Genomic DNA, 57,394 nt, shown 5'->3' with positions numbered 1-57,394 from the left:
GCGATCGCGCTGCGCAGGCGGGCGAGGCGCAACAGCATTTGACGGCGGCTGGCGACCGAGTTCCGTGCCACCGGCCGGCTCGGGCAGGATACGTGCGAACCGCACTCAACAAGGAGTTGCCATGACGCACACGGACACCGAGAGCGCCGGAATCGGGCCGATGTTGATCTCGTCGCGTTCGTTCGACGAGTACGTCGCGATGTTCGCGCTGAGCTGCGACGACCTGACGGGCGCCGTTCTGGACTGCCCCGCCGGTGCGTCGTCGTTCACCGCGACCGGCCGCGCCCGCGGGATCGACGTCACCGCGTGCGACATCGCATACGCGGACACCTCGGCGTTGGCCGCGACTGCACGCGCCGAGACGATCCGCGGCAACAGCTACATCGCGCAGCGACCGGAACGGTTCGCGGGGAGCTTCTTCCGTGACGCCGAGCACCACCTCGAACACCGGTTCGCGTCGGTGGACCGGTTTGCCGAGGACCTGCAGGCACACCCCGAGATGTACGTCCCCGGAGCACTCCCCGCATTGCCGTTTCCGGACGGCTCCTTCGACCTGGTGCTGTCGTCGCACCTACTGTTCACGTACGCGGACCGACTGGATGTCGACGATCACGACCGGTTCCTGGCCGAACTGCTCCGCGTCTCGGCGCGCGAGGTTCGGGTCTTCCCGCTGGTGCCGAGTGGGCGGACTGATCGATACGCCGGCCTGGGCGAGCTGCGTCGACGTCTCGACGCCCGGGGCATCGCCCACGAAATACGATCGGTCGCCTACGACTTCCAAAGCGGCGGCACCGAGATGCTGGTGTGCTCAGCGCGGTGACCGATCGCGGCCCCTACGAGCCGCCGACCGGGACCGCGCTGAGCCCACGGGTGGGCGTCGTCCCGCAACGCTCCATCACCTCGAACAACTTCGCGTGCATCCGCATCGCCTGCACGGGGTCGAAGTAGCCGAGGTTCAACGGATTCGCGCGGTTGTGCAGCTCCAAGGGGTCGGTCTGCAGGTCGTACATCTCGAACTGTGGCGGCGCCACCCCGTCCGGATCGAAGTACGCCGAGTATTTCCACCGGTGGTCGCGGATGGTGCGCATGTGGTTGGGCTGCGTGACGATGCTCTGGCCGTCGGGGGTGGCGCAGTTCTGGTCGTCGTAGGTGAAGTGGAGGACGTCCTGCACCTCGGTGCTCGGCGCCGCCGGGTTCGCGGCGGCATCGGTGACGATCGGCATGAGATCGACGCCGCGGAAGTCCCACGCGGACCGGTCCGGCACGTCCGCGAGGCTCGCGAGAGTGGGCATGACGTCGATCAGGGACGAGAGCGCGGCCGTGTGGACGGGCCGGGGGAAGAGCGTCGGATTGCTGATCACCAGCGGGACCTTCAACGTCTCCTCGTAGGCGTTGAACACCTTCTGCCGCAGGCCACCATGTGACATGCCCATCTCGCCGTGGTCCGACATCCGGATCACCACTGTCGATTCCCGCATCCCCGGTCGGGCTTCGAGGGCGTCGAGTACCGCACCGATGTGCTCGTCGACCACCTTGTGCATGTACGCGTAGAAGTTCACATAGTTGCGGGCGGCGTCCTGCCCGGGCAACGGACCCAGCCCGGCGGCGAGAAGCACCTGGGACTGGATCTGCGCGGTGGGCTTGAAGTTCCGGGCCAAGGCCTCGTCGTACGTCGGCGGCAGGTCGATGCCCTGCTCGAAGATTCCGGGCGCGTCCGAACCGTAGTTGTCGCAGGTGCCGTTGATGGCGTCCCACGTCTGGGGGTAGGCGAGCACGTCGTGCGGATTGACGAACGAGACGACGAGGGCGAACGGGCGATCGTCGTTCGGGTCGAGTCCCTGCAGGAACTCGACGGCTTCCGACGCGTACCGGCTGTCGAGGTCGGCGCAGCCACCGCCGAAGTGATCCGGGTCGGTGTCCTGGCCGCCTTCCGGTGGAACCCAGCCCCGGAAGCCGTACGCCGCGACGTCTGCGCTCGACGGGTCGCCGCCCTCCTCGCCCTTGCTCATGTGCCACTTGCCTCGGTAGTGCACGTTGTAGCCGGCCGAGTCGAGGAGCTTGGCCATGTTCTGAATGCCCAGCGGGAGGGTCGGTTCCGTCGGTGAGACGGTGCCACCTTCGGTGAGCGTCGCGGTCACGCCGTGCTGTGCGGGGTACAAGCCGGTGAAGAACGTGCTGCGACTCGGCGAGCACATTGCGGCATTGCAGCAGCAGCCGTCGAACGTGAGCCCGGTGTCCGCGAGACGCTTTCGGTTCGGCAGGTTCGTCTCCGCCCAGCCCTCGGACCAGAACATCGGGGCCCGTTCCTGATCGGTGATGACGACGACGATGTTCGGCCGGTGCGGCAGCGCGCCGTGCCCGGCCGTCGGCGCCGGACGCGATGCCGCCGCACGCGCGCCCGCTCCCGCCATGCCGGCGACCAGCAGGGCGCCGGCGCCGCCGAGGAACGTCCGCCGGGAGAACGGGTGATCGACCGCGTCGAGTGTCGGTTGGCTCAGGGAGTCCATCTGCTGATCTCCGTCCGGGATGCGCTGAGATCCGGCGTTCGGATCGTCATTCTGTCCGAGGATCAGGGCTGCTACCTGGGGTTCGGGCAATTGTCGGGATCGCACCCTGGACTTGCATGGACTTCCAACTATAGGATGAGCGAGGAATGTCGAGGGTGACGTACGTCTCCTTCGTGGCTCTGTGGCGACCAGCAAAGGACGGGTTCGGGCAATGAGCGTTCGAGAGCTCTCTCACTTCATCGGCGGCAAGCGGATCCCGGGAACATCGGGCAGATTCGCCGACGTCTTCGATCCCAACACCGGGCAGGTGCAGGCGCGGGTGCCGCTCGCCGACCGGTCCGAGACCGAGGCGGCGATCGCGAACGCGGCGGATGCCCAGAAGGAGTGGGCGTCGTGGAACCCGCAGCGCCGCGCCCGCGTGCTGATGCGGTTCCTGCAGCTGATCCAGGAGGAGATGGATCCGCTGGCCCGGCTGCTCTCGTCCGAGCACGGCAAGACCATCCCGGACGCCAAGGGCGACATCCAGCGCGGCCTCGAGGTCGTCGAATTCGCCACCGGCATCCCGCACCTGCTCAAGGGCGAGTACACCGAGGGTGCCGGATCGGGCATCGACGTGTTCTCGATGCGGCAGCCGCTCGGTGTCGTGGCAGGCATCACGCCCTTCAATTTCCCGGCCATGATCCCGCTGTGGAAGGCCGCTCCCGCCCTGGCGTGCGGAAATGCGTTCGTGCTCAAGCCGTCCGAGCGTGACCCGTCGGTGCCGCTGCGCCTGGCCGAGCTGTTCCTCGAAGCGGGTCTGCCGCCGGGTGTGTTCAACGTCGTCAACGGCGACAAGGGTGCCGTCGACACCCTCCTCACCGATCCTCGGATCAAGGCCGTCGGCTTCGTCGGCTCCACCCCGATCGCCCAGTACATCTACGAGACCGCCGCCGCGCACGGCAAGCGCGCCCAGTGCTTCGGTGGCGCGAAGAACCACGCGATCGTGATGCCCGACGCCGACCTGGACCAGGTGGCCGACGCTCTGGTCGGTGCCGGCTACGGCTCTGCCGGTGAGCGCTGCATGGCGATCTCGGTCGCGGTTCCCGTGGGCGAGGAGACCGCGGATGCGCTCGTCGCCAAGCTCTCCGAGCGGGTCGCGAAGCTGCGGATCGGACGCTCCGACGACGAGACCGCCGATTTCGGACCCGTGGTGAGCAAGGATGCTCTCGACCGCGTCGACGGCTACGTGCAGATCGGCGTCGACGAGGGTGCCGAGCTGGTCATCGACGGCCGCGGCTTCACCCTCGAGGGTCACGAGAACGGATTCTTCGCCGGCGCAACACTGTTCGACCGCGTCACCCCCGAGATGCGGATCTACAAGGAGGAGATCTTCGGTCCCGTGCTGCAGGTGGTCCGCGCACACGACTACGAGGAGGCTCTGCGCCTGCCGACCGAGCACGAGTACGGCAACGGCGTCGCGATCTTCACCCGCGACGGCGACACCGCCCGCGACTTCTGCTCCCGCGTCGAGGTCGGCATGGTCGGCGTCAACGTCCCGATCCCGGTGCCGATCGCGTACCACACCTTCGGTGGCTGGAAGCGCTCCGGATTCGGCGACCTCAACCAGCACGGCCCCGACTCGATCCGCTTCTACACCAAGACCAAGACGGTGACGCAGCGCTGGCCCTCCGGGTTCAAGGAGCACTCGGACCACTTCGTCATCCCGACGATGGACTGACGCGGTGAAGAGGTACGTGCCGAGCTGGCACGACGACGAGGTTCGGGCGCTCTCCGAACTCGCGGCCGGATTCTTCGAACGCGAGGTCGTCGCCCACAACGAGAAGTGGGAAGCCCAGCGCCGCATCGACCGCGACGTGTGGCGCACCGCCGGCAAGCTGGGGCTGCTCTGCTGCTCGATTCCCGAGGAGTACGGCGGCGGCGGAGGCACGTTCGCGCACGATCTCGCGGTGTTCGAGGCGCAGGGCTACGCGGGTGATCTGGCGTTCGGGGTGTCGGTGCACAGCGGCATCGTCGCGCACTACGTCAGCGAGTACGGCACCGAGGAGCAGAAGCGGACCTGGCTGCCCGGGATGGCGTCCGGGGAGATCCTCGGGGCGATCGGAATGACCGAACCGGGCGCCGGATCCGATCTCAAGGCGATCCGGACGACGGCCGTGCGCGACGGCGACCACTATGTCGTCAACGGCTCGAAGACGTTCATCACCAACGGTTCCTCCGCCGACATGATCGTGCTGGCGGTGAAGACCGACCCGAAGGCCGGTGCCAGGGGTGTGTCGCTGCTGATCGTCGACCTGCGGGACTGCCCCGGCTTCACGGTGGGGCGGGTGCTCGACAAGGTGGGCCAGCACGCCGCGGACACCTCCGAGCTGTCGTTCGTCGATGTGAAGGTGCCGGTGTCGAACCTGTTGGGCGAGGAGGGGCAGGGCTTCGGCCAGCTGATCGCCCAACTCGTCCAGGAACGTCTGATCATCGCGGCGCAGGCGTCGGGGGCGATGAACCGAGCGGTCGAGGAGACCGTCGCGTACGTCAAGTCCCGGCAGGCGTTCGGGCACAGCCTGTTCGAGTTCCAGAACACGGCGTTCGAACTCGCCGAGTGCCAGACGATCGCGCGCACGTGCGAGGTGTTCCTCGATCACTGCATCCAGGAGCACCTGCGCGGCGAACTCGACGCGGCCGAGGCGGCGATGGCCAAGTACTGGCTCACCGACAAGCAGTGCGAGGTCGTCGACCGCTGCGTGCAGCTGCACGGCGGCTACGGATACATGCGCGAGTACCTCGTGGCCCGCATGTACGAGGACGCACGGGTGCAGAAGATCTACGCCGGTGCCAACGAGGTCATGAAGGGGATCATTGCGAAATCCCTCTGACGACCGCGGCCACCACGTCATCGACGATGACGACGAACCAGGAGTGAAGGCAATGTTCAGACTTTCCGACGACGAGCGTGCGATCAGCGACACCGCACGCGACTTCGCCGCGGAATACCTGGCGCCGGGCGCCATCGAGTGGGACCAGAACAAGCATTTCCCGGTCGATGTGCTGCGCAAGGCAGGTGCACTCGGCATGGGTGGCATCTACATCCGCGAGGACGTCGACGGCTCCGGTCTCACCCGGCTCGACGGCGTCCGGATCTTCGAGCAGCTCGCGACGGGCTGCCCGTCGATCGCCGCCTACATATCGATCCACAACATGGTCACGTGGATGATCGACGAGTTCGGTGACGACGAGCAGCGACGGCGCTGGGTGCCCGGCCTGGCGTCGATGGAGCAGCTCGGCAGCTACTGTCTCACCGAGCCCGGTGCGGGATCCGACGCGGCAGCCCTGTCCACCAAGGCTGTTCGGGAGGGCGACGACTATCTGCTCACCGGCGTCAAGCAGTTCATCTCCGGCGCGGGTACGTCCGACGTCTACGTCGTCATGGCCCGCACGGGCGCGGCGGGAGCCCGCGGCATCTCGGCGTTCATCGTCCCGAAGGACACGCCCGGGCTGTCGTTCGGTGCCAACGAGAAGAAGATGGGCTGGAACGCCCAACCCACCCGGCAGGTGATCCTGGACCAGGTGCGGGTGCCGGCGGCGAACCTGCTCGGCGGGGAGGGCGAGGGTTTCCGCATCGCGATGAAGGGGCTCAACGGCGGCCGGCTGAACATCGCCGCCTGCTCGGTGGGCGGCGCGCAGGCCGCGCTGGACAAGGCCGTCGCGTACCTCGCGGAACGAAAGGCGTTCGGGGCGGCGCTCGTCGAGTCTCAGGCGCTGCAGTTCCGCCTCGCCGACATGCGGATCGAACTCGAGGCCGCCCGCACCCTGCTGTGGCGGGCCGCGGACGCGCTCGACGCGGACAGTGCCGACAAGGTGGAGCTGTGCGCGATGGCGAAGCGGTTCGCGACGGACACCGGCTTCACGGTCGCGAACGAGGCGCTGCAGCTGCACGGTGGTTACGGCTATCTGGCGGAATACGGATTGGAGAAAATCGTGCGAGATCTGCGGGTGCACCAGATCCTGGAGGGCACCAACGAGATCATGCGGGTCGTCGTGGCCCGCGCGGTGGTCGGATCGGCCGGCGCGGCATGAGCGACATCGTTGAACCCGAGGTTCTGGTCGAACGGGTCGGCGCTCTCGGCCGGATCACCCTCAATCGGCCGAAGGCGATCAACGCGCTGAATCACGCGATGGTGCGGTCGATGGCGGCGGCACTGCTGGAGTGGGCCGACGACGATGCCGTCGACGCCGTGCTGCTCACGGGAGCGGGGGAGCGCGGCCTGTGCGCGGGCGGCGACATCGTGTCGATCTACCACGACGCCCGAGACGGCGGGAGTGGGTCGAAGGACTTCTGGCGGGACGAGTACGTCCTCAACGCCGCGATCGCCCGCTACCGCAAGCCGTACGTCGCGATCATGGACGGCATCGTGATGGGCGGCGGTGTCGGCGTCTCGGCGCACGGCAACGTCCGGGTCGTCACCGAGCGGTCCACGGTCGGAATGCCCGAGGTGGGCATCGGATTCGTGCCCGACGTCGGCGGCACGTACCTGCTGTCGCGGGCGCCCGGTGAACTCGGCACCCACGTCGCGCTCACGACGGCACGGATGTCGGCCGGCGACGCGATCGCGTGCGGTTTCGCCGACCACTTCGTGCCGTCGGACCGGGTCGGCGAGTTCGAACAGGCGCTGGCCGGGGGCTCCGTCGAGGACGCACTCGCCCGGTTCGCGCAGCCCGCCCCCGCGTCGGAGCTGGCAGCGCAGCGGGGCTGGATCGACGCCGCGTACGCCGCCAACACGGTCGAGGAGATCGTCGCGAACCTGCGGGCGAGCGACGTCCCCGAGGCGCGGGCCGCGGCCGAACAGATCCTGGCGAAGTCCCCGACCGCGGCGAAGGTGACGTTGCGGGCACTGCGCCACGCCCGCACCCTCGACACGCTCGAGGCCGTCCTCGACGAGGAGTACCGGGTGTCGTTGGCGTGCCTGGAATCCCACGATCTCGTGGAGGGCATCCGCGCGCAGGTGGTAGAGAAGGACCGTAACCCCGCATGGTCGCCGTCGTCCCTCGAGGCGGTCACCGATGAACTAGTGGATCGATTCTTCGAGCCGCTCGGCGAGGCCGAACTGGGACTGGCCGCAGCGCTCGTGAGTGGGGAGGAAGCGCGATGAGCACGAACGACATCACCGTCGGATTCGTCGGTCTCGGCCACATGGGCGGCCCGATGGCCGCCAATCTCGCGAAGGCCGGATACGTCGTGAAGGGCTTCGATCTGGTGCCGGCGGCGCTCGAGCAGGCCCGGCGCGACGGCATCACGGTCGTGGACTCCGCCGCGCTGGCGGCCACCGACGCGGACGTCGTCGTCACGATGCTGCCCAGCGGCAAGCACGTCCTCGACCTGTACGAGGGCGGTCTGCTCACCGCCGCGCGGCAGGGCACGCTGTTCGTCGACAGTTCGACGATCGACGTCGCCGACGCCCGAGCGGCCCACGAACTGGCCGAACAGGCCGGACATCGCAGCGTCGACGCGCCCGTGTCGGGTGGAGTGATGGGGGCGGCGGCCGGAACGCTCGCCTTCATGGTCGGCGGCGCCGACGAGGACTTCGAGGCCGCCCGGCCGCTGCTCGAGGTGATGGGCCGCAAGGTGGTGCACTGCGGCGGCCCCGGCGTGGGTCAGGCCGCGAAGATCTGCAACAACATGATCCTCGGCGTCTCGATGATCGCGATCAGCGAAGCATTCGTGCTGGGGGAGAAGCTCGGACTGAGCAACCAGGCGCTGTTCGACGTCGCATCGAACGCGTCCGGTCAGTGCTGGGCGCTCACCACCAACTGCCCGGTGCCGGGACCCGTCCCGGCGAGCCCCGCCAACAACGACTACCAGCCGGGATTCGCGGCCGCCCTCATGGACAAGGACCTCGGGCTCGCCGCGAACGCGCTGCGCGCCAACGGCGTCGACGCCGAACTCGGTATGCGCGCCGCGGAGCTGTACCGGCGCTTCCACGAGACCGGGCACGGCGGCGAGGACTTCTCGGCCATCATCAGGGACATCAGGGACAGATCGAACGGAGAGACTCGATGACGGACTACCAGACGATTCAGGTCGGGCGCACCGGCCGCGTCGGCATGATCACCCTCGACCGGCCGAAGGCGCTCAACGCCCTCAACGCGCAGCTCATGTCGGAGATGGTCTCGGCCGTCGAGGACTTCGAGAAGGACCGGAGCATCGGCTCGATCCTGATCACCGGGTCGGAGCGGGCGTTCGCGGCCGGCGCCGACATCAAGGAGATGCAGTCCAAGTCGTTCATGGACATGTACCTCGACGACTGGTTCTCGGCGTGGGATCGTATCGCCGCGGCCCGCAAGCCGATCGTCGCCGCGGTCGCCGGTTACGCGCTCGGCGGCGGCTGCGAGCTGGCGATGATGTGTGACGTGCTGATCGCCGCCGACTCGGCCAAGTTCGGCCAGCCCGAGATCAAGCTCGGTGTGCTGCCCGGAATCGGTGGCTCGCAACGACTCACCCGCGCCATCGGCAAGGCCAAGGCGATGGACCTGTGTCTCACGGGCCGGACGATCGACGCCGAGGAGGCGGAGCGCGCCGGTCTCGTCTCCCGGATCGTTCCGGCGATCGACCTGCTCGACGAGGCCATCGCGACCGCGTCGAAGATCGCGGACATGTCGTTGCCGATCGCGATGATGGTCAAGGAGTCGGTGAACCGGGCGTTCGAATCGACGCTGTCCGAGGGCGTCCGGTTCGAGCGACGCGTGTTCCACTCGGCCTTCGCTACGCAGGATCAGAAGGAAGGCATGGCCGCGTTCACCGAGAAGCGGGATCCGAGTTTCGGCCACCACTGAGTGAGCTACCGAGCCACTTCTCGGCCCCTGTCGCGCACGAGCGTGGCAGGGGCCGAGGAGTTCTCAGCGGAGGAGGAACTCGAGCGCCACCCGCTCGAACGCCTCTTCGGCCTCCACCATGACCCAGTGCCCGCAGTTGGGAAAGACGTGCAATTCGGCATGCGGCACAAGCCGTAGTGGGACGAGGGGCATGTCCGGCGGGCACTGCCGGTCGTCGAGGCCCCATGTGAACAACGTGGGGCACTGGATCTTCCGCATCATCGACCAGTACGGCGGGGCCTCGGACGCCTCGAGTGCCCGCTGCTGGGCGGTGACCGCTGCGGAGCCGTACATCGCGGCGAGCGTCTCGTGGGAGGAGGGGGCCATCGCCGCCTCCCAGCGCTCGTCGACGCGCTCGTCCGTGACGAGCGCGGGGTCGTAGACCATACAGTCGAGCCACCGCACCAGCTTCTCGCGACTGGGGTCGTCGGCGAAGTCCCGGAGCAGGCGGGTGCCTTCACTCGGAGCCTGGCTGAAGATGTTGGGGCCCACTCCGCCGATCGTGATCAGCTTCTCGACCCGCGCGGGATGCTGCATCGCCACCTGCGCACCGACGACTCCGCCCATCGAATTGCCGATGATCGCGGCGGATTCGATCCCGAGAGCGTCCATGAACCGCGGCACCGACTCGGTTGCGGTGCGGACGGGATGTCCTTCGACGGGATCGCTGATTCCGAAGCCGGGAGACTCGAGCACGTAGCAGTGGAAGTGCTCGGCGAACACAGCCAGGTTCCCTCTGTAGTTACGCCAGCCGCTCACGCCGATTCCGGAACCGTGCAGCAAGAGCAAAGGCGGTCCGTAGCCCGCCTCGTGGTAGCGCAACACGCCTGCGTCGGTGACGACCTCCCGCTTCGTTCCCTCGAAGCTCACGTCGACGACGTTTGCGCGCGTGTCCGTGGCGTGGACCCCTCGTCGGTTCATCTGTTCGCCCTTCCTCGGTCGGTGCCCCGCGACGCCGATTCGTGCCGGTGGTCGAACAGTAACAACATTCTGTCATGTCTATGTGTTCTTTCTTGACTAATAATTTGTTCACTCTGGTGTCGAGATGTGGGCGCTGCGGGGAGTCGCAGTACTCTGTCGAGACCGAGAAGGTGGACGCGGAGGAGTGGAGTAGTTGACGGAGGACGCTGCCATCGAGCGCCTGTCCGAGGTGCTCGACGACCGGATCGGCACGCGCATCCGGCACATCGCGCGGATGATCATCGACGCGAAAGCGGCTGCGCTTCGTCCGCTCGGAATCACTGTGCCGCAGTACGCGACGCTCCTGGCGGTCAAGCACCTGGAGCCGAGCTCGGCCGCGCAGCTCGCGCGCGCCGGACTGGGGACGCCGCAGTCGCTGGCGACGATGCTGTCGACGCTCGAGGGCAAAGGACTCGTCAGCCGTCGCGCGTCCCCCATGCATCAGAAGCTCGTCGAGGTGCGTCTGACCGCGCTCGGCGCGAAGACGATCGACGAGGCGGACGAACTGGCCGCCGGTATCGAGGCCCGGCTGCGGGAAGCGATCGGCGAGGACCTGTTCGAGGGCGTCGTCAGGATCGAGCAGATCGCGGACGAGCTCCTGCGATAGCCGCCCTGGTGACCGGGTCGGGCGCCGCCGGCTGTTCGACGGACGGCGTCAGTGCCACCGGCCCGGCCGGTCGCCGGTGTCGAAATCGCCCGCTTTCGAACGCAGTTCGGTGAGAATGCGCACCAGTGAGTCCAGCTTGTCGGGGGACAGTCCGGGCTCGGCGAAGACCTTCTCGTTGAGCGCCTCGGTCGCCCGTCGTGAGATGTCCCGCCCGTCGTCGGTGATCTCGATCAGGGTCGCCCTGCGGTCGGTGGGGTGGGGGACGCGGCGAACCAGGCCGGCGTTCTCGAGGCGATCGACCGCGTTGGTGACACTGGTCGGGTGCACCTGCAGGCGGGCGCTCGCCTTCGCCATCGGCAGCGCGCCGCTGCGGGTGAAGGTGAGCAGCGTCAGCAATTCGTACCGCGAGAACGTGAGTCCGAAAGGCTTGAGGGCCTCGTCGACCCGCGCCATCATGATCTGCTGCGCGCGCACCACCGACGTCACTGCGGCCATTCCGTCGGCGACGGCACCCCAGCCGTGCTCGGTCCACTGACGGTGCGCTTCCTCGATCGGGTCCAGAGGCAGGGGCGACGGCGACGGCATGCCCCGATCATCCCATGCAGGCTCGACCGGCCCGCGTACCCGGCACGGTACTTCCGGTGACCGGTTCCCGATACGTGGTCCGGTCGTGACCGCGGCTAACGTCTGACGTCATGGCGCATACGAGCGAGTCCGGCTCGCCCCGAGTCGAGCCGGCAGTGCCCACCCGAACCCCGTGGGGGCAGCACTCGTTGCTGCACGCGATCTTCTTCCTCATGGGCGGCGAGCTGTTCCTCATCTCTCCGCTGCTCCCGACCATCGCCGACGACCTCGGGACCAGCATTCCGGCGACCGCGCTGGTGGTGACGGCCTACGGGCTCACGTACGCGGTGGCGAGTCCTCTGCTCGGTGCGCTCGCCGAGCACGTGGCGCGCCGACGCGTCATCCTCGCCGGGGTCGCGGTGATGGTCCTCGGGGAGGTGCTCTGCGTGGTCGCGCCCACGCTGCCGTTCCTGGTGGGGGCGCGCATGGTCGGCGGTGTCGGCGGCGCCCTGATGGGTCCCGCGATCTGGGCGTTCCTGGCCGAGACGGCGGTGCCGCGGGAACGCGGCCGGGCCATCTCGCGTGGCGCCGCGGCGTACGCGGGCGGTCAGATCGTCGGGGTGCCGCTGGGCACGCTCGTCGCCGCGAGCCTCGACTGGCGGTGGGCCTTCGCCGGAGTCGCCCTCGTGCTCGTCGGTGTCGGAGTGTCCATCGCCGTGCGACTCCGGGAGCCCGAGCGCACGGTGGTGCGTCCGGACGGCGCCCGCACGGCCCTCGCGACGTCGTTCCGGTTGTGGGGAAACCGGACCTTCCGCTTGATCATGTTCGGAAATCTCTTCGCCCAGGCGGCCCGCCTGGGCACGTACGCGTTCGCGGGCGCGCTCTTCGCGACCCGCTTCGGGCTCAGCACCGAAACTCTCGGATTCGTCGGGGCGCTGGTCGGCATCGGATCCTTCTCGGGTTCCCTCGTCGCCGGCCCCCTGGTCGACCGGTGGCGAGCCGCAGGCCGAGCCGAGTCGGTGCTGTGCATCGGCTGGGGCGGGCTGCTCGCCGCGGCTCTGGCCCTCGCGGTCTTCGCGCCGACGAGCTGGGCGAGCATCGTGGGATTCATGCTCGCGTTCGCAGCCGGCTCGGCGTTCTTCAGCACCGGTCAGGTACTGCTGACGACGGAACTGGCGGAACGCCGCGCCGGCGCGGTGTCGTGGAACAACTCCGCGATGTACGTAGGCACGGCCGTCGGTACCGCAATCCTCGGTGCACTGGGATTCGGCACCACCGGATTCGCGATCGGCGCCGTCGTCTTCGCGCTCGCCGCGACCGCGTCCAGCGCCATCCTCTCGCTGCGCCGCCGCTGATCGCTACGACGTCCGCGCCGCCGCGAACATGGTGACCAGGGCGACGGCGAGGCACACGGTCATGCTCGCCACGAGGGCGGTGTCGGTGTTTCCCAACAGCCCGACCAGGGGAGCGACCACGGCGCCGACGGCGTACTGCATCGAACCGAGCAGGGCCGCTGCGGTTCCCGCGGCCTCGCCGTGGCGGGTCAGCGCGAGCGCGGGGGCGTTCGGGAGCACGAAGCACACGGCGCCCAGCATGATCCACAGTGCGGCGACGAAGCCGGGCAGGCCGCCGATCTGGAAGTGGGCCACAACGACGGCGACGATGCCGAACGTGACGGCGGCCGTGAGCGAGGCCTGCACGATCTGCTGGGGCGACCAGCGGCGCAGCAACCGCACATTGAGCTGCGTCGCACCGATCATCGAGAAGGCGCCCGCGCTGAAGACGATCGCGAACTGCTGCTGATCGAGGCCGAACTGGTCCTGGTACACGAACGGGGCGCCGGAGACGTAGGCGAAGAGGGCGGCCATCACGATGCTCGACGCGAAGGTGAGCGCTACGAAGGTGCGGTCGCGCAGCAGCGCCCGGTAGGTGCGCACCACCGGCAGCAGTCCGCCCGGCCGACGCCGCTCGCGCGGAAGGGTTTCCGGTAGCGCGAGGACGGCGACCAGTGCGATGGAAACCCCGACGAGCGCGAGGACCACGAAGATCCCACGCCAGTCCAGGGCGACCAGCAGCGCCCCGCCCACGCTGGGCGCGATCACCGGCGCGACGCCGAGGACCAGCATCAGACGTGAGATGACGACGGCGACGGCCCTGTCGGAGAACAGGTCCCGCACCATCGCCATCGTCACGACGGCGGCCGCGGCCGCTCCGACGCCCTGGAGGACGCGTACTGCGCCGAGCATCGCGATGCTCGTGGCGAACACGGCGACGAGCGAACTCGCGACGTGCAGCGCGATGCCGGCGACGAGAGGGCGCTTGCGGCCCAGACTGTCCGAGAGCGGCCCGATGACCAGCTGTCCGAGGGCCAGTCCGACGAGAGTGCCGGTGATCGTGAGTTGGGCGCCCGACGCGGTCGAGTCGAGTGCGGCCGCGATGTCGGGGAGCGCGGGCAGGTACATGTCGATCGTGAAGGGGCCCAGCGCTGTCATGGTGCCGAGCGCCACGATCGTGCCCAGTCCTGCCCTGGCCCCACCGGTGGGTGGGGCTGTCGGCGCCCCGCCGCGGGCAGGTGGTGGGGGTGTCTCGTCGACAGTCATGCACCGACGATGGCGGATCGCGCCGTTGTGACGCGAGTCGCTTCCCGGCGGGCGGAAGCCCTGTCGACGCACGACGGGCCGGATCGATGAATCCGGCCCGTCGAAGTGCGTCGAGTCAGCTCATCGAGCTGAGCTGCTCGATGAGGGGGAGGATGGTCTTGACGATGTCGATGACGGCGCTGATCGTGCTGAACGAACCCATGTTTCAGTCCTCTGGGGTGGTGGTGGATGTGGCCCGACGCCACTGGCGGTAAAGCTAGCAGGAGAGTGGTCGGTTTGTGCACTTTACGAAGAAGGCGTTGGACGTTTGTCCAGGACGGCGGTTGCGGGCAACTCCGCGTGCGCGATTCTCAGCCTCCGACATGGTTGCCGCGCGCGGCGGACACGAGCGCTCGGCCGTCCTCGAAGCGCAGGAATCCCCGCGCGACGGAGCGCTCGGTGGCCTCCGCGAACTTCGTCACGTAGGTGTCCTGGTCCGGATACAGCGAGGCCAGGACGTCGGCTCCGAGTGGGGTGGTCGCGCCGTTGTTCGGGACGTGGACGGTCTCGCCGGTCAGCGAGGCGACGGGCACATCGACGTGAGGAGTGCGCACTCCGCCGCGGGCATTGCCGAACTCGTCACGCACGATGGCCGTGTCCGTTGTGTCGATCGGATCCGCCGACGGGGGAGCGGTCCCGTCCGCGACCCACGTGTTGAGCGAACGCAGCGCAGCTGCCACCACCGCGGCCTGCGGACCGTCGTTCACCAGCGGAATCAGCGCTCCGAGATCCCTGATCGTTCCGAACTGGGCGGTGTACTGCGGGTACAGGATTCGCAGGGCGTGGGCGTCGGAGTGTGCCGTGCCCGCGATCTCCCAGGTTCGGATCCGCTCGCTGTCGGGCTGGCGGGCGGCGACGAACGACCCCGGGCCGGGACCGCCGCCGAGCTCGAAGAGCTCCGTCTCGGTGACCACCTGGAAGACCGGCACGTCGAGATCCGTGCGCACGCGCGCCGGCGACACCACCCGTGGCCCGTCCGGGCCGTCGAGCTTCGGCAGGCCCGTGCCGGCGCCGATCGGCGCACCGAAACCGGCGCGGCTGTGCACGAACATGCCGTCGAACACCCGGGCGAGAGGATGGATGGCGTTGGCGTAGGTCAGCATTCGTATCGCGGACTGGGACTGGCCGACCGCAAGCAGTCGCTCGACCACCAGCCCCGCGAGCGGGTCCGCACCGCGCGGTGCCCGGAGTGCGGCCCCCGCCTGCGAGAAGATGTCGTAGGAGTAGGCGTCGCCGGGGTGGTGCAGGGGTCCGTATCGCTGCGGATCCCACGCCTTGAGCCCCACCACGTTCGGGCCCAGCGGGCTGCCGCCGGTGCTGTTGACGCCGGCGGCCTGCGCGGACACCCCCACCCACGCGTAGCCCTGCAGCAACTCCGAGTGCATGTAGCCGAAGTCGACGTCCACATCGACGTTGCCACTCACGTTGAGCCATTCGACCACGACGGTGCCGTTGAACCGGCTGCGGTCCGACGGCACCCGCACCAGCAGGCGGGTTCGGTACGGCGCCTGGCCGGCCTCCGCGACCGACCAGTGGCCGTCCGAATCCCACCTGCCGTCCTCGCGATACGCCGTCGCGGTACCGCTCAGGAAGAACTCCTGTTCGGTGTATCCCGCGGCGGCGAGGTCGACTGCGGTCGAGGTTCCGGGCGAGCTGCGCATGCCGTCCGGAAGGCGGTCCTGTTCGGAATCGAATCGTCTTGCGTGCAGGAACATTCGGATCGGGCCTCTCTGACAGGGGGCTGCGCCGTTGCAGTCCCCTTGAAAGGAAAACTAGCCCTGAATGTGGCGTCGGTCACACATCGGTCTCGGTGGGTGAGACTCTTTCTCGGTTCAGCCGCCGGAGTAGTCGCCGAACCGCTCGTCGACTTCCTCGGCTGTCAGTCCGTACTCCTCGAGCGTGTACTTGTGCGCCGGCTTCCGGCTGCCCGAGCGGCTCTCGGCATGCATGTCCTCCATCGCCCGGCGCGCCTGCTCGGTCATGGGGATCGAGAAGTGCGAGTAGACCTTCTCGACGGTCCCGAGTGGATCGCCGACGAAGTCGTTGTAGTCGACGTCGACGAACTGGGCCGGGTCGTACTTCCCGCGCGCGGCGGTGAAGTCCTCGAGCCCGCGGGCCCACAGGTCGAGCTGGCTGCGGCCGATCACCTCGCCACGGAACTTGTTCGACCAGCCCTCGGTGGCCTGCTCGGCCAGGCTGCACACCGAAGGCACGATGGTCCGCGGCGGGCGATGGGTCTGGATCACCAGGGCGTCCGGATAGACCGCCATCAGTTCGTCGAGCGCGAACAGATGGCTCGGGTTCTTCAGCACCCACCGCCGATCCTGATCCGGCAGCCCGATCAGCTGCAGGTTCTTCTTGTGCCGCGCGTACGCGTTGGTCCAGTCCTGCCCCTCGAGCCACGTCGAATAGGTCGGCAGGTTCGCCAGGCACTCGTACGACACCGACTTGAAGGTCTGACGCAGCAGCTGCCAGCACTCCTCGACCTCGCCCGCCGACATGTAGTGCACACCCATGAACTCGGGGTGGTCGATGTGATGCTGGCCGAACTGCTGCTCGATCGCCTGGAACACCGGGTTGGATTCCCAGGTGTCCCGCGGCGGGCGTGGCTGCGGCATCTCCGTCAGCCACATCTCCAGCCCCTGGTGTCCCGGGTCCACGGTGAGCAGGCGGTGCAGCGCCGTGGTGCCGGTGCGCGGCAGGCCGGTGACGAAGATCGGTCGTTCGATCTGCACGTCGGCGTGCTCGGGGAACTGTTTCCACGCGGCCTCGCTGAGCAGGCGGGCAACGAGTGCGCCGCGCAGGAAGACGCGAGAGATCTTGCTGCCGAACGGCGTCAGGTCCTCGTCTCGTGCGTACGAGTCGAGCAGGACTCCGAGCGCCTCGGTGTAGTCGTCGGTACCGAAGTCGTCGAGTCCGGTCATCCGGGTAGCGGATGCGTGCAGGTCCTCGACGGTGCCGACGGAAGTGCGTTCAGTCATGGTGCTCCTTCAGGGGCCGAGCTCTAGTGGTGGAACTCGCCGCAGTTGACGTCGAGACACTGGCCGGTGATGGCGCTGGCCATCGGTGAGGCCAGGAAGATCACCGCGTTCGCGACCTCGTCGGTGGTCGGCAGGCGCTTGAGGTCGCTGTTGGCCGCGGTGTGCTCGTAGATCTGGTCGACGGTGATGCCGAACTTCTCCGCCTGGTGCTCGAAGTACTTCTTCAAGGTGTCGCCCCAGATGTAGCCGGGGGCGACGGAGTTGACGCGGATGCCCTGCGGACCGAGTTCGGTGGCCAGCGACTGCGACATCGCCAGCAGCGCCGACTTGGCGAGTTTGTAGCTGCCGTAGCGCTCCTGCGAGTGCCGCAGCACCATCGAGTTCACGTTCACGACCGCGCCCTGGGACTCGGCGAGGGCCGGCGTGAACAGCTGGGTCAGGCGCAGCGCGCCGAGCACGGTCAGCTCGATCGCGTCGCGGATGTGCTGGAAGTCGGTGCTGCCGAACGGCTTCATCGACGGCACGGAGAACGCGTTGTTGATCAGGCCGTCGACCCGGCCGAACGCGTCGGTGGTGGCGGACAGCAGGTGGGCGGCCGAGGCGTCGTCGGTGATGTCGGTCGAGACGGTCACCGCGCGGCGTCCCAGGTCGGACACCTCTTTGGCCACCTCGTCCAGACGCGACTGGGTGCGTGCGGCGAGCACCAGATCGGCGCCGGCCTCGGCGCAGCGCAGCGCGAGCGTGCGACCGAGCGCCGGCCCGACGCCAGAGATGACGATTACCTTGTCCTGGAGCAGATTTGTCATGTCTTATCCCAGCATCCGGTCGGCGACGGCGGCCTGCCGCTCCGCGATGCGGGCGGCGAAATCCTCCGGCGTGATCTTGTTGTGTTCGTGGAAAGGCAGTTTCGCGGCGACCTCGTCGAACTTGACGACCTCGACGGTCGGTCCGTCCTCGGCCGTGAACTCCCGGGACGTCCGCTGCCACCGGAACTGCAGGTAGCCGCGCGGGTGACCGAGAGCCTCCAGCCAGTTGGTCACGCCCGGGTTCCGCTCGCTGAGGACCATCCGGATCATGCCGTCCGGATCCACCTGTGCCTGAGCATTGTTCAGTGACGTCTGGTGGCTGATGTAGTCGAGCGAGATGTACCAGAGGCTACCCAGCTGGAAGCCCTGGTACGGAGCATCCGATTTCGGGACGGTGATGATCATCGCCTCGTCGTCCGCGAGGTCGTAATGGCCCACCGACGAGTACTGCGTCGCCAGTCCGCCCGGAGTGAGCCGCGGCGCGGTCATGGTGTTGACCGGCAGGTTGTCGTAGAACCACTGCGGGAACTGCAGCCACGTCTGCACGCGACTGACCAGCGCCTTACCGGCGCGAGCGAAACGCTTCTCGGTCTCCTCGCGCGTGAGCGGCGGCACCGGGACGCCGATCCGGTCGGCGCGCTCGATGCGGATGGTCCCGCGCTGCTGGCTCCAGTCGCTGTAGACCTCGCGCACCACCAGCTGGCTCGAGCCCGGCGCCAGCGTGAAGTGGTTGCGGCGGCCGTCGGCGGGGCCGGGACCGAACGTGGCGACGAACGTGCCGTCGTCCTCGATGTGCAGTTCCCGGTCGTCGAAGGCGATCTCGCTGCCCGGGACGTTCGCGTTGGTGTAGTTGCCGCTGAGGACCTGGAAGCTCAGGTCCGAGGTGGTGCCGCGGGTGCCGGTGACGATGTACTCGGCGTCGTCGTTGATGCGGGCACCGAAGTACAGAGTGTCGGGGTTGTCCAGCCCCATCTTCGTGAACGGGCCGGTGCCCTGGATGAAGCTCGGATGGGTCTTCTCGGTGGCCCATGCCGCGTGCACGGTCGCGAGGATTCCGCCGGCGAGGTACTGCATGCCCTCGAGCAGATCCTGTTCGGACCGGATGTGGGGGGCGCTCTCGACCAGCTTCTCGGCCTCGGCGATGGCCTCGGCCAGTGGATCCGTCAGCACACCTTGCTCCTTCGATCCAGTGGTACAAATATGTACCTGGGTGGTAGAACGTGCGATGAGTCAGACGATAGAACGTGTTTCAAGGAGTGGTCAATGACCCCAGGCATCGCCGAGTCCGAGTCCAGTGGGCGTCGGTCCCCACCGACGGAGCGGGTGGTCCAGATCCTCGACTTCCTGGTCGCCCGCGAAGAACAGCGCTTCGGTTTGTCCGAACTGGCGCGTGCGCTCTCCATCAGCAAGCCCACGTGCCTGGGAATCCTCTCCGAGTTGGTCGTCGCCGGCTACCTCACCCGAGACCCGGTCTCCAAGACGTACGGGCTCGGGCCGGCGCTGATCGCCGCCGGGCGCGCGGCGCAGCGCGGCTTCGCCGTCGGGGCGATCGCGCGGGCGCAGCTCGATGGGGTTGCCGCCGAGTTCGGTGCGGTGTGCACGGCGTCGGCGGTGGTCGGCGACCAGGTGATGATCCTCGAGACCGTCACGCCGGCCGGAATGGCGCTGGGACGTACGGCTGCCCGCGTCGGTCAGGCGTATCCGTTCGCCCCGCCGGTGGGTCTCATGTACGTGATCTGGGACAGCGACGACGACCTCGAGGCGTGGCTGCGGCGCGATCCCGCACTGCCGGTGGTCCTCGATCGGGAACTGCTCGGGCGAGTCGTCGACGACTGCCGTGAGGTCGGATACCTCGTCGAACGCTTGACCCCCGTCGGACGCAAGCTGTTCTCGCTCATGGCCGGCGTCGCGGGCCGGGACCTGCCGACCGAGCTGCGCGAGCTCATCGGCGAGATGGTGTCGAGTCTCGGCGAGCGCGTCTACCTGCACAGCGAAACCGAGCCCGACATCGACTACCCGGTGAGTCTGATCGCGGCGCCCGTGTACGACGCCGACGGGCACCAGTCGCTGGTCCTCACGCTCGACGTTGGCGGACCGATCACCGGAGCCGAGATCGCCCGGCGCGGTGCGGCACTCGTCGCCGCGGCGGACGCGGTGACGGCGGAGGTCGGCGGACGGCGTCCCGTGCGCTCCTCCTGACCTGGTCGCAGCAGGCGAGCCATTGACCGCGGGTGGAACAGGTTCTATTCTCGGCTCGAAGTCAGTTTTCGAACCGACCCGGTACAAATATGTACCAGTGAACTCGTCGAGGAGCCGCGCGTGACACCCCTGGCATCCCCGTCCACCTACGAGCTGTCGCACCTGCAGGCGCTCGAGGCCGAGGCGGTCCACATCTTCCGTGAGGTCGCCGCGACCTTCGAACGGCCCGTCCTGCTGTTCTCCGGCGGCAAGGACTCCGTGGTGATGCTGCACGTCGCCGCCAAGGCGTTCTGGCCGGCGCCGCTGCCGTTCCCGGTGATGCACGTCGACACCGGCCACAACTTCGACGAGGTCATCGAGTTCCGCGACCGGACCGTCGAGCGGCTCGGCCTGCGCCTGGTGGTCGCGAGCGTCGAGGACGACATCGCGGCCGGGCGGGTGGTCGACGAGACCGGGCCGCGGGCCAGCCGCAACCGCCTGCAGACGCACTCACTGCTGCGCGGCATCCGGGAGAACAAGTTCGACGCCGTGTTCGGCGGCGCGCGCCGCGACGAGGAGAAGGCCCGAGCCAAGGAGCGTGTCTTCAGCTTCCGCGACGAGTTCGGGCAGTGGGATCCCAAGGCGCAGCGGCCCGAACTGTGGAACCTCTACAACGGGCGGCACCGGCGCGGTGAGCACATCCGGGTGTTCCCGCTGTCGAACTGGACCGAACTCGACATCTGGCAGTACATACTCGAGGAGGAGATCGAGCTGCCGTCGATCTACTACGCGCACCGCCGCCCGGTCGTCGAACGGGACGGAATGCTGTTGGCGCACACCCGGTTCCTGACACTGCTGCCCGGCGAGGAGCCACGCGACGAGCTCGTACGTTTCCGCACCGTCGGCGACGCGACCTGCACCGGCTGCGTCGAATCGTCGGCCGCCACTGCCGCCGAGGTCGTCACCGAGGTCGCGGCCAGCCGCATCACCGAACGCGGCGCCACCCGCGCCGACGACCGGATCTCCGAGGCCGGCATGGAAGACCGCAAGAAGGAGGGGTACTTCTGATGGCCCACACCCAGCAACTCCTCCGCGTCGCCACTGCGGGCAGTGTCGACGACGGCAAGTCCACGCTGATCGGACGCCTGCTGTACGACTCGAAGTCGATCTTCGAGGACCAGCTCGAGGCGGTCGAACGCAGCAGTCGCGAGCGCGGTACCGAGTACACCGACCTGGCGCTGCTCACCGACGGATTGCGCGCCGAGCGCGAGCAGGGCATCACCATCGACGTCGCACACCGCTACTTCGCGACGCCGCAGCGCAAGTTCATCATCGCCGACACCCCCGGGCACGAGCAGTACACCCGCAACATGGTCACCGGAGCGTCGACCGCGGACCTCGCGCTGATCCTCGTCGACGCCCGCAAGGGGGTGCTCGAGCAGACCCGCCGGCACGCGTTCCTGTCGACGCTGCTGGGGATCCCGCACCTGGTGCTGTGCGTGAACAAGATGGATCTCGTGGACTGGTCGCAGGAGCGGTTCGAAGAGATCAAGGACGAGTTCGGACAGTTCGCGACCAAACTCGACGTTCACGACCTGACGTTCATCCCGGTGTCGGCACTCAAGGGCGACAACATCGTCACCCGCACCGAGAACATGCCGTGGTACGAGGGTTCGTCGCTGCTGCACCACCTCGAGGATGTGCACATCGCGTCCGACCGCAACCTCATCGATGCGCGCCTGCCCGTCCAGTACGTGATCCGGCCGCAGCGGCAGACGGACGCCGACCTGCACGACTTCCGCGGCTATGCGGGCACCGTCGCGAGCGGCGTCTTCAAGCCGGGCGACGAGGTGGTCGCGCTGCCGTCGGGCTTCACCTCGACGATCTCCGCGATCTGGGGGCCGGGTGGGGAGGAGGTCAAGGAGGCCTTCGCACCGTCCGCGGTGTGCGTACAGCTGGCCGACGACCTCGACGTCAGCCGCGGCGACACCCTGTGCAGGCCGAACAATCGACCGCTCGTCGGCCAGGAGATCGACGCGATGATCTGCTGGCTCACCGAGCAGGCGTCGCTGAGCCCCGACGCGCGGTACACCGTCCTGCACACCACCCGCGCGACGAAGGCGCAGGTGGTGCGGCTCGACTACCGGCTCGACGTCAACACGCTGCACCGGGACGAAACGGCACAGTCGCTCGCGCTCAACGAGATCGGACGCGTCCAGCTGCGCACGCAGCAGCCGCTGCTGTTCGACCCGTACCGACGCAACCGGGTGACCGGCAGTTTCATCCTCGTCGACGACACGACCGGCAACACCGTCGCCGCCGGCATGATCACCGGGCCGACCCTCAAGGAATCGAAGGTCGTCTGGCACTCGGCCGCCGTGTCCCGCGACGAGCGCGCGACCCGCGGGTCGACGGTGTGGCTCACCGGTCTGTCGGCGTCCGGGAAGTCCACGGTCGCGGTGGAACTCGAACGGCGACTCGTCGCCGCCGGGATTCCCGCGTACCGGCTCGACGGCGACAACCTGCGACACGGACTCAACGCCGACCTCGGGTTCAGCGCCGAGGACCGGGCGGAGAACGTCCGGCGCGTCGGGGCCGTCGCGCAGCTGCTCGCCGACGCCGGCATGGTCGCTGTGGCCTCGCTCATCAGCCCCTACGCCGCGGATCGCGACCGGGTCCGCCGACTGCACGAGGAGGCCGGGCTGCCGTTCGTCGAGGTGTTCGTCGACACCCCGATCGAACAGTGCGAGGCGCGCGACCCCAAGGGGATGTACGCCAGGGCCCGGGCGGGGGAGATCACCGGTTTCACCGGCGTCGACGACCCGTACGAAGCCCCCGAACGCGCCGAACTGGTGCTGCGGCCCGAGGACGGCGACCCGGTCGCACAGGCCGCGAAGATCATGGAGTATCTGAACCTGTGAGCACCGACGTCGAACTCGCAGCCGACCTCGCCGAACGGGCGGGCAAACTCCTGCTGGACCTGCGCGTCCGGGAGTTGGGGGAGACCCCGCTCGACAAGGCTGCCGCGAAGGAGCTGGGGCGACGGGGCGACAAGGCTGCCAACGTCCTGCTGCTGGACGGGCTGGCCGCCGAACGTCCGTCCGACTCGGTGCTGTCGGAGGAGTCTGCAGACGATGCGGCCCGCCTCGACAACGAGCGGGTCTGGATCATCGACCCGCTCGACGGTTCCCGCGAGTACGGTCTGGTCGGACGATCCGACTGGGCTGTTCACGTCGCGTTGTGGGAGCGCGGGGCGGGCATCACCGCGGCCGCAGTGGCGCAGCCCGCGCGGGGCGAGGTGTACGTCAGCGGAACCGCGCGGGCCGTGCCGTCCGACCGGATCAATCCCCGGATCCTGGTGAGCGACAGCAGACCGCCCGCCTTCGTCGACGCCCTCGCACGACGCGTCGGCGGCACGGTCGAGCCGATGGGCTCGGCCGGCGCCAAGGCGATGGCCGTCCTGCGGGGAGACGCGGATGCGTACGTGCATGCCGGCGGCCAGTGGGAGTGGGATTCGGCGGCACCGGTGGGCGTCGCCCTCGCCGCGGGACTGCACTGCTCCCGTATCGACGGAACTCCGTTGCGCTACAACGAGCCTCATCCGTACCTACCGGATCTGCTGATCTGTCGACGCGACCTAGCGGTGCCGTTGCTCGCCGGCATTGCGGAGGAGACCGGCGGTCCGACCGACAGTCCTCGGGTCGCGATGGCCCGCGAGTACATCGACTCCCTCGTCACCCACGACACCAGCAAGGTGCGTCTCGCCAGGCACTGCCACCGTTACGAGAACGGCCGGCGCACAGGAGAGTCCGGTGACGAGATCCGGTCGATGCTCGAGACCGGCGGGCAGTATCGGCCGATCAGCGCCGTCCGCGACGTCGAGTTCCGTGAGTGGGGCACCGACGTCGTCGCTCGGTTCCTGCTCGACATGAACACCGGCCGGGACCTCCTGACCGTCGCGATCACCGAGCATTTCTCCATCCCGAGTGCCGAGATCGAGGCGATCACGGCGATCATCGAGCCCCACCCGTAGGCACGTCAGGCGCCGGCAGGCTCCGATGCGAGTGCCGCGCCCAGGGCGTCCAGCAGCAGCTTCGTGCCCTCCTCGCGGGAACCGGCGTCGTCGTAGCCGTCGAGGAAGGCGCCCTGCTCGGTCATCACCAGGCGGGTACCGGTGCCCGACGGAAAGAGCTCGATCGTCGCCAGCGACACGGACGTGCGAATGTCGTCCATGTGCATGTCGTACGTGTAGACGATCCGCTCGTTAAGGACGATGTCCTGGTAGATCGACGAGAATGAATGGACGGGACCACCTTTCGGGCCGCCGCTGACCGTCTCGCGGCCGCCGACGCGGAAGTCCATGGTGCCCGCGTCCGACACCCAGTCGTCCGGGTGAGTGAACCAGCGGGACTTGGCCTCGGGGTCCGCGAACGCGTGGAACACGCGGGCGGGGTCGGCGTCGTAGACGCGTTCGACGACGAATGTGGAGTGGGTGACCGATCGGGTGCTCATGACGACTCCTCGGGTGCGGATGCTTCATCGGCCTCGGCGAGGAACTCGCCGAGTCGGTCGAGGCGGCGCTCGGTCAGCGTGCGCCGCTGAGCAATCCACTGCCCGGCCCCGTCCAGTGCATCCGGCACCAGATGGCAGGTCCGGGTGCGGCCGACCTTCTCGGATCGCACCAGTCCACTCGCCTCCAGGACCCGGAGATGCTGGACGACGGCGGGCAGTGACATGTCGAGCGGGGCCGCGAGCTCGCTGACCGAGGCGGGTCCGCGGCCGAGCCGCTCGACCATCCCGCGCCGACTCGGATCCGACAGCGCGTGGAAGACGCCGTCGAGCGGTGCGGAATACTTAAGCACACACTTAAGTATTCTCGCCCGCTCCGCTGTGTCAAGGGGGCGCCGCAAATTCGACCGGCGTCAGAAGCGCAGGGTCATCGGCCCCGGATTCCAGAGACCCGAGCGTCGCGCGGTCTCGGTCGTCAACTCGGCCGGGACGGCGGACTCGTCGCGTGGCGTGAACTGTTCCACCTGGCCCCAGTCCCGGCGCCAGTCGTGATTCAGGTACGACGGGATGGTCTCGGCGGACAGTAGCTGGTCGGTCCAGCCGAGCGGACCGCCACCGTAGTGGTCCTGCCACCGGTTGGTCGACACCGCCCCGGGGCGATCGGGGAGGATCCGGTAGCCCGGCACCTCCGCGACGCCGTTCGCGTGCGAGAACGGCTGCTGACACGGGAACTGGAGTCCCACCGCCCAGTCGGCGAGCACGGGGGTCTCCGAGCCGATCACATCCTGGAGGGTGCGTGTCTGCGGCACCCGCGGCGGCGTCACGGCGAGCCACTGGTCCGGGTCCCGGTCCTCGTCGGACGCGACGAGGCGAACCGCGTCGGCCTCGGCGGGCAACTGGTCCAGGGGAACCCGTACGTTCCGCCACGACGGCGCGGGACCGATGTCGTACGGCAACGCCCGGCCCAGGACGTCCACCGAGCCGTCGGGACGGCGGACGCCGTACTCGAGTTCGAGGTCCTGGCCGTACGTGACGATGCCGTCCCGGTCCGTCGACCGGATCCGGCCGGCGACGGCGACCGAGACGATGTCGCCGCGGGTCCCGTCGGCGCCGACGGCAGGCAGGCCGTACCACCCGCTGACCAGTGACGCCGTGGTCTGTTCGCCGCTGCGGTAGCTGCCGAGGACGGGCGTCGACGCCGGGTCGAGTCCGAAGGGGAGCGCGACGGTACTGCCGTTGACACCGACGGCGCCCTCGCCGCCGGCGGTCCCCGCGGTGGTGTCGGTGGAGGTGGGGGTGGCGTCCGGGTCGACGAGGTTGGCGGTACCGGCGGCCGCCGCCGTCTCGCCGTCGGCGCTCAGATCCGACGCGACACCGTTCGGTCGGAAACCGGTGGACTCGGTGCCGGCGAGCGCGGTTGCCACGTTGCCCGAGAGCGGTTGCAGCACGGATGCATTCGGATCGGTCTCGAGCAGTACGTCGTTCGCGAGCCCGCAGTTCTGGCCGCGCAGCGCGTCGAAGTTCGCCCGGCCGACCGAGTACGCCGGATACTGGCTCACCGCGCCCTTTGCGAGCGAGAGCACCTCGAAGGCCACCATGACGGCCGCGGCGATCGTCAACGGGGGCAGCGCCCACACCCGGCGCGCACGGGAACCCGCTGCGGGAACCCGGGATTCGCGCACATGGCACCACGTTGTGACGCCGACCATGAGGATCGCGCCGCCGAAGAGCACCGTCGCAGCCCCGGTGCCCGCGAGCGACGGCGGCTTGTCCCACCACGGCACACCCCACGCCGACACGTACCAGTAGTTGTTGGTCCCGATGAACGTGAACGCCAGGAGGAACAGCACGGCCGCCGCGAACAGGGCCCGGTTGCGGGGTGAGCGCAGTACGGCCGTCCCGACGGCGACCGCCGTGAGCACCGCGAGCGCGCCTGCCAGGCCGGCGAACACGCCGAGATGGTGCGTCCACTTGGTGGGGGTGAACATCATCAGCGCCACGGCGCCGAGCACGACCCCGATGATGCGGCGGGACGGGCCGGCGGAGGTGCCGGGAATGCGTCCGCCCTTGCGCAGCATCGCGAGCACGGTCACCGCCAACCCCAGGAACATCACGAAGATGCCGAATCGGCGCGAGAGCGATCCGTCGGCCGTGTCGTTGAGCAGCCACTGATACCGCAGATTCTCGCTGAACCACTTCTCGCTGGGCCCGCCGGCGACATGGGCGTCCTGCATCGCCGGGACCACTGCGAGCGTCTGGTCGGCGAAGATCGCAACGAGAATGACGGTGCCGGAGGCCAGGATCGGCAGCAGCAGCGCCGCGTATCCGACGTGTCGGGCCCGCGCGATCGCGATCCGCAGCAGGGGCCGCAGACCGGCGAGCAGTGCCGCGAAACAGATGATCCCGGACGGCCCGACGGAGAGGGTGGCCGCTGCGACGAGGATCGCCACCGCCGCCGGCAGCAGCCGCCGTGTCGCGATCGCCCGCTCCACCGAGCACCACGTCAGCAGTACACCGGCCGCGACGATCGGTTCCGGACGCAAGCCGTTGTTGTACGGCAGCCACACCGCGAGGAAGCCCAACGCTCCCGTCCACAGGGCGATCCGGCCCGTGCGAGCGGCCACGCCCAACCGGGGTACGACCTCCCGGCTGAGCACCAGCCACGTGACGATGCCGGCGAGCAACGCGGGCAGACGCACCCACGGGCTGGCACTCCAGATGTCGTCGAGCAGACCGAAGATGTAGTAGTAGGGGGTTCCGAACGGGGTCTCCGGAACACCGAAGTAGCGGAAGTAGTTCGACATATAGCCGGACGACTGCGCCGACCGCGCCATCGTGTACTGATAGCCGTCGTCGGCGGTGGTGGCGCCGATGAAGTGCCACAGCACGAGGGTTCCGATGACGACCACGTCCAACGAGCCGACGCGCCACCACCGTGCCGGCAGGAACCGGCGGGCCCGGCGGCCGTCGGTGAGGTCCAGTCGATGCAGCGCCACCAGCGCCAGCAGCGTGGCGAGCACCGCCACGATCATCGCGACCATCTTGGTCGCCGTCGGCGTGGTCGAGAAGCGGGTGTCGAGCCCAGCGCTCACCTGCAGTCCCGCCGGCGCGCTGCCGTCGAGATCGCTGAAGACGCCGACCATCTGGGGGCGGACGTCACCGTCGACGTTCTTCGTCGCGTCTGCCGCCCCCGATCCGGTGATCGCGGCCGTCGTCCGCTCGGACGTCGACGACACGGTGATCGTGCACTCGCTGCCCCGCAGTTCCGTGAGCGGCGTCGAGATCAGCGAGCGGTCGCGCAGGATCACCTCGAGACGGGCGGGCGCGGACTCGGTGGCCGCCGTCGTCTTCGCGACGAGACCGTAGCGTTCGGCACCCGGTGCGCCCGAGGGCATGGTCGCCACGAGCGCGCCGCCGGAGCCGAGGCCCGCGGCGGTCGCACAGGGGATCCGGGCGTCGAAGGTGAACGGCGCGTAGGACACCAGAGGCGCCTCGACGCTGCCCGTCGACCCGCCCTGCGGCCACGAGAGCGTCGACTGCTCCTGGTTCACCGGCAGCAACGGAACCGCCACCGCGGACAGGACGCCGAGGACGCCGGCGACGATCGCGATCAGGCGCGCACGCCGAACGTCCCACCATCCCTGACGGGCAGGTCCGGGTTCACGCACTGCTCTCTTCGCGGATGCATGTTCCGCCCCCACCATGCTGTCGACCACGAGAAGCGATGGTAACGGCAATCACACCTGTCACCGAGCGCCCTCACCGCGCCGTCGCGAATTCCGGCAATTCGCCGGGTAGAACGGACGAATGAAGGTATACACCGGAACCGATCCCGCTCTCGATCCGATGCGGGTGGCCGACTTCGCGCGCCGCGCCGAGGCGGCCGGCTACGACGGATTGCACGTGTCGGAGACGGTGCACGACCCCTTTCTGCTCGCGCTGTTGGCGCTGCAGGCCACCGAACGACTCGTCGTGCGGACGTCGGTGGCGCTCGCGTTCGTTCGTAGTCCGCTGCTCACCGCCTACACCGCATGGGACCTGTCGAAGATGTCGGGAGGGCGATTCCATCTCGGCCTCGGTAGCCAGATCCGGCAGAACATCGAGGAGCGGTATGCGATGCCGTGGACCGCTCCCGCCGCAGCGATGCGCGAGTACGTCGGCGTCGTGCGCGCCGCGTTCGAGACGTTTCGCACGGGCGAACTCGTCGCATACGAGGGTGAGCGGTACCGGTTCCTCCGGATGCAGCCCTACTTCAACCCGGGCCCCGACACGCAGACGCCCACACCGCCGGTCTATCTCGGCGGTGTGGGACAGCGCATGCTGCGGGTTGCGGGGGAGTGCGCCGACGGTCTGGTCACGCACCCGACCAACTCCGATCCGCGGTACCTCGCCGACGAGTGTGTGCCCGCACTGACCGAGGGTGCGGCGACGGCGGGCCGGACACTGGACGGCTTCGACATCGTCGCGGGCCTGCAGGTGATCACCGGTGCCACCGACGCCGACGTCGCCGCGGAACGCGAGCGGCGCCGCCGACTGTTCGCGTTCCTGTACTCGACGCCCGCCTACCGCGGTGCGCTCGAGCGGCACGGGTTTCCCGACCTGCAGGCCGAACTGGCCGACCTCGTCCGCCGCGACGACTGGGATCGGCTGCGAGGCATCGTGACCGACGACGTCCTCGCGACCGTCGTGCCGACAGCCCGCTACGACACGCTCGCCGACGCGGTCCGCGAGCGCCTGCACGGCGTCGCGCAGAGTGTCACGCTGGCGCTGCCCGAGAACCCGGACCACGATCGCCGCATGGCCGACGTGGTCGCCGAACTACACGCCGGATAGCTTCGCGAAAGGTGCAGGAACAGGAATGAGTCGTCTCGCCCGGATCGTGCCCTTGCTCGCCGCGCTGGTGTGCGGCGCGCTCGCCGGTCGCGTGCTGTCGTCCCCGGTGCCCGAGTACTACCTCTGGGCCGAGAGTGCGCTGCCCGCAGCCCTCGTCACCAACGGTGCCGGCGTCGCGGCCGCCGCCGTCATGGCGGTGCTGGTCACCGTGGCGCTCGTCCGGCGGCGATCGGTGACCTTGGTGACGGCGGCTGTCGTGGCCGGGCTGCTGCTCCTCGCGTTGCCGGACGTGTTCCGCTACCCGGACGAGCCTGCGGTGCTCCTGTACTCGAATGCCGTTGCCGCAGGGGTGGTTCTCGGTGCGGTCTCGCCCCTGGCCGCGCGCGAGCTGAGCGCGCAGGCCGCGCTCGCGGTGGGTGCCGTCGGCGCCTTCCTGCTGTCGGGGGCGGTGGCCGAGGTCAGTGGGGGCGGTACGGCGGACTTCGGCTGGACCGCCTACACCCCGCTCACCTCCCAACCGGTCGAGCGCTCGAGCGTGGTGGGCTTGTGGCCCGTCGTCGCGGCGGCGCTCGTCGTCCTGACGGTCGTGCTGGACCGCAGAACCTCGTGGGGCGCGCGGGTCGACACCCGGTGGGCGGCGATCGCCGCCGCGCTGCCCGCCGCTGCCTTCGCCGCTGTGCGGATCCTGACGGAGTCGGCGGCACTGCCGCAGTGGTGGTACCCCTACGTCGGACTGGTGACGGCGCTCGTGGCGTGGCTCGCATGGCAGCTGCCCGGGCGCGACGGGCAGTTGGTGTTCGCCGGGGCGGCGATCCTCGCTGCAGCGGCGGTGGGGACACCGTGGGCGAGCGGCAACTGGTGGGCGATCGTCGTCCCCGCCGCGCTGATCGTCGCCGGCGCCGCAGTGGGACTGCGGTGGCCTGTACCGGCGGTCGGTTTCGGCCTTCTGGCGGTGGCGGCCGCGATTTGCCTGCTCGGTCCCGACCACTCGGACGTCTCGGCCTTCGTCTACGCGATCGCGCTACCTGCCGGGGTGGGGTACGTGGTCGGGTCCTGCCTGCCGACGTCGGCGCCCGCGTCGACGGTCGGTCTCTCGCTGCCGTTCTGCATCGCGATCCCGGGTGTCGTGGCAGCGGCCGGCACGATCTCCGAACGGTACGCGGACTACCTGCCGGGTTCCGGAGCGCAGCTGTCGACCTCGACACCGGTCGTCCTGGCCGCGGTCTCGGTGGTCGTCGTGTGCGGCGTGGGCGCGTGGGGACTCGGACTCCGCTCTGGAGTCCACTGACACCGGACCGGCCGAGCCGACGCCCCTGGAAACGGCCGAAGGCCCCACTCTCGAAAGAGTGGGGCCTTCCGTGTGCCCCCGGCAGGATTCGAACCTGCGGCCTTTCGCTCCGGAGGCGAACGCTCTATCCCCTGAGCTACGGGGGCGCACCGGAAACCCGGTGTGCCAGTGGGCGAAGTTAGCGTAGCGCATTGTCGCCGATCGTCCACATCGGCTGGTAGATCGGTGTTTTTCTCGTTCTTCCGGTGACGGTCGGCGGTGAAAGCAGACCGGGCGGCGCACCCGCTGGGGGAGCGCCGCCCGGTGGCGTTTCGACGAGACGGTTCGTCAGTTCATCGGAAGCGGAGAGGCGTTCCGGTCCGCCAGCATGCCGGTGATGAGCGTCGCCTCACCCTGCTGCGTCGAGACCATCTTCTTCGCCAGATTCCGGACGGCCGGAACGTCCGCGTACTGCTCCGCGTACTCCATCATCGGCAGCCCACCCTGGTGGTGCCGCAGCATCAACTGCAGGAACATCACGTCGAGTTCGGGACCCGTGGCCTGACCGAGCGCGGCCATCTCCTCCGGGCTCGCCATGCCGGGCATCTTGCTGCTGTCGTGCTCCTCGGCAGCGCCGGTCGCGGCGGTCCCGTGGCCCGAATGTCCTCCGTGCCCGCCGTTTTCGGTCATCCACGTCATGTAGCCGTCGGTGGGCAGCGGAGCCCGGTCCCACAGCGCCAGCCACCCCTGCATCTGACCGACCTGGTTCTGCTGGCTGGTCAGGATGTCGAACGCGAGGCTCTTGACCTTGGGGTCGGTCGACTTCGTCAGCGCGATCGACGACATGTCGATCGCCTGGTTGTGGTGCACCGTCATGTCCTGGGAGAACCCGACGTCCACGGACGTCTCCGACGGGATGGGCGCGCCCTTCTCGTCGAGGGGCAGTCGCACGAAGAACCCCAGCGCGAAGCCGATCGCGAGGACGCCGATCAAACCCACCACGGCGAGCGCGGTTCGCTGACTCCGGTTGCTCGGCGCGGTGGCGGTCCGGTCCGGGCTGTCGATGTCGGTCATCGCGTCGATCAGCCGTTCCCGCCGGCCGCGGGAGCGGGCGCCTGCTCCGCCCCGGTGGGCATGGGGAGGCCGGAAGGCAGTCCGGCGGCGCCGCCGGTCTCACTGGCGTCGGGCGTGATGCCGCCACCGTCCATCGGCACCGCGTCCGGTCCGGGAGCGCTCGCGTCGAACGGCGGCGGGTTGGCCGGGTCGAACGAGCCGGGAATCGTCGAGCAGCTCGCGCCGACCTCGGGGTAGGCGTAGCGGTTCAGACGCAGCGCCTTGATGAACTGGTCGATGCGCTCGTCGTCGGCACTGTCGACCTTGAGCTGGTGACCCCACGACTGCAGTGAGATGGGGGAGTCCAGGCCCGGGTACGGCGACATCAGCATGTATCCGTCACGCGAGCTAGCGCGCTCCTCGAGCTGCTTGCGCTGCGCGTCGTCGATCGTGTCGGGGTTGTATGTGATCCAGACGGCGCCGTGCTCGAGCGAGTGCACGGCGTTCTCGGTGCGGATCGGATCGGCGTAGACGGTGCCGGTGCACGTCGCCCATACCGAATCGTGCGGTCCACCGAACGGCGGGGTCTGGTCGTAGGCGACCCGCTGGGTCGATTCGACGTGCACGCCGGCCGGGTAGTCGACCTTGACGACGCCGTCGATCGACGACGACGGATCCTGGTTGGACTCCGACGGCGTGAACTTCGCCACGGCCTGCTGATCCTGGTACTTCGGGAAGATGTTGACGGCGAGAACGCCGATCAGCGCGACGACGGCGACGACGGCGCCGATGGTCAGCCACGGAACCTGACGCGATGCGCCGCCACCGCGCTTGGCTGCGGGCACACCGCCCTGCTTCTTCTTGGCTGCCTTGATCGCCTTGGCTGACTTGGCCCCCGTTTTGCTACTGCCGGGACCGCGATTTTCCGAACCGCTGGGCATCGATGAGTGCTCTTTCGGTGATGGGATACAGGGCGTCCTCGAGGGGCAGGGAGCCTCCCCGGTCCCCATCAGGCCTCACCACTGTACGTTCCGACCCTGAGGGGAACCTTGGAGACAGGGTGATACTGGGTAAACCGCCCGCTGGTCCAGGCAATAAGATGGACTCCTGTGACTCCAGCCGACCTTGCCGAACTGCTCCGAGGGACCGCCGCGAAGGTGCTCGCCGAGCACGGACTCGACGTTTCCGTACTGCCCGCGACACTGACGGTCGAGCGTCCTCGTAATCCCGAGCACGGTGATTACGCCTCGAATGTGGCGATGCAGGTGGCCAAGAAGGCCGGTGCGAACCCGCGCGATCTCGCCACCTGGCTCGCCGCGGCACTGGCGGCGTCCGACGGCATCGATTCCGCGGAGGTGGCAGGCCCCGGCTTCCTGAACATCCGCCTGGCCGCCGACGCGCAGGGCGCGATCGTCGCGAAGGCCCTCGAGTCCGGCGCCGCGTACGGAGCGGGCGACGCGCTCGCCGGCAAGCGGATCAACCTCGAATTCGTCTCCGCGAACCCCACCGGCCCCATTCACCTCGGTGGCACCCGTTGGGCCGCGGTCGGCGACGCGCTGGGGCGCATCCTGGCGACGCAGGGCGGCGACGTGACGCGCGAGTACTACTTCAACGACCACGGCGCCCAGATCGACCGCTTCACCCGCTCGCTCATCGCCGCCGCGCAGGGCGAACCGGCGCCCGAGGACGGCTATGCCGGCGCCTACATCGTCGACATCGCGGCCGACGTGCAGAAGCAGGTGCCCGGCGCGCTCGACCTGCCCGAGGCCGAGCGCCACGAGACCTTCCGGTCCATCGGCGTCGAGCTGATGTTCGAGCACATCAAGCGCACGCTGCACGAGTTCGGAGTCGACTTCGACGTCTACTTCCACGAGAACTCGCTGTTCGAGTCCGGCGCGGTGGAGCGGGCCGTCGAGACCCTCAAGGGCTCCGGCAACCTGTACCACGAGGACGGCGCCTGGTGGCTCAAGAGCACCGACTTCGGTGACGACAAGGACCGTGTCGTCATCAAGTCCGATGGCAACGCCGCGTACATCGCAGGCGACATCGCCTACTTCCAGGACAAGCGTGCCCGCGGCTTCGACCTGTGTATCTACATGCTCGGCGCCGACCATCACGGCTACATCGGCCGGCTCAAGGCCGCGGCGGCCGCGTTCGGCGACGACCCCGACACCGTCGAGGTCATGATCGGGCAGATGGTCAATCTCGTCCGCGGCGGCGTCGCCGTGAAGATGAGCAAGCGTGCCGGCACGGTCATCACGCTCGATGATCTGGTCGAGGCGATCGGCGTGGACGCCGCCCGCTACTCGCTCGTCCGCTCTTCGGTGGACCAGAGCATCGACATCGATCTCGAGTTGTGGGCCAGCACCACCAACGAGAACCCGGTGTACTACGTGCAGTACGCACACGCGCGGCTGTGCTCGATCGCCCGCAACGCCGCCGATCTGGGCCTGGGCACGGAGAACCCGAACCTCGGACTGCTCACCCACGACCGCGAGGGCGACCTCATCCGCACCATCGCCGAGTACCCGCGGGTGGTGGCGAAGGCCGCCGAACTGCGGGAACCGCACCGCATCGCGCGCTACCTCGAGGAGCTGGCCGGTACCTACCACCGCTTCTACGACGCCTGCCGCATCCTCCCTCAGGGCGACGAGGAGGCCACCGGCCTGACCACAGCGCGACTGGCGTTGTGCGCCGCATCGCGTCAGGTCCTGGCGAACGGTCTCGAGCTGCTCGGCGTCAGCGCACCGGAGCGCATGTGAACGCGCATCCCGCCGGCCCCCGGCACGCCGAGATCCAGCACGCCCCCGGGCTGCCGCCCCGCCCCGCGACGGCGTCCGAGATGACCGCGCTTCCCGAGCAGGTGTGGCCCCGCAGCGCCGAGCGCGGCGCCGACGGCGTCGTCCGCATCGCCGGGGTCCCGGTGACGGAACTGGCGGAGAAGTACGGCACGCCACTGTTCGTCGTCGACGAGGACGACTTCCGCTCCCGCTGCCGCGAGATGGCGCGCGCCTTCGGCGGTGCCGAGCGCGTGCACTATGCGTCGAAGGCCTTCCTGTCCGCCGAGATCGCCCGTTGGGTGCGCGACGAGGGCCTGTCGATGGACGTCGCGTCCGGCGGCGAACTGGCCGTCGCGCTGCACGCCGGCTTCCCCGCCGAGCGGATCACGATGCACGGCAACAACAAGTCCGTCGCCGAACTCGACGCCGCCGTCGCGGCCGGGGTCGGGCACATCGTGCTCGACTCGATGGTCGAGATCGAGCGCCTCGACGAGGTCGCGGCCCGCCGCGGCGTCGTGCAGGACGTCCTGATCCGCATCACCGTCGGTGTCGAGGCGCACACGCACGAGTTCATCGCGACCGCACACGAGGACCAGAAGTTCGGGTTCTCGCTGTCCGGCGGCAAGGCGATGGCGGCCGTCGCCCGCGTCTTCGAGACCGGCAACCTGCGTCTGGTCGGGCTGCACAGCCACATCGGCTCGCAGATCTTCGAGGTCGACGGGTTCGAACTGGCCGCGCACCGCGTCATCGGGCTGATGCGCGAGATCGTCGACCGCTTCGGTGCCGAGAAGACGTCGCAGCTGTCGATGGTCGACCTCGGTGGCGGTCTCGGCATCTCGTACCTGCCGAGTGACAATCCGCCGCCGGTCGCCGAACTCGCGGCCAAGCTCGCGCACATCGTCGCGACCGAGTCTGCGGCCGCGGGACTGCCTGTGCCGACCCTCATGGTCGAGCCGGGCCGCGCGATCGCCGGCCCCGGCACCGTCACGCTGTACGAGGTCGGCACCATCAAGGACGTCACCCTCGACGCGGGTGCGACGCGGCGGTACGTCAGTGTCGACGGCGGCATGAGCGACAACATCCGCACGTCGCTGTACCAGGCTGAGTACGACGCGCGCCTCGTCTCGCGGGACAGCGACGGCGCCCCCGTCGTGGCCCGTGTCGTGGGCAAACACTGTGAGAGTGGCGACATCGTGATCCGCGACGCCTGGATGCCCGACGATCTGGGTCCGGGAGATTTGCTCGCCGTCGCGGCCACGGGCGCATACTGCTATTCGATGTCCAGCCGGTACAACCTGCTCACCCGCCCCGCGGTGGTGGCAGTGCGGGACGGCGCCTCACGCCTAATCTTGCGTAGGGAAACTGTGGAAGATCTGCTCAGCTTGGAGGTTTCGGAGTGACCAGCGAATCGGCGCAGCGCGCCATCGGGGTGGCTGTTCTCGGCCTCGGGACCGTGGGCAGCGAGGTGGCTCGGATCATCCGCGAGCACTCGACCGACCTCGAAGCCCGAGTCGGCGCACGTCTGGAGCTGCGCGGAGTCGCGGTCCGGCGCATCGACGGCGATCGCGGCCTGCCTGAGGAACTGCTCACCACCGACGCCGAGTCGCTGGTCACCCGCGACGACGTCGACGTGGTCGTCGAGGTGATCGGCGGTATCGAGTTGCCGCGCAAGCTGGTGCTCGCCGCGCTCAACGCGGGCAAGTCCGTCGTGACCGCGAACAAGGCTCTGCTCGCCGAGTACACCGGTGAGCTCGCCGAGGCCGCCGAGCGGCAGAGCGTGGACCTGTACTTCGAGGCGGCAGTTGCCGGTGCGATCCCGGTGATCCGTCCGCTCACGCAGTCGCTCGCGGGGGACCGCGTCGACCGTGTCCTCGGCATCGTCAACGGCACCACCAACTTCATCCTCTCCGCGATGGACGAGACCGGCGCCGACTACGCCGACACCCTCGCCGAGGCCGGTCGCCTGGGCTACGCCGAGGCCGATCCGACGGCCGACGTCGAGGGCTTCGACGCGGCGTCGAAGGCCGCGATCCTCGCGTCGATCGCCTTCCACACTCGCGTCACCGCGGGCGACGTGTACCGCGAGGGCATCTCGAAGATCACCTCGGACGATCTCGACGCCGCCAAGTCGCTCGACTGCACGATCAAGCTGCTGTCGATCTGCGAGCGGATCGTCGACGCGAACGGCGGCGAGCGCGTCTCCGCGCGCGTCTACCCGGCGCTCGTCCCGCGCGAGCACCCGCTCGCGGGTGTCAACGGGGCCTACAACGCCGTCGTGGTCGAATCGGCGAACGCCGGCCGCCTGATGTTCTACGGCCAGGGTGCCGGCGGCGCCCCCACCGCGTCCGCCGTCATGGGCGACCTGGTGATGGCCGCGCGCAACAAGGTGCACGGCGGCCGCGGCCCGCGCGAGTCCAAGTACGCGCAGCTGCCGATCGCGCCGATGGGCGACATCCCCACCCGCTACTACGTGAACATGCAGGTCGCCGATCGTGCCGGCGTGCTGTCGGCGGTCGCCGCCGAGTTCGCCAATCGCGGCGTCAGCATCTCCACCGTCCGGCAGGAGGGCGCCGGCGACGGTGCGCGCCTCGTGGTCGTCACCCACCTCGCAAACGACGCGGCACTGTCGGAAACGGTTGCCGCCCTTGCCGAACTCGAATCTGTAACCGCTGTGACCAGCGTGCTCCGACTGGAAGGTACCTCCGAATGACCGGCGCCAACTCCAAGGCCGAAACCAAGTCGACCCCCGTCCACACCCCGTGGCCGGGACTGATCGAGGCCTACCGCGACCGGCTCGCGATCGGACCGAACTGGAAGACGGTCACGCTGCGCGAGGGTGGCACGCCGCTGCTGCCCGCTGGGCACCTGTCGGAGCTGACCGGTTGCGACGTCTACCTCAAGGTCGAGGGTCTCAACCCCACCGGGTCGTTCAAGGACCGCGGTATGACGATGGCCGTCACCGACGCGCTCGCCCGCGGCCAGCAGGCCGTGCTGTGTGCCTCCACCGGCAACACCTCCGCCTCGGCCGCCGCATACGCCGCCAAGGCGAAGATGGGCTGCGCGGTGCTGGTGCCGCAGGGCAAGATCGCGATGGGCAAGCTCGCCCAGGCCGTCATGCACGGCGCACGCATCATCCAGGTGCAGGGCAACTTCGACGACTGCCTCGAGCTGGCCCGCAAGACCACCGCCGAGTTCCCGACCATCGGTCTGGTCAACTCCGTCAACCCGGTGCGCATCGAGGGTCAGAAGACCGCCGCGTTCGAGATCTGCGACGCTCTGGGCAAGGCGCCCGACATCCACGCGCTGCCCGTCGGTAACGCCGGCAACATCACCGCCTACTGGCGTGGCTACTCCGAGTACTTCGCCGACGGCATCACCTCGGTGCGCCCGCGCATGCTCGGCGTCCAGGCTGCCGGTGCCGCGCCGCTCGTGCACGGGGCCCCGGTCAAGGATCCGGAGACCATCGCCACCGCTATCCGCATCGGCGCACCGGCCTCGTGGAACGGTGCCGTCGCCGCCAAGGAAGAGTCGAACGGTGCCTTCCGTGCCGCGACCGACGAGGCGATCCTCGAGGCGTACCGGTTGATCGCCGCGACCGAGGGTGTCTTCGTCGAGCCCGCGTCGGCCGCGAGCGTCGCCGGACTCCTCGCCGCCCACAAGGAAGGTTGGCTGGACGCCGGTCAGACGGTCGTCTGCACCGTGACCGGCAACGGCCTCAAGGATCCCGACACCGCCCTCGCGGGCATGCCGGCGGTCCAGCCGATCCCGGTCGACCCGGTCGCCGTCGCCGCGGCGCTCGAGCTGGCATAGTGACCGCGGCTCCGGACACGGCAGTGGACCAGACGATGACACAGACCCTTCCCGCCGGACTCACCGTCACCGCTCGCGTCCCCGCGTCGAGCGCCAACCTCGGTCCGGGTTTCGACACGCTGGGTCTGGCTCTCGGTCTGTACGACGAGATCACCGTCACCACCACGGATTCGGGTCTGACGATCCGGGTCGAGGGAGAAGGCGCCGACGACGTCCCGTGGGGACCCTCACATCTCGTGGTCCGCGCGATCGAACGGGGCCTCGAGGCCGCGGGTCTGTGGGCGGACGGGCTGGATGTGGTGTGCCGTAACGCCATTCCGCATTCGCGGGGACTCGGCTCGTCCGCGTCCGCTGCCGTCGGTGGCCTGGCCGCGGCCAACGGTCTCGCACTGAAGTCGGCGCCGGAGCTGGCGCTGACCGACGCGCAGCTGGTCCAGCTGTCGTCGGAGTTCGAGGGGCACCCCGACAATGCGGCCGCAAGCGTCCTCGGCGGCGCGGTCGTGTCGTGGAGCGAGGCGGGCGTCGACGACGCCGCGCAGCGTAGCTACAGCGCCGTCCGGCTGCCGGTGCACCCGGATGTCCGCGTCGTGGTGCTGGTGCCGTCGGAGCGATCGTCGACTGCGCTCACCCGGGGCCTGCTGCCGGAGACCGTGCCGCACCGGGACGCTGCGTTCAACGTCAGCCGCGGCGCACTCGCGGTGGTCGCGCTCACCCAGCGACCGGATCTGCTGATGACGGCGACCGAGGACAAGCTGCACCAGGCGCAGCGTGCCCCTGCGCTGCCGCTCACGACGACGTGGATCGCGAAACTGCGCGACGCGGGCATCGCGGCGACGGTGTCGGGTGCGGGACCGACGGTGCTGGCGCTGTCGGTCCGGCCGTTCCCCGATGCGCTCCGTCGCGAGGCCGAGGAAAGTGGTCTGCGCGTGCTCGAACTGGAGGTCGCGGACGGCGTCCAGGTGAACTGACGGAACGCGCCCAGGATGGTTACTGCTCGGTTCTTGCCGAGTAAGGCATTCGCCGCTATCCTGGGCGTGTCCGTACATCGTGCGCTTCAGACGCCGGTGCTTCACCAGGGCAATCACTCCATTTCTACGGGGTATTCCTGGCATGATCCTCACGCGATTACCTCAGCGCTGATCGATCGACAGCACCCGCCTTCTCCGGTGATGTGATGGAGGACAAGGCCGCAATTCCATCCAGCGGATACGGCACATCCGAGTTCAGTCAGCCAACTGAATTGCGGGACGAACCCTCGACTTCGCGCAGCGCGAGCGAGGGAAGGAAAGGACCTCCGTGACCGATACGGACCTGATTGCCACGCCTGTTCAAGAATCCCCGGCAGAGTCCGCGGGTGCCCGGGCGGGCAATTCTGCACAGACTTCCGACGCGGGGTCGCGCGAAGGCGCGGTCGCTGCGTCCACCAAGCGCGCCGATGCCCGGCGCGGTGCCGGCCTGTCCGGAATGGTGCTCGCCGAGCTGCGTACGCTCGCCGGCGAACTCGGCATCAAGGGCACCTCGGGTATGCGCAAGGGCGACCTGATCGCCGCGATCAAGGAGCGTCAGGGCGGCGGCGCAGCCCCGTCGGCTGCCGCTGCGGCCGCCCCCGCGGAGGCCCCGGCGCCGCGCAAGGAGCGCGCCGAGACCCGCACCGAAGCCGAGGCACCGGCATCTCCCGCCGCAGGTGAGACGTCGGAGTCCGGTGACTCCGAGCAGGGCGGCCGGCGCAGCCGCCAGCGTCGGGGATCCTCCCGACGTGCCGGCGCTCCCGAATCGGGCGCCGACGACGCCGGAACGCCCACCGAGACCGCGCCCGCCGAGTCCAAGCCCGCCAAGCAGGCCGAGGGCAAGGAAGAGACCCGCGAGCAGGGCCGCGAACAGGGCCGTGAGCAGGGGAAGGAGCAGTCGGCCGAGGACCGCGGAGAACGCGGTGGCCGGCGTGAGCGCGGCGAGCGGGGTGACCGCTCGCAGGGCGGCGAGCGCGGCGAGCGTTCGCAGGGTGGCGAGCGCGGCGAGCGTTCGCAGGGCGGTAACGGCCCGCGCGGCGAGGGTCGTGGCGAACGCCGCGACGCCGACGACGAAGAGGGCGGTCGCGGACGTCGCGGCCGTCGTTTCCGCGAGCGTCGTCGTGGGCGCGACCGCGGTGAGGGCGGCGAGGGTCGGGAGGGCCGCGAGCCCGAGATCCGCGAGGACGACGTCCTGCAGCCCGTCGCCGGCATCCTCGACGTCCTGGACAACTACGCCTTCGTGCGCACGTCCGGCTACCTGGCCGGCCCGAACGACGTGTACGTGTCGATGAACCTCGTGCGCAAGAACGGCCTGCGCCGCGGCGACGCGATCACCGGTGCGGTCCGGGTTCCCCGTGAGGGCGAGCAGAGCAACCAGCGGCAGAAGTTCAATCCGCTGGTGCGGCTGGACACGGTCAACGGTGGCGAGGTCGAGGCCGCGCGCAAGCGCCCCGAGTTCAACAAGCTCACCCCGCTGTACCCGAACCAGCGCCTGCGCCTCGAGACCACGCCGAACATCTTGACGACGCGCGTGATCGACCTGGTCATGCCGATCGGCAAGGGTCAGCGTGCGCTGATCGTGTCGCCTCCGAAGGCCGGTAAGACCACCGTCCTGCAGGACATCGCGAACGCGATCTCGGTGAACAACCCCGAGTGCTACCTGATGGTCGTCCTGGTCGACGAGCGTCCGGAAGAGGTCACCGACATGCAGCGGTCGGTTAACGGTGAGGTCATCGCCTCGACGTTCGATCGTCCGCCGGCCGATCACACGTCGGTTGCCGAGTTGGCCATCGAGCGTGCGAAGCGTCTCGTGGAGGCCGGCCGCGACGTCGTGGTGCTGCTCGACTCGATCACCCGACTGGGCCGTGCGTACAACAACTCGTCGCCCGCGTCCGGACGCATCCTGTCCGGTGGTGTCGACTCGACCGCGCTGTACCCGCCCAAGCGCTTCCTGGGTGCCGCGCGCAACATCGAGAACGGCGGCTCGCTGACGATCATCGCCTCCGCCCTGGTGGAGACCGGGTCCACCGGCGACACCGTGATCTTCGAGGAGTTCAAGGGCACCGGCAACGCCGAGCTCAAGCTCGATCGCAAGATCGCCGAGCGGCGCGTGTTCCCGGCGGTAGACGTCAACCTGTCGAGCACTCGTAAGGACGAGCTCCTGATGAGCCCGGACGAGTTCGCCATCGTGCACAAGCTGCGGCGCGTGCTGTCCGGTCTGGACACGCATCAGGCGATCGACCTGCTCGTCGACCGGCTCAAGAAGAGCCAGAGCAACGTCGAGTTCCTCATGACGGTCTCGAAGACGGCCCCGGGCTCGCTCGCGGACTGACGTCTGCAGCTGCGACCTGATCGACTCGTCCCCGTGCGCCACGCGTCACGGGGACGAGTCGTATCGGCGGGAATCATTCGGCGCGGGGGCGCGTTTATGAGGAAGCGTCCGCCTCTGGCAGAATGGGCGATCGCGTGACAACCATGTCCGGTTCCGGTTCACGGCCTCGAACGGCGAGGACGACCCGGCGGCCATCGAAAGGGACACCATGAAGGCAGGAATCCACCCCGAATACGTTGCAACCACCGTCGTGTGCGGTTGTGGCAACACGTTCGAGACCCACAGCACGGCGACCAGCGGACGTATCAACGTCGAGGTTTGCTCGCAGTGCCACCCGTTCTACACCGGCAAGCAGAAGATCCTCGACACCGGCGGACGCGTTGCCCGCTTCGAGGCTCGCTACGGAAAGCGTGCCGGCAAGAAGGCCGCTGCCGACCAGTAGCTGTCCCGCCGACGCCCGTCCTGCGTTTCTGCAGGCCGGGCGTCGGCTTTTTTGTGCCGACCCGAACCGCGTTTTGCGCACTTGCCGCGGTCCGGAGGTCTCCACACCAACGACAAGTGCGCAAAACGCGAAACAGGGAGCCAAGAATGGCAGGGACGACTCAGCCGTCGGCGATCGACGACATCCTGGCCGAGCACGCGGGCCTCGAGCAGCAGCTCGCCGACCCGGCGCTGCACAACGATCCGTCGGCCGCGCGCAAGGCGGGCAAGCGCTTCGCCGAGCTCGCCCCGGTCATGGCTACGTACGCGAAGCTCAAGTCGGCGCAGGACGACCTCGACGCCGCCCGCGAACTCGCCGCGGACGATGCTGCGTTCGCCGCGGAGATCCCGGCGCTCGAGGAGACCGTCACCGAGCTCGACAAGACCCTCACCGACCTGCTGGCCCCGCGAGACCCGCACGACGGCGACGACGTCGTCCTCGAGCTCAAGTCCGGCGAGGGCGGGGAGGAGTCGGCCCTGTTCGCGTCCGATCTCGCGCGCATGTACGTCCGTTACGCCGAGCGGGCCGGATGGCGTGTGGAGATCCTCGACGCCACCGTCTCGGACCTCGGTGGATACAAGGACGCCACGATCTCGATCAAGTCGAAGGGCGATGTCCGCGACGGCGTCTGGTCCCGGCTGAAGTTCGAGGGCGGTGTCCACCGCGTGCAGCGTGTGCCCGTCACCGAATCGCAGGGACGCGTGCACACGTCGGCTGCCGGTGTCCTCATCTACCCCGAGCCCGAGGAGGTCGAGGAGGTGCAGATCGACGAGACCGATCTGCGCATCGACGTCTACCGGTCGTCCGGCAAGGGCGGTCAGGGCGTCAACACCACCGACTCCGCGGTCCGGATCACGCATCTGCCCACCGGCATCGTCGTGACCTGCCAGAACGAGCGCTCGCAGCTGCAGAACAAGGCGCGCGCGATGCAGGTGCTGGCCGCCCGTCTGCAGGCGGCGGCGGAGGAGGCCGCGGACGCGGAGGCGTCGGCCGGCCGTCAGAGCCAGGTCCGCACCGTCGACCGCTCCGAGCGCATCCGCACCTACAACTTTCCCGAGAACCGCATCACCGACCACCGCATCGGGTTCAAGGCGCACAACCTCGACGCCGTGCTCGACGGCGACATGGAGGCACTGCTCGACGCCCTCGGCAAGGCGGACCGCGAAGCGCGACTCGCCGCCGAGTAGTCAGCTGCCGCTTCAGGTCACGACAGTGGTGGCGACGCCGCCCTGCGCGAGCACACACGGCTGGCCCGCGCCGTTGGTGTAGACCCCGTCCAACACGGTCGTGACGACACCGGGACCGGTGGCCGCGACGAACTCGGCGCGGCTGCCGGTGTTGGTGAGCGTCGCGATGCCGTTGGCGCCCGTGGAGTTGTTGACCCACACGACCCGACCTCCGCCCGCCGGTGGAGGTTCGTCGACGCTGATCGCGAGCCGTCCGCCGGGAAGGGGAGTGGCGTCGGCAACGCCCATCCCGCCGGGACAGATCGCGGGCGCCGGCTGGACGTCGAACGGAGCGGCGTGGGCGAGTCCCGGTCCGATCGACGCTGTGACTGTGAAGGCTGCGGCGGCGAGGATGCGCGCCGCTGTGGCGGAGAACATGGGACGTTCCTTCGTCCGACCTCGGCCTGACGATGACCAGACCGGTCGTATTCTATCGCCACCACGGCCGGACGAGGCCGGTCGCAAGCTGTCCGGCACCTATCCGTGCTGTGGCCGTGACCGACGTGGCAGGCTGTAGCCCGTGAGTCGACAACCCATCCGTCTGGCCATCATCGAGGCAGCCGCCGAGTTGGAGCGCGCCGGCGTGCCGTCGGCGCGGGTGGACGCCGAACTTCTCGCTGCGCACGTGCTCGGTGTCGAACGGACCCGGCTGGGGCTGGTGCCGCTGGTCGACCCGTCCGTCATCGAGGAGTATCGGGAGCTCGTCGCTCGGCGAGTGCAACGAATTCCGTTGCAGCACATCACCGGATCGACCGCGATGGGTAACGTTTCGCTCGAAGTCGGCCCCGGCGTGTTCGTTCCGAGACCGGAGACCGAACTGCTCCTCGCGTGGGCCCTCGCGCACCTCGAGGCAAGCGGACTGCGGGCGCCCGTCGTCCTGGACCTTTGCACCGGCACCGGTGCACTCGCCCTCGCGATCGCTCACGCTCGCCCCGACGCTGTCGTGCACGCCGTCGAACTGCAGCCGCAGGCCCTCGCCTGGGCGCGCCGCAACGCGGACCGCAGGCGCGACGCCGGTGACACACCGATCAACCTCGTGCAGGGCGACGTCACCGATCGGGCGCTGCTCACCGAACTCGAGGGCGGGGTTGACCTCGTCGTGTCGAACCCGCCCTACATTCCCGAAGGTGCGGTGCTCGATCCCGAGGTGGCCGATCACGACCCGCACACCGCACTCTTCGGCGGCGCCGACGGGCTCTCGGTGATCAAGCCGATGATCAACAACATCGCACGCTGGCTGCGCATCGGGGGAGCCGTGGGTATCGAGCACGACGACACCAACGGTGACCAGGTGGCCGAGTTGTTCCGCGCCCGCCGCGTCTTCGACCGAGTCGTCGAGCACCCCGACCTCGCGGGCCGGCCTCGTTTCGTCGTCGCGCACCGTGTCGCGACCGACGTCGAGGCGGCACGGTGAGGGCGCCCGCGGCGTGAGTGAAAGGATGGGGGCGTGAGCACTGTCTACGACTGCAAGCAACCCGACAATCGTGAAGCCGGACTGACCGCCGCGAAGAACTCCCTCAAGGCCGGCCGGCTGGTCGTCCTCCCGACGGACACCGTGTACGGTCTCGGCGCCGACGCCTTCGACGGCGATGCCGTCGCGAGCCTGCTCCGGGCCAAGGGACGCGGTCGGGACATGCCGGTGCCCGTGCTGGTCGGTTCCTGGAACACCATCGACGGTCTGGTCTACTCCGTTCGTCCGCAGGCGCGTGAGCTGATCAAGGCGTTCTGGCCCGGCGGGCTGAGCATCGTTGTCCAGCAGGCGCCTTCGCTCGCATGGGACCTCGGCGACAGCCGTGGCACGGTGATGCTCCGGATGCCGCTGCACCCGGTGGCGCTCGAGTTGCTGCGCGACGTCGGACCGATGGCGGTGTCGAGCGCCAACATCTCGGGGCGCCCGCCGGCCACCACGGTCGACGAGGCGCGTGACCAGTTGGGCGGAGCGGCGAGCGTCTACCTCGACGGCGGCCCAGCGACTCACGCGGTGGCGTCCACGATCGTCGACCTCACCGGCGACGAGATCCGGATCCTGCGCGAGGGTGCGGTGCCGACCGCGGACGTCGCCGAGGTGCTCGGGGTGACACCGGAAAGCCTGCTGGGAGGAGCCTGACGGTGAGCGGACTCGTCCTGGTCAATCCCGGTTCCCGGCTCGTCGGCCGGTAGCGTCGTCGAGGTGAGTTCTGCAGATTCGGCGGTGCTGGCGCTCGCCCAGGCCGGCAACGGCGCGGGCGTGCCGCTGCGCGAGTTGCTGCTCGTGATGCTGACGGCCGCCGTCGTCACATTCCTCGGAACCGGCCTCGTCCGGAGGCTCGCGATCCGCTTCGGTGCCGTCGCCATCCCGCGCGACCGCGACGTCCACGTCGAACCGACGCCCCGACTCGGCGGGATCGGCATGTACGCCGGCATGCTCGTCGCGTTGCTCTTCGCCGGTCAACTGCCCGCGCTGACGCGAGGATTCGAGTTCTCGCGGGACATCGCCGCGGTCCTGGTGGCGGGGTTCGTGATCGTGCTGGTCGGTGTGATCGACGACCGGTGGGGGCTCGACGCGCTCACCAAGTTCGTCGGGCAGGTGACCGCCGCGGGCATCCTCGTGGTCATGGGGGTGAGCTGGTACCTGATCCCGTTGCCGTTCGGTGAGAGCAGCACCGTGATTCTCGATCAGCTCCAGGCGGGCCTGGTCACCGTCGCGGTCGCCGTCGTGATGATCAATGCGATGAACTTCGTCGACGGGCTCGACGGGCTCGCGGCCGGTCTCGGGCTCATCGCCTCGCTGGCGATCTGTGCGTTCTCGGTGGGAATCCTGCACGACCAGGGCGGCGACGTCGGGGTCTACCCACCCGCGATGATCGCGGCGGCGTTGGCCGGCGCGTGTCTCGGTTTCCTTCCCCACAATTTCCAGCCGGCCCGGATCTTCATGGGCGACTCCGGGTCGATGCTCATCGGGCTCACCCTGGCCGCGGTGTCGACCAGCGCATCCGGGCGGATCAGCTTCACCGCCTACGGTTCTCGGGATCTCCTCGGTCTGCTCTCGCCGCTGTTGCTGGTCGGCGCGGTGATGTTCATCCCGATCCTCGACCTGCTCCTCGCGGTCATCCGGCGCACGCGGGCCGGGGTCAGCCCGTTCAGCCCCGACAAGATGCACCTGCATCATCGCCTCCTGCAGATCGGCCATTCGCACCGTCGCGTGGTCCTGCTCATCTACTTGTGGGTGGCGGTACTGGCGTTCGGGGCGGTCGGATCGTCGCTGATCGACAGGCGGATCGTGGTGCTGCTCGTCGCCGGCGGCCTGGTCTTCGCCCTGGTGGTCACCGCGGTGCCGTCCTGGCGTGGGCTCCGGCAGGACAGTCGCCGGTAGTCGGGGCAGGGGGAGCGGCGCACCCTGAGCGTTCCTCTAACCTGGGAGCCGTGACTTCCACCCCAGAGCCCTATTCGACCGATCCCACGGCGGCGCTCCGCCGTGGCCTTCGCTACGGCGTGCTCGGACTGCTCGTGCTCGCCGTCGGCGGCGTGATCATCGCCAGCCTGTTCGCCGGCGTCGCCGGACTGTGGGGCGCTCTGCTCGGCGCTGCCGTCGGCGGTGGCTTCATCCTGTGCACCGTCCTGGTCGTGCTCCTCACCGCCAAACTGCCGGCCGTCACTGCTGGCGCGGTCCTGCTGGGTAGCTGGCTTCTCAAGATGATCCTGGCCATCACCGTGCTCGCGATCCTCGACCCCCTGGACTTCTACAACCGCCAGGCGATGGTGATCGTCATCGTTCTCTCGCTCGTCGTCGTTCTCGGCGCCGAGACCTACGGCGTGCTCCAGACCAAGGTCCCGTACGTGACACCGCACGAAGCCGACAACGAATCGGGCGCTGCCTGACGCATGGACGAGGCGTTTTCTGCAACGTGTTCCAGAGTTTTCGGGTACCCCGTCTACACAACGTCGTAGATGTCTTGATAGTCTCTGGTCCAAGCAAGTGCGCAGATGCCGGGAAAGTCCAGATGACCTGGCATCTCGGTAACGCTTGCAGGCGACAGAGGCTGTCGGAGTTGTCCGAATTTCAGATTTGGGCGGAACCACCCTCCAGTTGCCGAGTCGACGACAGTCGCCGACACCGACAGACGCCAGGACGGGTTCGCCCGAGTCTCCAGCTGCTGACGAATACGCGAGCCGACCTGGTCGACTTGTTAGATCGTCAATGTCCGATCGAACCGCAGACAGCGATGCCTGCGGCCGACTACGGGAGAGACCGCTGAGCGTCACCTTCATGGCCGCGGGTGAATACCATCCGCCGTCACTCGATGATTTCTACCCGCCCGCAGTGCTGTTCGAGGGCACGATCTTCGAACTCGACCGTCTGATGCTGATCCGTCTGTTGATGTCGGCGCTGGTGGCAGTGTTCTTCATCATCGCGATGCGGAGCCCGAAGATCGTTCCGCGCGGTGTCCAGAACGTCGGCGAGTACGCGCTCGATTTCGTGCGGATCAACATCGCGGAAGAGATCCTGGGCAAGGAGCAGGGCAAGCGCTTCCTGCCGGTCATCACGACCATCTTCTTCATCGTGCTGGCCAGCAACCTCGCGAGCGTCACGCCCTTCCTGAACATCTCGCCGAACGCGCGAATCGGCATGCCGCTCGTGCTGGCGGCACTGGCCTACATCACCTTCAACTACGTGGGCATCAAGAAGTACGGCTTCTTCAAGTACGTGAAGTCCAGCATCGTGGTGCCGGGCGTGCCGCTTCCGCTGCACTTCCTGTTGATCCCGATCGAGTTCATCTCGACGTTCGTGCTGCGGCCGTTCACGCTGATGGTCCGACTCATGGCCAACATGCTGGCCGGGCACATCCTGCTCGTGCTGTTCTTCGGTGCTACGCAGTACTTCTTCTTCACGGCCGGAGGCTTCCAGGTGATCTTCGGCGTGCCGTCGATCATCGCGGGCGTCGCCTTCACCTTCTTCGAGCTGCTGGTGATCGGTCTGCAGGCGTACGTCTTCGCGCTGCTCACCGCCGTGTACATCGATTTGGCGCTCCACGCCGACTCGCACTGACCACTCACATCGTTAGACCTGCCCCATTCGCCGACCGGCGGTGGGCAACAGAAAGGGAACGGAACACCACATGAGCGTTGCGCTTCAGGCAGTCGAGGTCCTCGCGCAGGAAGAGACCACCTTCAAGGGTCTCGGCGCTGTCGGCTACGGTCTCGCAGCCATCGGCCCCGGCATCGGCGTGGGTATCGTCGTCGGTAAGGCGATCGAGGGCATGGTCCGTCAGCCCGAGATGGCCGGCCAGGTTCGCACCACGATGTTCCTCGGTATCGCATTCACCGAGGCCCTGGCGCTGATCGGTCTCGTCGCCGGCTTCATTTTCTAAGAACACACCATGTCAACCACCATCGCATTGCTCGCGGCCGAGGGGGAGGATCACAACCCCCTCCTGCCCGCGACGTATGACATCACTTGGTCGATCGTTGCCCTGGTGGTCGTCGGGTTCGTCTTCTGGAAGTTCGTTCTTCCGATGTTCCAGAAGGTTCTCGCCGAGCGCACCGAGCAGATCGACGGCGGCATCAAGCGGGCCGAAGAGGCTCAGGCTGAGGCCAAGGCCGCGCTGGAGCAGTACCACGCCCAGCTCGCCGAGGCTCGCACCGAGGCCGCACAAATCCGCGAGGAAGCACGTACTCAGGGCCAGCAGATCATCTCCGAGATGAAGGCACAGGCCCAGGAGGAGAGCGACCGCATCGTCGCCGCCGGTCACAGCCAGCTCGTCGCTCAGCGGCAGCAGATCGTGACCGAGCTGCGGGCCGACCTCGGTAAGACCGCGGTCGACCTGGCCGAGAAGGTCATCGGAGAGTCGCTCGCCGACGACGTCAAGCGCGCCGGAACGGTCGATCGCTTCCTCAACGAGCTGGACGCAGTCAGCGCCGATTCCGCAGCAGGAAAGTGAGCACCATGTACGCAGCGAGCCGTGAAGCCCTGACGCAGACTCGTGCTGCGCTCACCGCGGCGTTGGATTCCGTTTCCCCCGGCGCGGCCACTGCGGCCGCGGCGCAGGCCGGATCCGAGCTGTTCTCGGTGGTCGAGGTTCTCGACGGTCAGCGCACTCTCCGGAGTGCTCTGGCCGACGCGTCCACGCCTGCCGCTGGTCGACAGGGCCTGGCCCGCCAGGTGTTCTCGGGGAAGGTCGGCGCCGAGGCGCTGGCAGCCCTCGAGGCCGCCGCGGGCCAGGACTGGTCGAGCACGGCGGATCTGCTGAACTCGCTGGTCACGGTCGGGCGTGAGTCCCTGCTCCGTGCCGCAGCGGATCAGAGCCAGAGCGACACGGTCGAGGACGAGCTCTTCCGTCTCGGCCGCATCGTTGCCGGCAATCCGCAGCTGGAGCAGGTCCTTTCGGATCGTTCGACGCCCGTCGCCGCCAAGCGAGAGCTGCTGTCGAAGCTGCTGTACGGCAAGGTCACCGCAATCACGGAGGCTCTTGCCATCCAGGCTGTGGGTCGCCTGCGCACCGCTCCGGCGGATGCGTTCGACGAGCTGTCGGCCCTGGCCGCGGCGCTCCGAGACAAGGCCGTTGCGCATGTTCGCAGCGCCTCGACGTTGTCGAGCGAGCAGGTCGAGCGGCTCGCGGCGACGCTGACCCGCACCTACGGCAAGCCCGTCACCGTGCATGTGGAGGTCGATCCGGCACTCCTCAGCGGCATGGTCGTCCGGGTGGGCCACGAGGTCATCGACGGGAGCGCGGCCGGTCGCCTCGCTGCCCTGCGCAAGACCTTCAAGTAGCCGACGACCGAACACATACTCCCGATCTTTTCGAAGACCAGATACCGAGAGCAGGAAAAACATGGCGGAGCTGACGATCTCCTCCGACGAGATCCGTAGCGCGATCGAGAACTACACCGCGAGCTACTCACCGGAGGCCTCCCGCGAGGAGGTCGGCGTGGTGTCCGACACCAGCGACGGCATCGCTCACATCACCGGCCTGCCGTCGGCGATGGCCAACGAGCTGCTGGAGTTCCCGGGCGGCGTGCTCGGTGTTGCACTGAACCTGGACGCCACCGAGATCGGTGCCGTCGTCCTGGGTGACTACGAGCACATCGAAGAGGGCCAGGAAGTCAAGCGGACCGGCGACGTTCTGTCGGTGCCGGTCGGCGACGGCTACCTGGGCCGCGTCGTCGACCCGCTGGGTCGGCCGATCGACGGCCTCGGCGACATCGAGACCACCGAGACCCGCGCCCTCGAGCTGCAGGCCGCCACGGTGCTCGAGCGTCAGCCCGTCGAGGAGCCGCTGCAGACCGGTATCAAGGCCATCGACGCCATGACCCCGATCGGCCGCGGACAGCGTCAGCTCGTCATCGGCGACCGCAAGACCGGTAAGACCGCGGTCTGTGTCGACGCCATCCTGAACCAGAAGGCGAACTGGGCGACCGGCGACCCGAAGCAGCAGGTCCGCTGCATCTACGTCGCCATCGGCCAGAAGGGCTCCACCATCGCCGGCGTCAAGCAGGCGCTCGAGGAGCAGGGCGCGATGGAGTACACCACCATCGTCGCTGCCCCGGCTTCGGACTCCGCCGGCTTCAAGTGGCTCGCCCCGTACACCGGTTCGGCCATCGGCCAGCACTGGATGTACCAGGGCAAGCACGTCCTCATCGTGTTCGACGACCTGACCAAGCAGGCCGAGGCGTACCGCGCCATCTCGCTGCTGCTGCGTCGTCCGCCGGGACGTGAGGCCTACCCGGGTGACGTCTTCTACCTGCACTCGCGTCTGCTGGAGCGTTCGGCCAAGCTGTCCGACGAGCTCGGTGGCGGTTCGCTGACGGCTCTGCCGATCATCGAGACCAAGGCCAACGACGTCTCGGCGTACATCCCGACCAACGTCATCTCGATCACCGACGGTCAGGTCTTCCTCGAGTCCGACCTGTTCAACAAGGGCATCCGCCCCGCGATCAACGTCGGTATCTCGGTTTCCCGCGTCGGTGGCGCCGCGCAGACCAAGGGCATGAAGAAGGTCTCCGGTTCGCTGCGTCTGGAGCTCGCGCAGTTCCGTGAGCTCGAGGCCTTCTCGGCCTTCGCGTCGGACCTCGATGCCGCTTCGAAGGCTCAGCTCGAGCGCGGCCAGCGTCTGGTCGAGCTGCTCAAGCAGGACCAGTACTCGCCGATCGCGGTCGAGGACCAGATCATCTCGATCTACCTCGCCGGTGAGGGTGTGTTCGACTCGGTACCCGTCGCCGACGTGCGCCGCTTCGAGGCCGAGCTCCTCGACGACCTGCACCGCAACGCGGGCAGCGTCTACGAGGCCATCAAGGGCGGCAAGGCTCTCGACGACGCCTCGATCGCGACCCTGACGGCTGCGACCGAGAAGTTCAAGGCAGGCTTCCTCGCCTCCGACGGCAGCCGTGTCGTCAACGAGGCCGAGGCCGAGGCCCTCGACGCCTCCGAGGTCGGCCAGGAGAAGGTCACCGTCAAGCGCACCACTGTCAGCAAGTGAGCGTGGTCCCCATGACTCAGCGTCACCCGAAGGGAGAGTGATCGATCGATGGCAAGCATCCGCGAACTGCGTTCTCGCATCAAGTCGGTCAACTCGACCAAGAAGATCACCAAGGCGCAGGAACTGATCGCCACCTCGCGCATCACCAAGGCGCAGGCCCGTGTCGCGGCTTCCAAGCCGTACGCGGAGGAGATCACCAAGGTGCTCTCCGAGCTGGCCAGCGCCTCGGCGTCGCTCGACCACCCGCTGCTCAACGAGCGGGCGAACCCGAAGCGTGCTGCCGTCCTGGTCGTGACCAGTGACCGCGGTATGTGCGGCGGTTACAACTCCAACGCCCTCAAGGAAGCGGAGGAGCTGTTCCAGCTGCTGCGCTCCGAGGGCAAGGAGCCCGTGATCTACGTGCTCGGTTCCAAGGGCCTCGGTTACTACACGTTCCGCGGCCGCAAGATCGGTGGTGCGTGGACGGGCTTCTCCCAGGAGCCCGGCTACGCGGATGCCGCCAAGGCGAGTCGTCACCTGGTCGAGCTGTTCATGGCCGGTTCCGGTGCCGAGGTCGAGGCGCCGAACGGCGAGGGCACGATCGAGGGCGTCGACGAACTCCATATCGTCTACACGCGCTTCGTCTCGATGCTCACCCAGAAGCCGGAAGTCCGGCGGATGGCTCCGCTCGAGGTCGATTACACGGACGATCACATCGAGCTGGGCGAGGACATGCTGTCCAACGGCCAGCACGACGGCAAGTCGGGTCCGAGCGCGGTCTACAATTTCGAGCCCGAGGCCGGCACGTTGCTGTCGGCCCTGCTGCCGAAGTACGTGAGCACGCGTATCTACTCGGCGCTGCTGGACTCCGCCGCCTCGGAGTCTGCCGCCCGTCGTACCGCCATGAAGGCCGCGACGGATAATGCGAACGAACTGGTGAACACCCTGAGCCGTCAGGCAAACCAGGCTCGCCAGGCCCAGATCACCCAGGAAATCAGCGAGATCGTCGGTGGCGCGAATGCGCTGGCCTCGAGCGCAGGAAGTGACTAGCACATGACCGCAGCAGTAACCCAAACCAACGCGAACGGCGCGGACACCACGTCCGGCCGGGTCGTGCGGGTCATCGGTCCCGTTGTGGACGTTGAGTTCCCGCGCGGCCATGTTCCCGACCTGTTCAACGCCCTGCACTCGGAGGTCACCCTCCCGTCGGTGGCGAAGACGCTGACCCTCGAGGTTGCGCAGCACCTGGGCGACAACCTGGTCCGCACCATCTCGATGCAGCCCACCGACGGCCTGGTCCGCGGCGCTGCTGTCAACGACACCGGCAAGCCGATCTCGGTTCCCGTCGGCGACGTCGTCAAGGGCCACGTGTTCAACGCCCTCGGTGACTGCCTCGACGCCCCGGGCACGGGTCGCGACGGCGAGCAGTGGGGCATCCACCGCAAGCCCCCGGCCTTCGATCAGCTCGAGGGCAAGACCGAGATCCTCGAGACCGGCATCAAGGTCATCGACCTGCTGACCCCGTACGTCAAGGGCGGCAAGATCGGTCTGTTCGGTGGTGCCGGTGTCGGCAAGACCGTTCTGATCCAGGAGATGATCACCCGTATCGCGCGTGAGTTCTCCGGCACCTCGGTGTTCGCCGGCGTCGGTGAGCGCACCCGTGAGGGCACCGACCTTCACCTCGAGATGGAAGAGATGGGCGTCCTCCAGGACACCGCCCTTGTCTTCGGCCAGATGGACGAGCCGCCGGGAACGCGTATGCGCGTCGCCCTGTCCGCGCTGACCATGGCGGAGTACTTCCGCGATGTCCAGGGCCAGGACGTGCTGCTGTTCATCGATAACATCTTCCGCTTCACGCAGGCCGGTTCCGAGGTTTCGACCCTGCTGGGTCGTATGCCTTCGGCCGTCGGTTACCAGCCCACGCTGGCGGACGAGATGGGTGAGCTCCAGGAGCGCATCACCTCTACCCGTGGCCGTTCGATCACCTCGCTGCAGGCGATCTACGTCCCCGCCGACGACTACACCGACCCGGCGCCGGCCACGACCTTCGCGCACCTCGATGCCACCACCGAGCTCTCGCGTCCGATTTCGCAGATGGGTATCTACCCCGCTGTGGACCCGCTGACGTCGACCTCGCGCATCCTGGAGCCCGGCATCGTCGGTGCCGAGCACTTCCGCGTCGCGAACGAGGTCAAGCGGATCCTGCAGAAGTACAAGGAGCTGCAGGACATCATCGCCATCCTCGGTATGGACGAGCTGCAGGAAGAGGACAAGGTCCTCGTCGGCCGCGCCCGCCGTCTGCAGAAGTTCCTCGGCCAGAACTTCATCGTCGCCGAGAAGTTCACCGGTGAGCCCGGTTCGGTCGTGCCGCTGCGCGACACCATCGAGGCGTTCGACCGCGTCTGCAAGGGCGAGTTCGATCACCTGCCCGAGCAGGCGTTCAACAGCTGCGGTGGACTCGACGACGTCGAGGCCGCTGCCAAGAAGATCGCCGGGAAGTAGACCGACATGGCTGAGATGACCGTTGAACTCGTTGCTGTCGAGCAGCGACTCTGGTCGGGATCGGCGAAGCTGGTCAGCGCCCAGACGACCGAGGGTGAGATCGGTGTCATGCCCGGGCACGAGCCGGTCCTCGGCCAGCTCGTCGAAGGCGGCGTGGTTGCGATCACGACCGTCGACGGCGAGCGCGTGGTCGCCGCCGTGCACGGTGGCTTCCTCTCGGTGACCGCCACCACGGTGACGATCCTGGCCGAGTCCGCTGACATGGCGCATGATGTCGACGTCGAGGCGGCCAAGGCCGTCCTGGCCGAGACCACCGAGGATCTCGAGGCGATCGCGATCGCCAAGGGTCAGCTGCGCGCCGTCGAGCGCGCGTAGTCAGTCCACGACGAGCCGCGACGGAGCCGACGAGTAGTGACGATCGGAATGGTTGTTCTCATCATTCTGGTTGTGCTGCTCGCGGCCTTCGTCGCGGCTTTCGTGTATCGCCTCGCCGTTCTGCGACGGGGTGGCACGGCGGCGATTCTGCGAGTGACCCCGGCTCCCGGTGGAAGTGGTTGGCGACACGGGGTCGTCCGGTACGGCGAAGGTTCGCTGGTCTTCTTCAAGCTGTCGAGCCTGCGGCCCGGACCGGACTCCCGGTTGAGTCGTCAGGGGATCGAGGTCGGTTCCCGTCGCGGCCCCGTCGGCAACGAGTACGACATCATGACCGACGAGATCGTGATTCTCGAGATCTCCGACGGTGACGACACGTACGAGATAGCCCTCGACCGGGGCGCCTTGACTGCCTTCCTCTCGTGGGTGGAGTCGAGGCCGGACGGACGGTCGTTGCGGGGACGTCCCGCGTGACGGACCGCGGTGCGGGAACAGAAAAGGGAGGCCTGTCGGCCTCCCTTTTGCGTTGCGCGGGGGTCAGGACCTGCCGGCGCCGGGCTTCCACAGGACGTCTCCGCCCGGATTGGCGAGTCGGCTGACGATGAACAACAGGTCCGACAGGCGATTGAGGTACTTCGCAGGCAGGACACTGGTGTCGTCGGGGCTGGCCTCGACGGCCGCCCAGGCGGAGCGTTCCGCGCGTCGGACGATCGTGCGCGACGAATGGAGCAGGGCCCCGAGCGGGGTGCCGCCCGGCAGGATGAACGAGTGCAGCGGTTCGAGGCGCTCGTTGAACTCGTCGCACCATCCTTCGAGGCGTTCGATGTAGGCCTCGGTCACGCGCAGCGGCGGGTACTTGGGGTCCGGAACGACCGGCGTCGAGAGATCCGCGCCTGCGTCGAACAGGTCGTTCTGGACCTGGCGGAGCACGTCGACGATCTCCTCGGGCGGGGTGCCGAGTGCGAGAGCGACGCCGATGCTCGCGTTCGTTTCGTCGCAGTCCGCGTACGCGATGAGCCGTGGATCGTTCTTGGACACGCGGGAGAAATCGCTCAGCCCGGTAGTGCCGTCGTCGCCGGTCCGGGTGTAAATCCGCGTCAAGTGAACAGCCATGGGGCAACGGTACCGCTCGGCAGGTCCGGCGTTGTCCTGGCTAGGCTGTTCGACTGTGAGTGAACGCTTTCTTGTCGCTGGTGGGAACCGACTCGTCGGTGAGGTGTCGGTGGGCGGCGCGAAGAACAGCGTCCTGAAACTGATGGCCGCGGCTCTGCTCGCCGAGGGCACGACCGTCATCGAGAACTGTCCCGACATCCTCGACGTGCCGCTGATGGCCGATGTACTGCGCGGACTGGGCTGCGACGTGTCGCTCGAGGGGGACGTCGCGAGGATTACGACACCGGCGCAGCCGAAGTACCACGCGGACTTCGCGGCCGTCCGGCAGTTCCGAGCGTCGGTGTGTGTCCTCGGTCCGCTGGTGGCGCGATGCCACAAGGCAGTCGTGGCGCTTCCCGGTGGAGACGCGATCGGTTCGCGCCCCCTCGACATGCACCAGTCAGGACTTCGCCTGCTGGGTGCGCACAGCGAGATCGAGCACGGCTGCGTCGTCGCGGAGGCCGACGACCTGTACGGAGCCAACATCCGCCTGGCGTTCCCGTCGGTGGGGGCGACCGAGAACATTCTCATGGCTGCCGTACTGGCCAGGGGAGAGACGATCATCGACAACGCGGCGCGCGAGCCGGAGATCGTGGACCTGTGCAACATGCTGAACCGGATGGGTGCGAAGGTCTCCGGCGCCGGCTCGACGACGCTGACCATTCGCGGCGTCGACCGCTTGCAGCCCACGTCGCACCGGGTCATCGGCGACCGGATCGTCGCGGCCACCTGGGGTATCGCTGCAGCGATGACGCGGGGGGACGTGCTCGTCCGCGGTGTGAACCCGAAGCACCTCAGTCTCGTGCTCGACAAGTTGCGCGCCGCCGGTTCGCAAATCACCACCGAGGCCGATGGTTTCCGCGTGGTGCAGACCGGTCGTCCGCAGGCCGTGAACTTCGCGACCCTCCCGTACCCGGGATTCCCGACAGACCTGCAGCCGATGGCGATTGGGCTCGCGGCGATCGCGGACGGCACGTCGATGATCACCGAGAACGTCTTCGAGGCGCGATTCCGGTTCGTGGAAGAGATGATCCGCCTGGGTGCGGATGCACGCACCGACGGGCACCATGCCGTCATCCGGGGAGTGGAGGAGCTGTCGAGCGCCCCGGTGTGGTCCTCGGACATCCGTGCCGGCGCCGGCCTGGTGCTTGCGGGGCTCGTCGCGGACGGGGTGACAGAAGTGCACGACGTCTACCACATCGATCGCGGCTACCCCCGATTCGTCGAGGACCTGGTCGGATTGGGCGGGGACATCCGTCGAGTCTCGGACGAAGGAGACGGGCAATGATCGCTGTGCCCGGCATCACAGTCGGCCATTCGGCCGTGGGCGCGGTCGTTTGAGCTTGATGACCTGGGAAAACGACGTCCTGAATCCCTCCCACCAGGCCGTTTGACGCTCCGTTCACCCTCGCGTAACTTATTCCAGGTCAGAGCGACACGGACACCGACCCGGCCGCGACCTTCACTGGTCAGCGAGGGAAAACGAGGTTGTACGGGGAGCGCCTGGCGGTTGCCGATACTCCTTCCGGTCGCCG

General features: G+C 68.4%; 53 protein-coding genes and 1 tRNA gene (1 of these 54 cut by a window edge). 38 read left to right on the top strand and 16 right to left on the bottom strand.

Features of this window, described 5'->3' with window-relative positions:
• Together PSS76_RS22975 and PSS76_RS22970 are read left to right on the top strand one after the other, a co-directional pair.
• A protein-coding gene (locus PSS76_RS22975) for a COG1361 family protein (RefSeq protein ID WP_084846444.1) crosses the window boundary here: on the top strand, positions 1-42 show its end. 987 nt of this gene lie to the left of the window's left edge; the window shows 42 of its 1,029 coding nt (coding positions 988-1,029); its start codon lies off the left edge, out of view; the stop codon is at positions 40-42.
• Between the two features lie 79 nt (positions 43-121).
• A complete protein-coding gene (locus PSS76_RS22970; protein WP_084846445.1) occupies positions 122-820 on the top strand; it encodes a methyltransferase domain-containing protein in 699 nt (232 codons plus the stop codon).
• A 13-nt stretch (positions 821-833) separates the two neighbouring features.
• On the opposite strand, the gene PSS76_RS22965 is transcribed toward PSS76_RS22970, so the two are convergent.
• The gene (locus PSS76_RS22965) at positions 834-2,507 is read right to left on the bottom strand and encodes a sulfatase family protein (protein ID WP_337456661.1); all 1,674 of its coding nucleotides are present in this window, start codon (positions 2,505-2,507) and stop codon (positions 834-836) included.
• Between the two features lie 211 nt (positions 2,508-2,718).
• On the opposite strand from PSS76_RS22965, the gene PSS76_RS22960 reads away from it, so the two are divergent.
• Genes PSS76_RS22960 through PSS76_RS22935 form a run of 6 tightly spaced genes read left to right on the top strand, consistent with a single transcriptional unit; the run spans position 2,719 to position 9,329 of the window.
• Positions 2,719-4,224: a CoA-acylating methylmalonate-semialdehyde dehydrogenase gene (locus tag PSS76_RS22960; RefSeq protein ID WP_005514069.1), complete on the top strand. Its 1,506-nt coding sequence runs from the start codon at positions 2,719-2,721 to the stop codon at positions 4,222-4,224.
• Between the two features lie 4 nt (positions 4,225-4,228).
• Positions 4,229-5,374 carry an acyl-CoA dehydrogenase family protein gene (locus PSS76_RS22955; protein WP_084956819.1) on the top strand — a complete coding sequence of 382 codons (1,146 nt, stop codon included), beginning with the start codon at positions 4,229-4,231 and terminating at the stop codon, positions 5,372-5,374.
• Between the two features lie 52 nt (positions 5,375-5,426).
• Entirely contained in the window at positions 5,427-6,575 is a 1,149-nt protein-coding gene (locus tag PSS76_RS22950) for an acyl-CoA dehydrogenase family protein (protein WP_238773947.1), read from the top strand.
• The gene (locus tag PSS76_RS22945; RefSeq protein WP_337456659.1) at positions 6,572-7,648 is read left to right on the top strand and encodes an enoyl-CoA hydratase/isomerase family protein; all 1,077 of its coding nucleotides are present in this window, start codon (positions 6,572-6,574) and stop codon (positions 7,646-7,648) included. The genes PSS76_RS22950 and PSS76_RS22945 overlap by 4 nt, the downstream gene beginning before the upstream one ends.
• Complete coding sequence (gene mmsB / locus PSS76_RS22940; protein ID WP_005514063.1) at positions 7,645-8,556, top strand: 3-hydroxyisobutyrate dehydrogenase; 912 nt, start codon at positions 7,645-7,647, stop codon at positions 8,554-8,556. Before PSS76_RS22945 ends, mmsB begins: the two co-directional genes overlap by 4 nt.
• Positions 8,553-9,329, top strand: a complete 777-nt coding sequence (locus tag PSS76_RS22935; RefSeq protein WP_013415611.1) for an enoyl-CoA hydratase — start codon at positions 8,553-8,555, stop codon at positions 9,327-9,329. Before mmsB ends, PSS76_RS22935 begins: the two co-directional genes overlap by 4 nt.
• 63 nt (positions 9,330-9,392) lie before the next feature.
• On the opposite strand, the gene PSS76_RS22930 is transcribed toward PSS76_RS22935, so the two are convergent.
• Entirely contained in the window at positions 9,393-10,289 is an 897-nt protein-coding gene (locus PSS76_RS22930; protein WP_337456658.1) for an alpha/beta fold hydrolase, read from the bottom strand.
• Between the two features lie 193 nt (positions 10,290-10,482).
• Here PSS76_RS22930 and PSS76_RS22925 point away from each other — a divergent pair, with 193 nt between their 5' ends.
• Positions 10,483-10,935 carry a MarR family winged helix-turn-helix transcriptional regulator gene (locus PSS76_RS22925; protein ID WP_081122336.1) on the top strand — a complete coding sequence of 151 codons (453 nt, stop codon included), beginning with the start codon at positions 10,483-10,485 and terminating at the stop codon, positions 10,933-10,935.
• A gap of 48 nt (positions 10,936-10,983) precedes the next feature.
• On the opposite strand, the gene PSS76_RS22920 is transcribed toward PSS76_RS22925, so the two are convergent.
• Positions 10,984-11,520: a MarR family winged helix-turn-helix transcriptional regulator gene (locus tag PSS76_RS22920; protein WP_081122335.1), complete on the bottom strand. Its 537-nt coding sequence runs from the start codon at positions 11,518-11,520 to the stop codon at positions 10,984-10,986.
• Between the two features lie 110 nt (positions 11,521-11,630).
• Here PSS76_RS22920 and PSS76_RS22915 point away from each other — a divergent pair, with 110 nt between their 5' ends.
• On the top strand, positions 11,631-12,854 hold the full coding sequence (locus PSS76_RS22915; protein WP_337456657.1) for an MFS transporter: 1,224 nt from the start codon (positions 11,631-11,633) through the stop codon (positions 12,852-12,854).
• Positions 12,855-12,857: 3 nt separating this feature from the next.
• On the opposite strand, the gene PSS76_RS22910 is transcribed toward PSS76_RS22915, so the two are convergent.
• The 5 genes from PSS76_RS22910 to PSS76_RS22890 form a co-directional block, all read right to left on the bottom strand.
• Entirely contained in the window at positions 12,858-14,099 is a 1,242-nt protein-coding gene (locus PSS76_RS22910) for a multidrug effflux MFS transporter (protein WP_337456656.1), read from the bottom strand.
• Positions 14,100-14,449: 350 nt separating this feature from the next.
• On the bottom strand, positions 14,450-15,853 hold the full coding sequence (locus PSS76_RS22905; RefSeq protein WP_337456655.1) for an alpha/beta hydrolase domain-containing protein: 1,404 nt from the start codon (positions 15,851-15,853) through the stop codon (positions 14,450-14,452).
• A 117-nt stretch (positions 15,854-15,970) separates the two neighbouring features.
• Positions 15,971-17,119, bottom strand: coding sequence for a sulfotransferase family protein (locus tag PSS76_RS22900; RefSeq protein WP_069855960.1), 1,149 nt, complete (start codon positions 17,117-17,119; stop codon positions 15,971-15,973).
• A gap of 23 nt (positions 17,120-17,142) precedes the next feature.
• Entirely contained in the window at positions 17,143-17,925 is a 783-nt protein-coding gene (locus PSS76_RS22895; protein WP_337456654.1) for an SDR family oxidoreductase, read from the bottom strand.
• 3 nt (positions 17,926-17,928) lie between these two features.
• Positions 17,929-19,095: a hypothetical protein gene (locus tag PSS76_RS22890; protein WP_337456653.1), complete on the bottom strand. Its 1,167-nt coding sequence runs from the start codon at positions 19,093-19,095 to the stop codon at positions 17,929-17,931.
• Positions 19,096-19,188: 93 nt separating this feature from the next.
• On the opposite strand from PSS76_RS22890, the gene PSS76_RS22885 reads away from it, so the two are divergent.
• The 4 genes from PSS76_RS22885 to PSS76_RS22870 all read left to right on the top strand — a co-directional run bounded on the left by PSS76_RS22885 (position 19,189) and on the right by PSS76_RS22870 (position 24,136).
• Positions 19,189-20,124 (top strand): IclR family transcriptional regulator, encoded by a 936-nt coding sequence (locus tag PSS76_RS22885; protein WP_337456651.1) that lies wholly within the window; start codon positions 19,189-19,191, stop codon positions 20,122-20,124.
• Positions 20,125-20,244: 120 nt separating this feature from the next.
• Entirely contained in the window at positions 20,245-21,171 is a 927-nt protein-coding gene (gene cysD, locus PSS76_RS22880) for a sulfate adenylyltransferase subunit CysD (RefSeq protein ID WP_013415619.1), read from the top strand.
• The gene (gene cysC, locus PSS76_RS22875) at positions 21,171-23,024 is read left to right on the top strand and encodes an adenylyl-sulfate kinase (protein WP_064058213.1); all 1,854 of its coding nucleotides are present in this window, start codon (positions 21,171-21,173) and stop codon (positions 23,022-23,024) included. The genes cysD and cysC overlap by 1 nt, the downstream gene beginning before the upstream one ends.
• On the top strand, positions 23,021-24,136 hold the full coding sequence (locus PSS76_RS22870) for a 3'(2'),5'-bisphosphate nucleotidase CysQ (protein ID WP_013415621.1): 1,116 nt from the start codon (positions 23,021-23,023) through the stop codon (positions 24,134-24,136). The genes cysC and PSS76_RS22870 overlap by 4 nt, the downstream gene beginning before the upstream one ends.
• Positions 24,137-24,141: 5 nt before the next feature.
• Here PSS76_RS22870 and PSS76_RS22865 read toward each other — a convergent pair whose 3' ends face one another.
• Genes PSS76_RS22865 through PSS76_RS22855 form a run of 3 tightly spaced genes read right to left on the bottom strand, consistent with a single transcriptional unit; the run spans position 24,142 to position 28,316 of the window.
• On the bottom strand, positions 24,142-24,615 hold the full coding sequence (locus PSS76_RS22865; protein ID WP_064077034.1) for an SRPBCC family protein: 474 nt from the start codon (positions 24,613-24,615) through the stop codon (positions 24,142-24,144).
• Complete coding sequence (locus tag PSS76_RS22860) at positions 24,612-24,965, bottom strand: ArsR/SmtB family transcription factor (protein WP_013415622.1); 354 nt, start codon at positions 24,963-24,965, stop codon at positions 24,612-24,614. The genes PSS76_RS22865 and PSS76_RS22860 overlap by 4 nt, the downstream gene beginning before the upstream one ends.
• Before the next feature lie 60 nt (positions 24,966-25,025).
• Positions 25,026-28,316, bottom strand: a complete 3,291-nt coding sequence (locus tag PSS76_RS22855) for an arabinosyltransferase domain-containing protein (RefSeq protein ID WP_443147383.1) — start codon at positions 28,314-28,316, stop codon at positions 25,026-25,028.
• 103 nt (positions 28,317-28,419) lie between these two features.
• Between PSS76_RS22855 and PSS76_RS22850 the strand changes: the two genes are divergently transcribed.
• Positions 28,420-29,445 carry a TIGR03617 family F420-dependent LLM class oxidoreductase gene (locus PSS76_RS22850; RefSeq protein ID WP_064077035.1) on the top strand — a complete coding sequence of 342 codons (1,026 nt, stop codon included), beginning with the start codon at positions 28,420-28,422 and terminating at the stop codon, positions 29,443-29,445.
• A gap of 25 nt (positions 29,446-29,470) precedes the next feature.
• Complete coding sequence (locus tag PSS76_RS22845) at positions 29,471-30,733, top strand: hypothetical protein (RefSeq protein ID WP_064078888.1); 1,263 nt, start codon at positions 29,471-29,473, stop codon at positions 30,731-30,733.
• A 73-nt stretch (positions 30,734-30,806) separates the two neighbouring features.
• Here PSS76_RS22845 and PSS76_RS22840 read toward each other — a convergent pair.
• From PSS76_RS22840 to PSS76_RS22830, 3 genes are all read right to left on the bottom strand, one after another.
• A tRNA-Arg gene (locus PSS76_RS22840) sits at positions 30,807-30,879 on the bottom strand.
• Between the two features lie 181 nt (positions 30,880-31,060).
• Complete coding sequence (locus PSS76_RS22835; protein WP_005514024.1) at positions 31,061-31,786, bottom strand: DUF305 domain-containing protein; 726 nt, start codon at positions 31,784-31,786, stop codon at positions 31,061-31,063.
• An 8-nt stretch (positions 31,787-31,794) separates the two neighbouring features.
• Positions 31,795-32,706, bottom strand: coding sequence for a thioredoxin-like domain-containing protein (locus PSS76_RS22830; protein ID WP_005514022.1), 912 nt, complete (start codon positions 32,704-32,706; stop codon positions 31,795-31,797).
• Positions 32,707-32,874: 168 nt separating this feature from the next.
• Between PSS76_RS22830 and argS the strand changes: the two genes are divergently transcribed.
• From argS to prfA, 8 genes are all read left to right on the top strand, one after another.
• On the top strand, positions 32,875-34,527 hold the full coding sequence (gene argS / locus PSS76_RS22825; RefSeq protein WP_013415628.1) for an arginine--tRNA ligase: 1,653 nt from the start codon (positions 32,875-32,877) through the stop codon (positions 34,525-34,527).
• Complete coding sequence (lysA, locus tag PSS76_RS22820) at positions 34,524-35,945, top strand: diaminopimelate decarboxylase (protein ID WP_013415629.1); 1,422 nt, start codon at positions 34,524-34,526, stop codon at positions 35,943-35,945. Before argS ends, lysA begins: the two co-directional genes overlap by 4 nt.
• On the top strand, positions 35,942-37,255 hold the full coding sequence (locus PSS76_RS22815) for a homoserine dehydrogenase (protein WP_005514019.1): 1,314 nt from the start codon (positions 35,942-35,944) through the stop codon (positions 37,253-37,255). The genes lysA and PSS76_RS22815 overlap by 4 nt, the downstream gene beginning before the upstream one ends.
• The gene (gene thrC, locus PSS76_RS22810) at positions 37,252-38,355 is read left to right on the top strand and encodes a threonine synthase (protein WP_005514018.1); all 1,104 of its coding nucleotides are present in this window, start codon (positions 37,252-37,254) and stop codon (positions 38,353-38,355) included. The genes PSS76_RS22815 and thrC overlap by 4 nt, the downstream gene beginning before the upstream one ends.
• Before the next feature lie 35 nt (positions 38,356-38,390).
• Complete coding sequence (gene thrB, locus PSS76_RS22805) at positions 38,391-39,323, top strand: homoserine kinase (RefSeq protein WP_145274837.1); 933 nt, start codon at positions 38,391-38,393, stop codon at positions 39,321-39,323.
• Positions 39,324-39,651: 328 nt separating this feature from the next.
• Positions 39,652-41,694, top strand: coding sequence for a transcription termination factor Rho (gene rho, locus PSS76_RS22800; protein ID WP_145274840.1), 2,043 nt, complete (start codon positions 39,652-39,654; stop codon positions 41,692-41,694).
• Positions 41,695-41,902: 208 nt separating this feature from the next.
• Complete coding sequence (gene rpmE, locus PSS76_RS22795) at positions 41,903-42,136, top strand: 50S ribosomal protein L31 (RefSeq protein WP_005514015.1); 234 nt, start codon at positions 41,903-41,905, stop codon at positions 42,134-42,136.
• Between the two features lie 146 nt (positions 42,137-42,282).
• On the top strand, positions 42,283-43,362 hold the full coding sequence (gene prfA, locus PSS76_RS22790; RefSeq protein ID WP_005514014.1) for a peptide chain release factor 1: 1,080 nt from the start codon (positions 42,283-42,285) through the stop codon (positions 43,360-43,362).
• A 12-nt stretch (positions 43,363-43,374) separates the two neighbouring features.
• Here prfA and PSS76_RS22785 read toward each other — a convergent pair whose 3' ends face one another.
• Positions 43,375-43,779, bottom strand: coding sequence for a hypothetical protein (locus tag PSS76_RS22785; protein WP_022595182.1), 405 nt, complete (start codon positions 43,777-43,779; stop codon positions 43,375-43,377).
• Between the two features lie 142 nt (positions 43,780-43,921).
• On the opposite strand from PSS76_RS22785, the gene prmC reads away from it, so the two are divergent.
• From prmC to PSS76_RS22720, 13 genes are all read left to right on the top strand, one after another.
• On the top strand, positions 43,922-44,815 hold the full coding sequence (gene prmC, locus PSS76_RS22780) for a peptide chain release factor N(5)-glutamine methyltransferase (protein WP_005514012.1): 894 nt from the start codon (positions 43,922-43,924) through the stop codon (positions 44,813-44,815).
• Positions 44,816-44,848: 33 nt separating this feature from the next.
• Positions 44,849-45,508, top strand: coding sequence for an L-threonylcarbamoyladenylate synthase (locus tag PSS76_RS22775; protein ID WP_005514011.1), 660 nt, complete (start codon positions 44,849-44,851; stop codon positions 45,506-45,508).
• A 63-nt stretch (positions 45,509-45,571) separates the two neighbouring features.
• The gene (locus tag PSS76_RS22770) at positions 45,572-46,753 is read left to right on the top strand and encodes a glycosyltransferase family 4 protein (protein ID WP_084924761.1); all 1,182 of its coding nucleotides are present in this window, start codon (positions 45,572-45,574) and stop codon (positions 46,751-46,753) included.
• A gap of 41 nt (positions 46,754-46,794) precedes the next feature.
• Positions 46,795-47,259 carry a Cg1360 family ATP-synthase-associated protein gene (locus tag PSS76_RS22765; RefSeq protein WP_186322406.1) on the top strand — a complete coding sequence of 155 codons (465 nt, stop codon included), beginning with the start codon at positions 46,795-46,797 and terminating at the stop codon, positions 47,257-47,259.
• A gap of 388 nt (positions 47,260-47,647) precedes the next feature.
• Positions 47,648-48,427 (top strand): F0F1 ATP synthase subunit A, encoded by a 780-nt coding sequence (gene atpB / locus PSS76_RS22760; protein ID WP_069855953.1) that lies wholly within the window; start codon positions 47,648-47,650, stop codon positions 48,425-48,427.
• A gap of 70 nt (positions 48,428-48,497) precedes the next feature.
• Positions 48,498-48,749, top strand: a complete 252-nt coding sequence (locus tag PSS76_RS22755; RefSeq protein ID WP_005514006.1) for an ATP synthase F0 subunit C — start codon at positions 48,498-48,500, stop codon at positions 48,747-48,749.
• A 9-nt stretch (positions 48,750-48,758) separates the two neighbouring features.
• The gene (locus PSS76_RS22750; protein ID WP_005514004.1) at positions 48,759-49,319 is read left to right on the top strand and encodes a F0F1 ATP synthase subunit B; all 561 of its coding nucleotides are present in this window, start codon (positions 48,759-48,761) and stop codon (positions 49,317-49,319) included.
• Between the two features lie 5 nt (positions 49,320-49,324).
• Complete coding sequence (locus PSS76_RS22745; protein ID WP_013415634.1) at positions 49,325-50,149, top strand: F0F1 ATP synthase subunit delta; 825 nt, start codon at positions 49,325-49,327, stop codon at positions 50,147-50,149.
• A gap of 61 nt (positions 50,150-50,210) precedes the next feature.
• Positions 50,211-51,854 carry a F0F1 ATP synthase subunit alpha gene (gene atpA, locus PSS76_RS22740; RefSeq protein ID WP_005514002.1) on the top strand — a complete coding sequence of 548 codons (1,644 nt, stop codon included), beginning with the start codon at positions 50,211-50,213 and terminating at the stop codon, positions 51,852-51,854.
• A gap of 48 nt (positions 51,855-51,902) precedes the next feature.
• Positions 51,903-52,883: a F0F1 ATP synthase subunit gamma gene (locus PSS76_RS22735; protein ID WP_005514001.1), complete on the top strand. Its 981-nt coding sequence runs from the start codon at positions 51,903-51,905 to the stop codon at positions 52,881-52,883.
• A 3-nt stretch (positions 52,884-52,886) separates the two neighbouring features.
• On the top strand, positions 52,887-54,335 hold the full coding sequence (atpD, locus tag PSS76_RS22730; RefSeq protein WP_005513999.1) for a F0F1 ATP synthase subunit beta: 1,449 nt from the start codon (positions 52,887-52,889) through the stop codon (positions 54,333-54,335).
• A gap of 6 nt (positions 54,336-54,341) precedes the next feature.
• Positions 54,342-54,710 carry a F0F1 ATP synthase subunit epsilon gene (locus tag PSS76_RS22725; RefSeq protein WP_005513998.1) on the top strand — a complete coding sequence of 123 codons (369 nt, stop codon included), beginning with the start codon at positions 54,342-54,344 and terminating at the stop codon, positions 54,708-54,710.
• A gap of 48 nt (positions 54,711-54,758) precedes the next feature.
• Positions 54,759-55,181 carry a DUF2550 domain-containing protein gene (locus PSS76_RS22720; RefSeq protein WP_037085394.1) on the top strand — a complete coding sequence of 141 codons (423 nt, stop codon included), beginning with the start codon at positions 54,759-54,761 and terminating at the stop codon, positions 55,179-55,181.
• 63 nt (positions 55,182-55,244) lie between these two features.
• Here PSS76_RS22720 and PSS76_RS22715 read toward each other — a convergent pair whose 3' ends face one another.
• Entirely contained in the window at positions 55,245-55,820 is a 576-nt protein-coding gene (locus tag PSS76_RS22715; RefSeq protein ID WP_084846466.1) for a cob(I)yrinic acid a,c-diamide adenosyltransferase, read from the bottom strand.
• A 55-nt stretch (positions 55,821-55,875) separates the two neighbouring features.
• On the opposite strand from PSS76_RS22715, the gene murA reads away from it, so the two are divergent.
• The gene (gene murA / locus PSS76_RS22710) at positions 55,876-57,147 is read left to right on the top strand and encodes a UDP-N-acetylglucosamine 1-carboxyvinyltransferase (RefSeq protein WP_005513994.1); all 1,272 of its coding nucleotides are present in this window, start codon (positions 55,876-55,878) and stop codon (positions 57,145-57,147) included.
• Positions 57,148-57,394: the final 247 nt, after the last annotated feature.

It is taken from the genome of Prescottella sp. D32 (assembly GCF_037287305.1).
Taxonomy (GTDB): domain Bacteria; phylum Actinomycetota; class Actinomycetes; order Mycobacteriales; family Mycobacteriaceae; genus Prescottella; species Prescottella equi.
The sequence above is the reverse complement of the archived record's forward strand: the minus strand, read 5'-3'. Positions and strand labels throughout refer to the sequence as shown.

Coding starts and splice junctions, on each gene's coding strand:
- PSS76_RS22750 (WP_005514004.1), top strand. CDS start 48,759: ATGTCAACCACCATCGCATTGCTCGCGGCCGAGGGGGAGGATCACAAC.
- rpmE (WP_005514015.1), top strand. CDS start 41,903: ATGAAGGCAGGAATCCACCCCGAATACGTTGCAACCACCGTCGTGTGC.
- cysC (WP_064058213.1), top strand. CDS start 21,171: ATGGCCCACACCCAGCAACTCCTCCGCGTCGCCACTGCGGGCAGTGTC.
- PSS76_RS22950 (WP_238773947.1), top strand. CDS start 5,427: ATGTTCAGACTTTCCGACGACGAGCGTGCGATCAGCGACACCGCACGC.
- PSS76_RS22910 (WP_337456656.1), bottom strand. CDS start 14,099: ATGACTGTCGACGAGACACCCCCACCACCTGCCCGCGGCGGGGCGCCG.
- PSS76_RS22960 (WP_005514069.1), top strand. CDS start 2,719: ATGAGCGTTCGAGAGCTCTCTCACTTCATCGGCGGCAAGCGGATCCCG.
- PSS76_RS22735 (WP_005514001.1), top strand. CDS start 51,903: ATGGCAAGCATCCGCGAACTGCGTTCTCGCATCAAGTCGGTCAACTCG.
- PSS76_RS22830 (WP_005514022.1), bottom strand. CDS start 32,706: ATGCCCAGCGGTTCGGAAAATCGCGGTCCCGGCAGTAGCAAAACGGGG.
- prfA (WP_005514014.1), top strand. CDS start 42,283: ATGGCAGGGACGACTCAGCCGTCGGCGATCGACGACATCCTGGCCGAG.
- thrB (WP_145274837.1), top strand. CDS start 38,391: ATGACACAGACCCTTCCCGCCGGACTCACCGTCACCGCTCGCGTCCCC.
- PSS76_RS22865 (WP_064077034.1), bottom strand. CDS start 24,615: ATGAGCACCCGATCGGTCACCCACTCCACATTCGTCGTCGAACGCGTC.
- PSS76_RS22920 (WP_081122335.1), bottom strand. CDS start 11,520: ATGCCGTCGCCGTCGCCCCTGCCTCTGGACCCGATCGAGGAAGCGCAC.
- PSS76_RS22785 (WP_022595182.1), bottom strand. CDS start 43,779: ATGTTCTCCGCCACAGCGGCGCGCATCCTCGCCGCCGCAGCCTTCACA.
- mmsB (WP_005514063.1), top strand. CDS start 7,645: ATGAGCACGAACGACATCACCGTCGGATTCGTCGGTCTCGGCCACATG.
- PSS76_RS22970 (WP_084846445.1), top strand. CDS start 122: ATGACGCACACGGACACCGAGAGCGCCGGAATCGGGCCGATGTTGATC.
- PSS76_RS22930 (WP_337456658.1), bottom strand. CDS start 10,289: ATGAACCGACGAGGGGTCCACGCCACGGACACGCGCGCAAACGTCGTC.
- PSS76_RS22745 (WP_013415634.1), top strand. CDS start 49,325: ATGTACGCAGCGAGCCGTGAAGCCCTGACGCAGACTCGTGCTGCGCTC.
- atpA (WP_005514002.1), top strand. CDS start 50,211: ATGGCGGAGCTGACGATCTCCTCCGACGAGATCCGTAGCGCGATCGAG.
- PSS76_RS22715 (WP_084846466.1), bottom strand. CDS start 55,820: ATGGCTGTTCACTTGACGCGGATTTACACCCGGACCGGCGACGACGGC.
- PSS76_RS22915 (WP_337456657.1), top strand. CDS start 11,631: ATGGCGCATACGAGCGAGTCCGGCTCGCCCCGAGTCGAGCCGGCAGTG.
- PSS76_RS22965 (WP_337456661.1), bottom strand. CDS start 2,507: ATGGACTCCCTGAGCCAACCGACACTCGACGCGGTCGATCACCCGTTC.
- atpB (WP_069855953.1), top strand. CDS start 47,648: ATGGCCGCGGGTGAATACCATCCGCCGTCACTCGATGATTTCTACCCG.
- thrC (WP_005514018.1), top strand. CDS start 37,252: ATGACCGGCGCCAACTCCAAGGCCGAAACCAAGTCGACCCCCGTCCAC.
- PSS76_RS22835 (WP_005514024.1), bottom strand. CDS start 31,786: ATGACCGACATCGACAGCCCGGACCGGACCGCCACCGCGCCGAGCAAC.
- PSS76_RS22905 (WP_337456655.1), bottom strand. CDS start 15,853: ATGTTCCTGCACGCAAGACGATTCGATTCCGAACAGGACCGCCTTCCG.
- PSS76_RS22885 (WP_337456651.1), top strand. CDS start 19,189: ATGACCCCAGGCATCGCCGAGTCCGAGTCCAGTGGGCGTCGGTCCCCA.
- PSS76_RS22725 (WP_005513998.1), top strand. CDS start 54,342: ATGGCTGAGATGACCGTTGAACTCGTTGCTGTCGAGCAGCGACTCTGG.
- PSS76_RS22845 (WP_064078888.1), top strand. CDS start 29,471: ATGAGTCGTCTCGCCCGGATCGTGCCCTTGCTCGCCGCGCTGGTGTGC.
- atpD (WP_005513999.1), top strand. CDS start 52,887: ATGACCGCAGCAGTAACCCAAACCAACGCGAACGGCGCGGACACCACG.
- PSS76_RS22850 (WP_064077035.1), top strand. CDS start 28,420: ATGAAGGTATACACCGGAACCGATCCCGCTCTCGATCCGATGCGGGTG.
- PSS76_RS22855 (WP_443147383.1), bottom strand. CDS start 28,316: ATGGTGGGGGCGGAACATGCATCCGCGAAGAGAGCAGTGCGTGAACCC.
- PSS76_RS22755 (WP_005514006.1), top strand. CDS start 48,498: ATGAGCGTTGCGCTTCAGGCAGTCGAGGTCCTCGCGCAGGAAGAGACC.
- PSS76_RS22945 (WP_337456659.1), top strand. CDS start 6,572: ATGAGCGACATCGTTGAACCCGAGGTTCTGGTCGAACGGGTCGGCGCT.
- PSS76_RS22935 (WP_013415611.1), top strand. CDS start 8,553: ATGACGGACTACCAGACGATTCAGGTCGGGCGCACCGGCCGCGTCGGC.
- PSS76_RS22900 (WP_069855960.1), bottom strand. CDS start 17,119: ATGACTGAACGCACTTCCGTCGGCACCGTCGAGGACCTGCACGCATCC.
- PSS76_RS22895 (WP_337456654.1), bottom strand. CDS start 17,925: ATGACAAATCTGCTCCAGGACAAGGTAATCGTCATCTCTGGCGTCGGG.
- PSS76_RS22720 (WP_037085394.1), top strand. CDS start 54,759: ATGGTTGTTCTCATCATTCTGGTTGTGCTGCTCGCGGCCTTCGTCGCG.